57 protein-coding genes, 1 pseudogene and 1 riboswitch (1 of these 59 running past the window's edge) are annotated in these 57,671 nt (G+C 36.0%); of the genes and pseudogenes, 21 read left to right on the forward strand and 37 right to left on the reverse strand.

Translation table 11 applies throughout. From position 1 onward, the window contains the following. Positions 1–29: 29 nt before the first annotated feature. From speB to BAQ48_RS09085, 4 genes are all read right to left on the reverse strand, one after another. The gene (speB, locus tag BAQ48_RS09070) at positions 30–902 is read right to left on the reverse strand and encodes an agmatinase (protein ID WP_048528013.1); all 873 of its coding nucleotides are present in this window, start codon (positions 900–902) and stop codon (positions 30–32) included. 218 nt (positions 903–1,120) lie between these two features. After that, positions 1,121–1,948, reverse strand: a complete 828-nt coding sequence (gene speE / locus BAQ48_RS09075; RefSeq protein WP_000424696.1) for a polyamine aminopropyltransferase — start codon at positions 1,946–1,948, stop codon at positions 1,121–1,123. Between the two features lie 187 nt (positions 1,949–2,135). Continuing rightward, positions 2,136–3,299: an MFS transporter gene (locus BAQ48_RS09080; protein WP_071710819.1), complete on the reverse strand. Its 1,164-nt coding sequence runs from the start codon at positions 3,297–3,299 to the stop codon at positions 2,136–2,138. A 5-nt stretch (positions 3,300–3,304) separates the two neighbouring features. Beyond that, positions 3,305–3,712 carry a MerR family transcriptional regulator gene (locus BAQ48_RS09085; protein ID WP_000276563.1) on the reverse strand — a complete coding sequence of 136 codons (408 nt, stop codon included), beginning with the start codon at positions 3,710–3,712 and terminating at the stop codon, positions 3,305–3,307. Positions 3,713–3,864: 152 nt separating this feature from the next. Between BAQ48_RS09085 and BAQ48_RS09090 the strand changes: the two genes are divergently transcribed. Then, the gene (locus tag BAQ48_RS09090) at positions 3,865–4,590 is read left to right on the forward strand and encodes a glycerophosphodiester phosphodiesterase (RefSeq protein ID WP_071710820.1); all 726 of its coding nucleotides are present in this window, start codon (positions 3,865–3,867) and stop codon (positions 4,588–4,590) included. Positions 4,591–4,691: 101 nt separating this feature from the next. Then, complete coding sequence (locus BAQ48_RS09095) at positions 4,692–6,743, forward strand: transglycosylase domain-containing protein (RefSeq protein WP_071710821.1); 2,052 nt, start codon at positions 4,692–4,694, stop codon at positions 6,741–6,743. 34 nt (positions 6,744–6,777) lie between these two features. Here the strand turns inward: BAQ48_RS09095 and BAQ48_RS09100 are convergent, their stop codons facing one another. After that, on the reverse strand, positions 6,778–7,287 hold the full coding sequence (locus BAQ48_RS09100; protein WP_000136683.1) for a YwhD family protein: 510 nt from the start codon (positions 7,285–7,287) through the stop codon (positions 6,778–6,780). A 25-nt stretch (positions 7,288–7,312) separates the two neighbouring features. Beyond that, positions 7,313–7,987 carry a site-2 protease family protein gene (locus tag BAQ48_RS09105; RefSeq protein WP_071710822.1) on the reverse strand — a complete coding sequence of 225 codons (675 nt, stop codon included), beginning with the start codon at positions 7,985–7,987 and terminating at the stop codon, positions 7,313–7,315. A 112-nt stretch (positions 7,988–8,099) separates the two neighbouring features. On the opposite strand from BAQ48_RS09105, the gene BAQ48_RS09110 reads away from it, so the two are divergent. Next, entirely contained in the window at positions 8,100–8,285 is a 186-nt protein-coding gene (locus BAQ48_RS09110; protein WP_001147171.1) for a 2-hydroxymuconate tautomerase, read from the forward strand. A 39-nt stretch (positions 8,286–8,324) separates the two neighbouring features. Here the strand turns inward: BAQ48_RS09110 and BAQ48_RS09115 are convergent, their stop codons facing one another. From BAQ48_RS09115 to BAQ48_RS09140, 6 genes are all read right to left on the reverse strand, one after another. After that, positions 8,325–9,629 carry an HD domain-containing protein gene (locus BAQ48_RS09115; RefSeq protein ID WP_000262733.1) on the reverse strand — a complete coding sequence of 435 codons (1,305 nt, stop codon included), beginning with the start codon at positions 9,627–9,629 and terminating at the stop codon, positions 8,325–8,327. Positions 9,630–9,775: 146 nt separating this feature from the next. Beyond that, entirely contained in the window at positions 9,776–10,723 is a 948-nt protein-coding gene (locus BAQ48_RS09120; RefSeq protein WP_071710823.1) for an ABC transporter substrate-binding protein, read from the reverse strand. 182 nt (positions 10,724–10,905) lie between these two features. Then, positions 10,906–11,718, reverse strand: a complete 813-nt coding sequence (locus tag BAQ48_RS09125) for an ABC transporter ATP-binding protein (RefSeq protein ID WP_071710824.1) — start codon at positions 11,716–11,718, stop codon at positions 10,906–10,908. Between the two features lie 15 nt (positions 11,719–11,733). After that, positions 11,734–12,750: a FecCD family ABC transporter permease gene (locus BAQ48_RS09130; RefSeq protein WP_071710825.1), complete on the reverse strand. Its 1,017-nt coding sequence runs from the start codon at positions 12,748–12,750 to the stop codon at positions 11,734–11,736. Continuing rightward, positions 12,747–13,802, reverse strand: coding sequence for a FecCD family ABC transporter permease (locus tag BAQ48_RS09135; protein WP_000388287.1), 1,056 nt, complete (start codon positions 13,800–13,802; stop codon positions 12,747–12,749). The genes BAQ48_RS09130 and BAQ48_RS09135 overlap by 4 nt, the downstream gene beginning before the upstream one ends. Before the next feature lie 314 nt (positions 13,803–14,116). Then, positions 14,117–14,341 carry a YuzB family protein gene (locus tag BAQ48_RS09140; protein WP_000526076.1) on the reverse strand — a complete coding sequence of 75 codons (225 nt, stop codon included), beginning with the start codon at positions 14,339–14,341 and terminating at the stop codon, positions 14,117–14,119. A gap of 274 nt (positions 14,342–14,615) precedes the next feature. Between BAQ48_RS09140 and BAQ48_RS09145 the strand changes: the two genes are divergently transcribed. Continuing rightward, positions 14,616–15,308, forward strand: coding sequence for an RsfA family transcriptional regulator (locus BAQ48_RS09145; protein WP_071710826.1), 693 nt, complete (start codon positions 14,616–14,618; stop codon positions 15,306–15,308). A 126-nt stretch (positions 15,309–15,434) separates the two neighbouring features. Then, positions 15,435–16,280 carry an octanoyl-[GcvH]:protein N-octanoyltransferase gene (gene lipL, locus BAQ48_RS09150; protein WP_071710827.1) on the forward strand — a complete coding sequence of 282 codons (846 nt, stop codon included), beginning with the start codon at positions 15,435–15,437 and terminating at the stop codon, positions 16,278–16,280. 68 nt (positions 16,281–16,348) lie between these two features. Here the strand turns inward: lipL and pta are convergent, their stop codons facing one another. Beyond that, a complete protein-coding gene (gene pta / locus BAQ48_RS09155; RefSeq protein WP_000067215.1) occupies positions 16,349–17,320 on the reverse strand; it encodes a phosphate acetyltransferase in 972 nt (323 codons plus the stop codon). Between the two features lie 265 nt (positions 17,321–17,585). Between pta and hemQ the strand changes: the two genes are divergently transcribed. The 4 genes from hemQ to gerQ all read left to right on the forward strand — a co-directional run bounded on the left by hemQ (position 17,586) and on the right by gerQ (position 20,846). Further along, complete coding sequence (gene hemQ, locus BAQ48_RS09160) at positions 17,586–18,329, forward strand: hydrogen peroxide-dependent heme synthase (protein WP_001287595.1); 744 nt, start codon at positions 17,586–17,588, stop codon at positions 18,327–18,329. A 184-nt stretch (positions 18,330–18,513) separates the two neighbouring features. Further along, positions 18,514–19,794 carry a serine hydrolase gene (locus tag BAQ48_RS09165; protein ID WP_116758498.1) on the forward strand — a complete coding sequence of 427 codons (1,281 nt, stop codon included), beginning with the start codon at positions 18,514–18,516 and terminating at the stop codon, positions 19,792–19,794. Positions 19,795–19,967: 173 nt separating this feature from the next. Then, entirely contained in the window at positions 19,968–20,390 is a 423-nt protein-coding gene (gene cwlJ / locus BAQ48_RS09170) for a cell wall hydrolase CwlJ (protein ID WP_000538163.1), read from the forward strand. A gap of 27 nt (positions 20,391–20,417) precedes the next feature. After that, positions 20,418–20,846 carry a spore coat protein GerQ gene (gene gerQ / locus BAQ48_RS09175; protein WP_071710829.1) on the forward strand — a complete coding sequence of 143 codons (429 nt, stop codon included), beginning with the start codon at positions 20,418–20,420 and terminating at the stop codon, positions 20,844–20,846. Between the two features lie 31 nt (positions 20,847–20,877). On the opposite strand, the gene BAQ48_RS09180 is transcribed toward gerQ, so the two are convergent. The 3 genes from BAQ48_RS09180 to BAQ48_RS09190 all read right to left on the reverse strand — a co-directional run bounded on the left by BAQ48_RS09180 (position 20,878) and on the right by BAQ48_RS09190 (position 22,597). Continuing rightward, positions 20,878–21,246: a DUF423 domain-containing protein gene (locus tag BAQ48_RS09180; RefSeq protein WP_000688311.1), complete on the reverse strand. Its 369-nt coding sequence runs from the start codon at positions 21,244–21,246 to the stop codon at positions 20,878–20,880. Between the two features lie 64 nt (positions 21,247–21,310). Beyond that, on the reverse strand, positions 21,311–21,598 hold the full coding sequence (locus BAQ48_RS09185) for a YwdI family protein (protein ID WP_001167360.1): 288 nt from the start codon (positions 21,596–21,598) through the stop codon (positions 21,311–21,313). A 6-nt stretch (positions 21,599–21,604) separates the two neighbouring features. Next, entirely contained in the window at positions 21,605–22,597 is a 993-nt protein-coding gene (locus BAQ48_RS09190; RefSeq protein ID WP_071710830.1) for a potassium channel family protein, read from the reverse strand. A 95-nt stretch (positions 22,598–22,692) separates the two neighbouring features. On the opposite strand from BAQ48_RS09190, the gene BAQ48_RS09195 reads away from it, so the two are divergent. The 3 genes from BAQ48_RS09195 to BAQ48_RS09205 all read left to right on the forward strand — a co-directional run bounded on the left by BAQ48_RS09195 (position 22,693) and on the right by BAQ48_RS09205 (position 25,478). Then, positions 22,693–23,976 carry a purine/pyrimidine permease gene (locus BAQ48_RS09195; protein ID WP_000847039.1) on the forward strand — a complete coding sequence of 428 codons (1,284 nt, stop codon included), beginning with the start codon at positions 22,693–22,695 and terminating at the stop codon, positions 23,974–23,976. Between the two features lie 177 nt (positions 23,977–24,153). Continuing rightward, complete coding sequence (locus BAQ48_RS09200; RefSeq protein WP_071710831.1) at positions 24,154–24,975, forward strand: Cof-type HAD-IIB family hydrolase; 822 nt, start codon at positions 24,154–24,156, stop codon at positions 24,973–24,975. A 209-nt stretch (positions 24,976–25,184) separates the two neighbouring features. Beyond that, a complete protein-coding gene (locus tag BAQ48_RS09205) occupies positions 25,185–25,478 on the forward strand; it encodes a DUF3817 domain-containing protein (protein WP_000953390.1) in 294 nt (97 codons plus the stop codon). 108 nt (positions 25,479–25,586) lie between these two features. On the opposite strand, the gene BAQ48_RS09210 is transcribed toward BAQ48_RS09205, so the two are convergent. Genes BAQ48_RS09210 through BAQ48_RS09230 form a run of 5 tightly spaced genes read right to left on the reverse strand, consistent with a single transcriptional unit; the run spans position 25,587 to position 30,052 of the window. Continuing rightward, positions 25,587–26,264, reverse strand: coding sequence for a uracil-DNA glycosylase (locus BAQ48_RS09210; RefSeq protein WP_071710832.1), 678 nt, complete (start codon positions 26,262–26,264; stop codon positions 25,587–25,589). A gap of 19 nt (positions 26,265–26,283) precedes the next feature. Further along, complete coding sequence (locus tag BAQ48_RS09215; RefSeq protein WP_071710833.1) at positions 26,284–27,276, reverse strand: ABC transporter permease subunit; 993 nt, start codon at positions 27,274–27,276, stop codon at positions 26,284–26,286. Then, positions 27,269–28,186, reverse strand: a complete 918-nt coding sequence (locus tag BAQ48_RS09220) for an ABC transporter ATP-binding protein (RefSeq protein WP_071710834.1) — start codon at positions 28,184–28,186, stop codon at positions 27,269–27,271. Before BAQ48_RS09220 ends, BAQ48_RS09215 begins: the two co-directional genes overlap by 8 nt. Further along, the gene (locus BAQ48_RS09225) at positions 28,183–29,064 is read right to left on the reverse strand and encodes an SGNH/GDSL hydrolase family protein (RefSeq protein ID WP_116758497.1); all 882 of its coding nucleotides are present in this window, start codon (positions 29,062–29,064) and stop codon (positions 28,183–28,185) included. The genes BAQ48_RS09220 and BAQ48_RS09225 overlap by 4 nt, the downstream gene beginning before the upstream one ends. 10 nt (positions 29,065–29,074) lie before the next feature. Next, on the reverse strand, positions 29,075–30,052 hold the full coding sequence (locus BAQ48_RS09230; protein ID WP_071710836.1) for a LacI family DNA-binding transcriptional regulator: 978 nt from the start codon (positions 30,050–30,052) through the stop codon (positions 29,075–29,077). 97 nt (positions 30,053–30,149) lie between these two features. Between BAQ48_RS09230 and BAQ48_RS09235 the strand changes: the two genes are divergently transcribed. After that, entirely contained in the window at positions 30,150–30,776 is a 627-nt protein-coding gene (locus BAQ48_RS09235) for a YczE/YyaS/YitT family protein (RefSeq protein ID WP_000943422.1), read from the forward strand. 31 nt (positions 30,777–30,807) lie between these two features. Here the strand turns inward: BAQ48_RS09235 and BAQ48_RS09240 are convergent, their stop codons facing one another. The 3 genes from BAQ48_RS09240 to BAQ48_RS09250 all read right to left on the reverse strand — a co-directional run bounded on the left by BAQ48_RS09240 (position 30,808) and on the right by BAQ48_RS09250 (position 34,428). After that, entirely contained in the window at positions 30,808–32,103 is a 1,296-nt protein-coding gene (locus tag BAQ48_RS09240; protein ID WP_000659092.1) for a homoserine dehydrogenase, read from the reverse strand. Between the two features lie 137 nt (positions 32,104–32,240). Further along, entirely contained in the window at positions 32,241–33,146 is a 906-nt protein-coding gene (gene metA, locus BAQ48_RS09245) for a homoserine O-acetyltransferase MetA (RefSeq protein WP_001121548.1), read from the reverse strand. After that, positions 33,130–34,428: a bifunctional O-acetylhomoserine aminocarboxypropyltransferase/cysteine synthase gene (locus BAQ48_RS09250; RefSeq protein ID WP_071710837.1), complete on the reverse strand. Its 1,299-nt coding sequence runs from the start codon at positions 34,426–34,428 to the stop codon at positions 33,130–33,132. Before BAQ48_RS09250 ends, metA begins: the two co-directional genes overlap by 17 nt. A 92-nt stretch (positions 34,429–34,520) precedes the next feature. After that, positions 34,521–34,625: riboswitch (SAM riboswitch) on the reverse strand. Positions 34,626–34,949: 324 nt separating this feature from the next. On the opposite strand from BAQ48_RS09250, the gene BAQ48_RS09255 reads away from it, so the two are divergent. After that, positions 34,950–36,179, forward strand: a complete 1,230-nt coding sequence (locus BAQ48_RS09255; RefSeq protein ID WP_071710838.1) for a chloride channel protein — start codon at positions 34,950–34,952, stop codon at positions 36,177–36,179. 63 nt (positions 36,180–36,242) lie between these two features. Here the strand turns inward: BAQ48_RS09255 and BAQ48_RS09260 are convergent, their stop codons facing one another. The 3 genes from BAQ48_RS09260 to BAQ48_RS09270 form a co-directional block, all read right to left on the reverse strand. After that, entirely contained in the window at positions 36,243–36,869 is a 627-nt protein-coding gene (locus BAQ48_RS09260) for an FMN-dependent NADH-azoreductase (protein WP_071710839.1), read from the reverse strand. 194 nt (positions 36,870–37,063) lie between these two features. Next, positions 37,064–37,711, reverse strand: coding sequence for a response regulator (locus BAQ48_RS09265; RefSeq protein WP_071710840.1), 648 nt, complete (start codon positions 37,709–37,711; stop codon positions 37,064–37,066). A 20-nt stretch (positions 37,712–37,731) separates the two neighbouring features. Next, the gene (locus BAQ48_RS09270) at positions 37,732–39,303 is read right to left on the reverse strand and encodes a GAF domain-containing sensor histidine kinase (RefSeq protein WP_071710841.1); all 1,572 of its coding nucleotides are present in this window, start codon (positions 39,301–39,303) and stop codon (positions 37,732–37,734) included. 134 nt (positions 39,304–39,437) lie between these two features. Here BAQ48_RS09270 and pdxK point away from each other — a divergent pair, with 134 nt between their 5' ends. Then, a complete protein-coding gene (gene pdxK / locus BAQ48_RS09275; RefSeq protein ID WP_063223948.1) occupies positions 39,438–40,262 on the forward strand; it encodes a pyridoxine/pyridoxal/pyridoxamine kinase in 825 nt (274 codons plus the stop codon). A gap of 67 nt (positions 40,263–40,329) precedes the next feature. Here the strand turns inward: pdxK and BAQ48_RS09280 are convergent, their stop codons facing one another. The 8 genes from BAQ48_RS09280 to BAQ48_RS09315 all read right to left on the reverse strand — a co-directional run bounded on the left by BAQ48_RS09280 (position 40,330) and on the right by BAQ48_RS09315 (position 49,543). Continuing rightward, positions 40,330–41,385: a GGDEF domain-containing protein gene (locus BAQ48_RS09280; protein WP_071710842.1), complete on the reverse strand. Its 1,056-nt coding sequence runs from the start codon at positions 41,383–41,385 to the stop codon at positions 40,330–40,332. 149 nt (positions 41,386–41,534) lie between these two features. Continuing rightward, positions 41,535–41,738 (reverse strand): YbdD/YjiX family protein, encoded by a 204-nt coding sequence (locus BAQ48_RS09285; RefSeq protein ID WP_071710843.1) that lies wholly within the window; start codon positions 41,736–41,738, stop codon positions 41,535–41,537. Continuing rightward, entirely contained in the window at positions 41,731–43,806 is a 2,076-nt protein-coding gene (gene cstA, locus BAQ48_RS09290) for a carbon starvation protein CstA (RefSeq protein WP_071710844.1), read from the reverse strand. The genes BAQ48_RS09285 and cstA overlap by 8 nt, the downstream gene beginning before the upstream one ends. Before the next feature lie 122 nt (positions 43,807–43,928). Beyond that, positions 43,929–44,645 (reverse strand): LytR/AlgR family response regulator transcription factor, encoded by a 717-nt coding sequence (locus tag BAQ48_RS09295; RefSeq protein ID WP_071710845.1) that lies wholly within the window; start codon positions 44,643–44,645, stop codon positions 43,929–43,931. Between the two features lie 204 nt (positions 44,646–44,849). Then, on the reverse strand, positions 44,850–46,049 hold the full coding sequence (locus BAQ48_RS09300) for an MFS transporter (RefSeq protein WP_071710846.1): 1,200 nt from the start codon (positions 46,047–46,049) through the stop codon (positions 44,850–44,852). A 154-nt stretch (positions 46,050–46,203) separates the two neighbouring features. Next, positions 46,204–46,944: a WecB/TagA/CpsF family glycosyltransferase gene (locus BAQ48_RS09305; protein WP_000453676.1), complete on the reverse strand. Its 741-nt coding sequence runs from the start codon at positions 46,942–46,944 to the stop codon at positions 46,204–46,206. 15 nt (positions 46,945–46,959) lie between these two features. Further along, on the reverse strand, positions 46,960–48,060 hold the full coding sequence (locus BAQ48_RS09310; RefSeq protein ID WP_071710847.1) for a glycosyltransferase family 4 protein: 1,101 nt from the start codon (positions 48,058–48,060) through the stop codon (positions 46,960–46,962). A gap of 76 nt (positions 48,061–48,136) precedes the next feature. After that, the gene (locus BAQ48_RS09315) at positions 48,137–49,543 is read right to left on the reverse strand and encodes an O-antigen ligase family protein (protein WP_071710848.1); all 1,407 of its coding nucleotides are present in this window, start codon (positions 49,541–49,543) and stop codon (positions 48,137–48,139) included. 271 nt (positions 49,544–49,814) lie between these two features. Here BAQ48_RS09315 and BAQ48_RS09320 point away from each other — a divergent pair, with 271 nt between their 5' ends. The 3 genes and pseudogenes from BAQ48_RS09320 (at position 49,815) to BAQ48_RS28555 (ending at position 51,878) form a co-directional block, all read left to right on the forward strand. After that, complete coding sequence (locus BAQ48_RS09320) at positions 49,815–50,447, forward strand: trimeric intracellular cation channel family protein (RefSeq protein ID WP_000924372.1); 633 nt, start codon at positions 49,815–49,817, stop codon at positions 50,445–50,447. Positions 50,448–50,696: 249 nt separating this feature from the next. Beyond that, positions 50,697–51,074: pseudogene (locus BAQ48_RS28550) on the forward strand (protoglobin family protein); the annotation flags it as partial. Beyond that, on the forward strand, positions 51,072–51,878 hold the full coding sequence (locus tag BAQ48_RS28555; protein ID WP_395592407.1) for a methyl-accepting chemotaxis protein: 807 nt from the start codon (positions 51,072–51,074) through the stop codon (positions 51,876–51,878). The pseudogene BAQ48_RS28550 and the gene BAQ48_RS28555, both read left to right, overlap by 3 nt. 92 nt (positions 51,879–51,970) lie before the next feature. On the opposite strand, the gene BAQ48_RS09330 is transcribed toward BAQ48_RS28555, so the two are convergent. Then, positions 51,971–53,284: an ArnT family glycosyltransferase gene (locus tag BAQ48_RS09330; RefSeq protein WP_071710850.1), complete on the reverse strand. Its 1,314-nt coding sequence runs from the start codon at positions 53,282–53,284 to the stop codon at positions 51,971–51,973. A 312-nt stretch (positions 53,285–53,596) separates the two neighbouring features. Between BAQ48_RS09330 and BAQ48_RS09335 the strand changes: the two genes are divergently transcribed. From BAQ48_RS09335 to BAQ48_RS09345, 3 genes are all read left to right on the forward strand, one after another. After that, on the forward strand, positions 53,597–54,109 hold the full coding sequence (locus BAQ48_RS09335) for an acyl-CoA thioesterase (protein WP_000412134.1): 513 nt from the start codon (positions 53,597–53,599) through the stop codon (positions 54,107–54,109). Between the two features lie 177 nt (positions 54,110–54,286). Further along, entirely contained in the window at positions 54,287–55,267 is a 981-nt protein-coding gene (locus BAQ48_RS09340) for a glycosyltransferase family 2 protein (protein WP_071710851.1), read from the forward strand. A 93-nt stretch (positions 55,268–55,360) separates the two neighbouring features. Continuing rightward, positions 55,361–56,782 carry an oligosaccharide flippase family protein gene (locus BAQ48_RS09345; protein ID WP_071710852.1) on the forward strand — a complete coding sequence of 474 codons (1,422 nt, stop codon included), beginning with the start codon at positions 55,361–55,363 and terminating at the stop codon, positions 56,780–56,782. Between the two features lie 110 nt (positions 56,783–56,892). On the opposite strand, the gene BAQ48_RS09350 is transcribed toward BAQ48_RS09345, so the two are convergent. After that, positions 56,893–57,671, reverse strand: partial view of an SDR family NAD(P)-dependent oxidoreductase gene (locus tag BAQ48_RS09350; protein WP_071710853.1) — the 3' portion only. 160 nt of this gene lie beyond the right edge of the window; only the last 779 of its 939 coding nucleotides appear in the window; its start codon lies off the right edge, out of view; it ends in the stop codon at positions 56,893–56,895.

Raw genomic sequence — 57,671 nt, forward strand, 5'->3', positions numbered from 1 at the left:
CTGCGATTCTGGGCGAGCTGCTTCCGCTTTTACTTTACCCAACCGAGCAGCATTTCCCGCACGAATTTGCTTGCTGCGACTGGTGTTTGATCACTATGGTCGTAGACAGGAGCCACTTCTACTAAGTCCGCTCCAACTACATTTATATTTGAATTTGCAATTGCGACGATGGAATCTAATAATTCTTTAGATGTGATACCTCCAGCTTCTAACGTTCCTGTTCCTGGAGCGTGAGCTGGGTCTAATACGTCAATGTCAATTGTGACATAGACTGGGCGTCCTGCAAGTTTCGGTAATACTTCTTTTAACGGTTCTAATACGTCAAATTTGTATAAGTTCATACCTACTTCTTTTGCCCATTCAAATTCTTCCTTCATTCCAGAACGAATTCCGAAAGAATATACGTTTTCCGGACCAATTAAATCACACACTTTACGAATTGGTGTAGAGTGGGATAAAGGCTCCCCTTCATACGATTCACGTAAATCAGTATGAGCATCCATGTGGATGATTGCTAAATCCGGATATTTTTTTGCCATTGCCTTAAAAATTGGCCAAGACACTAAGTGCTCACCGCCGAGACCTAGTGGAAACTTACCGGCATCTAAAAGTTTTGATACATACTCTTCAATCATGTCTAAGCTGCGTTGTGCGTTTCCGAATGGTAATGGGATATCACCCGCATCAAAATATTTTACCTCTTCTAGTTCACGATCTAAATATGGGCTATATTCTTCAAGACCGATTGATACTTCACGAATACGTGCAGGGCCAAAGCGAGATCCTGGACGGTAACTTACTGTCCAATCCATAGGCATCCCATAAATAACTACCTTTGACTCTTCAAAACTTGGATGACTTTTAATAAATACTTTACCTGAATAAGCTTCATCAAAACGCATATTCTTTTCCTCCTTATGTGGAACTTAAGGTATCCCAACCTTTCATATTTCTCAAATTTGGAGCGAGTTGCTCCTCTTTCTCGATTTACCGGGGTCTTCTGTTTCATAACAAGAAGACTATTTTCTTTACAGAAGTGTAAATAGCTAGCATGTTCAAGTCTTCTGGACAAACACCTTAAATGAGCTATTTACACTTTATTTGTTACAATTCGATTCTCTTACTTAATTAAATCGCCAACAAATTTCGGTAATGCGAATGCTGCATTGTGCAATTCTTTTGTGTAGTATTTCGTTTCAATTTCGTGGAAACGCTCTTCACTTACTTCTAATGGATCATGTTTTTTAGATCCGATTGTGAATGTCCAAAGTCCACTTGGGTATGTCGGAATGTTTGCTGTGTATAAACGAGTAATTGGGAAAATCTCTTTTACATCTTTAAACACAGTCGTAATTAGTTCTGGTGTGAACCAAGGGTTGTCCGTTTGTGCAACGAAAATACCGTCTTCTTTTAACGCTTTAGAGATTCCAGCGTAGAAACCTTTTGTAAATAAGTTTACTGCTGGTCCAACTGGCTCAGTAGAATCTACCATAATTACGTCATATTCATTTTCGCTTTCCGCGATATGTAGGAAACCGTCTCCTACTTTCACTTCTACACGCTCATTGTCTAATGCGCCTGCAATTGATGGTAAGTACTGTTTAGAGTACTCGATTACTTTTCCGTCAATCTCAACAAGAGTAGCTTTTTTTACGCTTGGGTGTTTTAACACTTCACGAATAACACCGCCATCACCACCACCTACAACTAAAACGTTTTCAGGGTTTGGATGTGTAAATAAAGGTACGTGCGCTACCATTTCATGATAAACGAACTCATCTTTTTCTGTTGTCATAACCATGCCGTCTAAAATAAGCATGTTTCCGAACTCTTCCGTTTCAACCATATCAAGTTTTTGGAATTCTGTTTGCTCCGTATGTAATGTGCGGTTAATACGCGCAGTAATTCCAAAATGTTTTGTTTGTTTTTCAGTGAACCATAGTTCCATCGTACAATCACGCCTTTCAGTGCAAATTTATAATAGGGGACATCATTAATGTCCCCTAACAAAAATAAAACAAAACATCCAAAAAGTATAGTTAAAAGTATAAAAATACCGAAAATATATTTTAGTCAGAGGGTTCTAACATATATATGAAAAGGGTTTGTCCTGTAATAGGAAAGAAAACCCTTTCTTAAGAAAGGGCTTTTTTCTCTATTTCTACTGGTTTACGAATCGGGATTAAGATCATTACACAACCAACTAACACAACAATCCCACCAACTAAAAACGGACTTTGCGGCGAAACTGTATGACCGATAACTCCTGATAAAATTGGAGCAATCGCGCCCCCTAACCAACGGACAAAGTTATATACACCTGACGTAACAGATCTTTCATAAGGTGAAATATCCATTACATAACTTGTAAATAACGCATTATTTAATCCGGATGCTAATCCAGATAGAACGATTAATACGATTTGTAACCACATAATTTTCACGAAGAATAGCGCAATTAATAACATCGCAAATACGAGTAAACTACCCTTTAATACTGTCTTTGGTTCATATTTTCCTTCTAGCTTATGCGCTAAAATTGCTGATCCGTAAGCTAGCGCTAATCCCCATCCACAAAATACAAAACCTAATTGAATGGCAGATAAATGCATAACAAGTGGTGAATATGCTAAAACGACGAAAAATCCGTAATAATATAACATCCCTGAAATGGCACCTTGCATAAATGGTTTATACTTCACCAGGTTAAGTAATTCTCCCATGCCAGCTGCTTTACGCTTCACTTTTCGCTCTGGTTCTTTTACAAAAAAGAAAACTAAAATAAATGCTAAGAAAATTAAAATACTCGTTGCGAAAAATGGGTAACGCCAAGAATGTCCACCTAATATACCACCTAATAACGGTCCGCCTGCCATCCCTAAACCGATAGCTGCTTCATATAACCCAACTGCTTCATGAACTTCTTTACTTAATGCTATTAAAAGTGTCATTGCCGTCGCAAAAAACATCGCATTTCCTAGTCCCCATCCAGCACGGAAAAGAGATAATTGAGCAATCGTTTGCGATATACCGCATATAAACGCAAATACAGTCACAATTGCAAGACCGATTGTCATCATTCGTTTATCACCAAATCTTGATGCAAATATTCCAGCTGGTAACATCATAATTGCCATCGTTAAAATATAAGCTGTAAATAACATCTCGACTTGCCAATGCGTTGCACCAATTTTTTCAGCAATAATCGGCAAAATTGGGTCGACTACCCCTATACCCGAAAAGGCAAGAAAGGTAGCCACCACTGTAATCAATCTCCCTAGTTTTTGTTTGCTCTCCATTTTGATTACTCTCCTTTTGTACTATCTAAAAATGTCACTGCACGATGTAAACTATCCTCAAGTTCCGCTTTTACACGCTGCATTTGCTCCATTTTCTCGTCTAACGTTTGCACTTGTTTTGCAAGCATCTCTTTAATTTCTTGAATCACTTCGCGATCACGAGGGTTCTCGCTATTTCTCCTTTGTTCCATTCTTTCTTTTAATGATAAGAAGTGTTGCATTTCTTGAAGTGTAATTCCAAGTACTTCTTTCGCTTCTACAATCCTTTTAATTCTTGCAATATCCTCATCTGTATACAGACGAATGTTCCCCTCACTACGCTCCGGGGGATGAATTAAACCAATTTCCTCATAATAACGAAGTGTACGTTTCGTTAAACCAACTTGCTTTGTTACTTCATCGATTTTATACATGTTTATTCCTCCCTTCACTCAACTATTACATTTTACGTTAACGTTAACTTTTACGCAACTGTTAGGGGTTTGTAAATATTTCCCCTGTTCAATTGTGTTTTTCCCCAAGCAGTTTCATAATGAAAGAAAAGAGATAATAAGGAGAATCTAACATGAGTAAACCACTTATTTTCGCTCACCGCGGGGTCAAAGGAACACATCCCGAAAATACGATGATTGCCTTCCAAGAAGCTGAACGCATTGGCGCTCATGGAATTGAACTTGATGTCCATCTATCAAAAGATGGTGAACTTGTCGTGATTCACGATGAAACAGTGGACCGCACAACAAATGGCGTAGGACTTGTTTCCGACAAAACTGTAGAAGAATTACAAGCTTTAGATGCCGGTAGCTTTAAAGATCCTTCTTTCCATGAAGCAAAAATCCCAACGTTACGCGAAGTATTTATTTGGCTCTCTACAACAAACTTACAACTTAACATTGAATTAAAAACAGATGTGATTCACTATCCAACTATTGAAGAAAAAGTTGTTGCCCTTGTTCGCGAATATCATCTGTCCAATCAAATTGTATTTTCATCATTTAACCATGATTCCGTTTCATTATTAGCAGAAATTGCTCCAGAAATTCCAAGAGCAATTTTGTACGATACACCACTTGCAGATCCTATTGCTGAAGCAAACAAACGAGAAGCAACTGGATTACACCCAAACTTTCAATTATTAACGAAAGAGTTTGTCCAATTAGCACAGGGACAAGGATATGTTTTCCGCCCTTACACAATTAACGAATACAAAGATTTACAAACTATGATTGATTACGGTGTAGATGTCATTATTACTGATTGGCCAGCACGTGCCTTTGAGCTCCTTTCTTAATGGAAGGGGCTTTTTTATTTTCGAAATTTCATTGTTTAAAATAACTCAAAACCCTCAATACTAATACAATAACGCTTGTATTAATGAGGGGCTGAAAAAAGATGGATCAAACTATGAATCCAAAACTTAAAAAATATAAACGTCTTTTCTTCACCGCAATGTTTTCTTGCGTCCTTTTCTTCGTTTTTTCCTTTTTTGTTATTCTTATAGTTGCAAAAATTATGGGTCCTCCCCCTGTTGCGGTTCCGCAAACAAGTGTCTTTTATGCTAATGATGACACTGTTATAGGACAAAGTAATGCAATACAGAAACGCTACAATGTCTCTCTGAATGACATTTCTCCTTATGTAAAAGAAGCGACACTTTCTATCGAAGATCAAAGATTTTATAAACATCACGGCTTTGATATAAAACGTATTGCAGGTGCAATTGTCGCTGATTTAAAGGCGATGGCAAAGGTGCAAGGAGCGAGTACGATTACACAACAATATGCACGTAATCTATATTTAGATCATGATAAAACGTGGAAACGAAAACTATTAGAGGCGATGTACACTATCCGCCTTGAAGTGAATTATAATAAAAATCATATTTTAGAAGGATATTTAAATACAATTTATTACGGACATGGTGCTTACGGAATCGAAGCTGCATCTCGTCTATATTTCGATAAAACAGCAAAAGAATTAACATTAGCGGAAGCTAGTATGCTTGCAGGTATCCCGAAAGGACCTAGTGTCTATTCTCCCTTTTTAAAAGAGGATCGTGCAAAAGGACGACAATCTCTCATATTAGATGAAATGGTAGAACAAGGTTATATTACGAAGAAACAAGCAACTTCAGCAAAGAAAGAGCCACTAACTTTTGCCTCATTAGATGCGAAAAAAGTAGCAGAGGTCGCGCCTTATTTCCAAGATGCTGTACAAGTTTCTCTTCTTCGTGATATCGGATTAGATGAACAGGCCTTACAAAAAGGTGGCTTGCGTATTTACACAACGCTAGATCCTAAATTACAATCTGTAGCAGAGCAAGCCGTAAAAGATCATATCCCTGACACAACAAACATACAAACAGCTCTTGTCTCTATGAACCCAAAAACGGGTGAAGTGGCTGCTCTCGTTGGTGGCACTGATTACAATAAGAGTCAATTTAACAGGGCTACACAGGCCGCTCGTCAGCCTGGTTCTACATTTAAACCCTTTCTATATTATGCAGCCTTAGAACGAGGATTCACTCCCGCTACGCGCTTAAAAAGCGAATACACTGTATTCACTTTAGGTGATGGTGTTTCAAAATATAAACCGAAAAACTATAAAGACTATTATGCAGACGATTTTGTAACGATGGCACAGGCCCTTGCAGTATCTGATAATGTATATGCTGTAAAAACCAATTTGTTTTTAGGAGAAGATATACTCACAAAAACGGCAAAACAATTTGGAATTACGAGTGCGTTAAAAGATGTACCTTCTCTAGCTCTCGGTACATCTCCAGTAAAACCACTTGAGATGGTTAACGCTTATAGCATGTTTGCCAATGGTGGAAAAGAAGTAAAACCAACCTTTATTCGCCGCATTATGGATCATGAAGGAAACATGCTATACGATGCTCATTTAGAGAGCAAACAAGTTCTCGATAAAAGCAAAGCGTTTGTGATGGAAGAAATGATGACGGGTATGTTTAATAAAAACCTAAGCAGTTATGCCGCTGTGACCGGTCAATCGATGTTATCAAAGCTATCCAGAACATATGCCGGTAAGTCTGGTTCTACGGAAACGGATAGTTGGATGATTGGATTCACTCCGCAAATCGTCACTGGTGTATGGGTTGGATACGATCAACCTAAATCGATTTCAAATGTAGCAGAACAAGGGTATGCGAAAAAAATATGGACCGATACGATGGAAAAAGGCTTAGATGGTCAACCTAAAAAAGAATTTAAACAACCAAGCGATGTCGTAGCAGTCAATATCAATCCAGAAAACGGAAAAATCGCTACAAAAAACTGTCCAATTTCAGTTAAAATGTATTTTGCAAAAGGTACAGAACCGACGGAATATTGTATGGATCATGTTGATGATAAAGAGGAATTTGAAAAAAACAGTGAAGAAAAGACGAAAGCAAGCTGGTGGAAAAAATACCTTCCTTGGTAAAAAAAATAGCTGACGGGCATCCGTCAGCTATTTTTTATTCACTTAATAATGCACGGCGCAATTCTTCACTAGATTCGTTCCAAATTGCTTCATTATGTTCTTTCAAGAACGTACCAAGTACTTTTTTAGATGATTCATCCATATGGTCAACCATAATGTGACGCTTCATTGATTTATCCATTTTGTTTACATGCTCTGGAAGTGATTTATATCCGCGGCGAATTTCACGGTCAACTGTCATTTCACAAGCTGTTACACCAGCATAATAAGCACCTGTTGCCGTTCTTTCAATCGTCACCCAAACAAGCCAAAATGGTTTGCCGTTTGGAACTTCATCTTTATTTGTTAAAAACTTAATTCCTTTTTCTACTGTACTACGCGCATGCATCGCTCCGATATCAACGAATGCTGTTTTCTCTAGTACATCGACAAATACAGGTGAAATGTTTTCTAGACTTAATGCTCCAACACCAAATCCACCATGTCCATCTGTTGAATCATTCTTTACGATATTAAAACCGATTTTTTTCTTTTTCTCAGTCATATGTAACTTCCTCCTCGCTTACTAATTATAAAAGCCCAAAAATAGGCGCAATGATACTGTCTAAAAATACAAATACATGCGGAATAACAACATTGAAAATAGGCTGAATTGTGTAATTGCTAAGCGGTGTAATAACAAGAATTAATAACGCAATTGCTCCATATTTTTCATACTGTGTCATTTTCGCACGAATATTTGCTGGTGCTAAATCTTCCACAACGCGATACCCATCAAGTGGTGGAATCGGTAATAAGTTAAATACAAGTAAAACAATATTAAGCCCGATGAAAATCTGGAAGAATTGACTTAACGTCTTTCCTACTGCAGGTGGAATTGCATCTAGCACACCAAATGTTATTAAGCTATACCAAATAATTAAACCAATCGCACTTAAAATTAAATTACTAATTGGCCCTGCAATTGAAACTAATATTCCCGCAAGGCGAGGTCTTTTAAAGTTATATGGGTTAACTGGTACTGGTCTTGCCCAACCGAATCCAAGAATCAATACAGCAATCATCCCGATAGGGTCTAAGTGAGCCATCGGCGATAATGTTAAACGCCCTTGTCTTTTCGCTGTATCGTCTCCAAATTTATATGCAACATACGCATGTGCGAATTCATGCACAGATAACGCAATAATAATCGCCATTGCTACTAACGGGATTTCCTGCAATGGATATCTAAATAACTGATCCATACTACAACTCCTCTTCAATATGTCAAAAAAAGAAAATATTTGTTTTTTCGATTGTTCTTCCCCATAATCCGCTATAATAAGAGTGTAACTTACATAAAAGGAGCGATTGTACATGCCATACGTAACAGTGAAAATGCTAGAAGGACGCACAGAGGAACAAAAGAAAGCTCTTGCTGAGAAAGTAACAGCAGCAGTAAGCGAAACAACTGGTGCTCCTGAAGAAAACATCGTTGTTTTCATCGAAGAAATGTCTAAAAACCATTATGCCGTTGGCGGAAAACGCTTAAGCGACAAATAATTTCAAGCTCTTTCATAAGAAGCAGCCATTCGCTGCTTCTTATTTCTTTCCTTCTAATAACTCAATAATTCTCTCTTTATATTTTCCTTTTCTTCCATCTTCATAGATTAAATCATGCGGATAGAATAATTTTTGATCCGTTCTCTTCTTACCAGTAATCGCCTCAACAATATCCGATTCACGTGAAAGCTCTCTAAGATCTCCGTTCGGCATAAGAAGTAAGATTGGTAAACGCTCTTCTTCTTCCCCAGCACGATAAAAGTCATATGGTAAGTCTGATGTTGAATCAACTACTAAATAATACTCTGGATCGAGTCCAATCTTTTTAAATAAGCTACTTAATTCCATCCAATTATCTAAACCATGCTTATCTGTAAACTCTACGTATTTAAATAAATCTCGGTTCATAAAGCGACGGCATAAGTCACTTAAAATTGGATCCTCTTCGTCTTGCCATACTTGGAAGTAGTAATACATAACGTTCTCGTCTAGCTTTAAATAATCCTCTACTGTTACTTCTTCTTCAAATAAAGAATAGAAATGAACCGGGTGATTTTTAAATGTATAATACTTCTCATGCAATGATTTCGCACGGTGTAAAATCTTCGTTAAAATAACTTCGGCACTGCGCGTTACTGGATGGAAATACACTTGCCAATACATTTGATAACGGCTCATAATATAATGCTCAACAGCATGCATACCACTATTTTTAATGACTACTTGATTCCCGTATGGACGCATTACACGTAGTATACGTTCCATATCAAAGTTGCCGTACTTTACGCCTGTGAAATAAGCATCTCTTAATAAATAATCCATACGGTCTGCATCAATTTGACTTGAAATCATACTAATCGCTAATTTATTAGTGGATGTTTTCGCGATTACATCGGCTACCTTTTGCGGAAAATCCTTATCCACACGGCTTAATATACGATTAATTTCCGTATCTCCAACGATAATCTTTTGTGTGAATTTCTCATGATCTAGCGAAAACACTTTTTCAAACGAGTGAGAAAATGGGCCGTGGCCGACATCATGAAGTAATGCCGCACATAAACATAACAATCTATCTTCAGCATTCCAGTTCGGTCTGCCATCAAACACATCATCAATCATACGACGAATAATTTCATATACACCTAACGAATGAGTAAAGCGACTATGCTCTGCACCGTGAAATGTAAAAAATGTCGTTCCAAGCTGCTTAATACGGCGCAAACGTTGAAATTCTTTCGTTCCGATTAAATCCCAAATAACGCGATCACGCACGTGCACATATTTATGTACTGGGTCTTTAAACACTTTTGTTTCGCTGAGTTTGTCGTTTAAATATACCACTTTTCGACATCCCCCTTTCCTTACTGCATTCTTACTATATATTATAAACGAAATAGGAAACAGAAAGAAATGAAAGACTATATTAATTCCCTTTATAAAAAGAAAAAATCACCTTTACCGAAGTAAAAGTGATTTTTTCTTATACATTATTTTCCTAAAACGAACTCAGCAACTTCATCTAAGATCATTTCTTTACCTAGTGGGAAGTAACCTTTGTTTAAGTCTTCATTTTTAATTGTAAATACGTGGTTGTTTTTAACAGCGTTCATGTTTTTCCAAATTGATTCTTCTTGGAATTCTTTTAAGCGTTGAGAACCGTCACCAGTTGTAAATACAAATAAGTAATCCGGATTGTAATCGATTAAAGCTTCTTTTTGTACTTGTACTAGCGGTTTATCAGTTGGTGTACCTTTAACTGCTGGTAATTTTAAATCATTAAAGATTACACTACCGTAACCGTAGTCACCGTATACACGGAAAGCATTTGGATATGCAGCCATTTTCATGAATGTTGCATCGCCAGTTTTCGCGATGATTTTGTCATGTAATTTGCTTGCTTTTTCATCATACTGTTTGAACCATTCTTTTGTTTCTTTCTCTTTACCAAAGATTTGACCTACTTCTTCAAATTTTGGACGCCATTGATCTAATGGAGTTTTTAACATAACTGTTGGTGCAATTTTAGATAATTGATCATAAATTTTTTCTTGACGATTGTTTACAAGAATTAAATCTGGTTTTGCAGCAGCTACTGCTTCGATGTTAATTTTATCGCCCCAAGCAGAGCCAACTGGTTTAACGTCTTTTAATTTATTTGCAATATGTGTATCAATTTTTTCTTGAGATGTATTAGCAGTAATAATTGGCTTCATACCAAAAATTAATAATTCTTCTGTTGAACCACTAAGGTCAGCAATTTTCTTTGGATTTGCAGGGATTTTAATTTCCCCTTTTGCATGTTGTACAGTGCGCTCTTCAGTCTTCGCATCCTTCGCATCTGCTTTCTTCTCTTCTTCTTTGTTAGAACAAGCTGCAAATAGTACAGAAGTAACGACTAGTACCATTGCTAATAGTGCCATTTTAAAATTCTTCATGTTTCCACTCCTTCTAGCTGTATTTCTCTTATAAGTTACAGTGAACTATAAGAAACAATTAATCAATATATATTTATTAATCGTTGTTCATAACCCATTCTAACGGGCGTTCAACTTCCTATATCATGAATAAGAAGCTCAACGTCCATTAAAAGTCCCCCCTCTTAAAGAGGGGGTTCTACTTATGCTTTTTTACGCAATTGATTATTAATCATCGCTAAATCATATGTTAAACAAATCGGTTTACAGTTTACTGGACATGGAACGATTTGAGCTTCAATCTCAAACACACTTCGAAGTGTTTCACTTGTCATAACTTCATCTGGCGTTCCTTGTTTCATTAACTTACCTGCTTTTAATGCAATCATATGATCGGAGAAACGAGAGGCATGGTTTAAATCATGGATAACCATAACAATCGTTCTGCCTTCTTCTTGGTTTAGCTTTTTCAGTAAGTTTAATACTTCAAGTTGATGAGCCATATCTAAGTATGTTGTTGGTTCATCTAACACGAGTAAATCTGTTCCTTGTGCAAGAGCCATCGCAATCCATACACGTTGACGTTGACCACCTGATAAAGCTTCTGCTGGGCGATTTGCGAATTCTGTCATTCCCGTCACTTCAAGTGCCCAATGAATATAGCGATAATCCTCTTCTTTCAATGTCCCAAATCCTTTTTGATGAGGAAAACGTCCATATGAAACAAGTTCAAATACAGTAAGACCTGTTGGCACTTCTGCAGTTTGTGGTAAGATCGCCATTTTCTTTGCGATTTCTTTTGTTGGCTGTTTCTCAATTGCTTTTCCGTCAAGATAAACAGTACCTTTTTTTGCTTTCAAAATACGAGAAGCCGTTTTTAATAATGTGGACTTCCCACAACCATTTGGTCCAATAATCGTCGTAATTTTTCCTTCTGGAATTTCAACTGTTAATCCATCAATAATTAACCCTTCATTATAGCCAACAGATACCGAATCAACTGCTAAAGTTGCCATGCAAAAAGCCTCCCTTTATTTTGTCCTCATAAGTAAGTATATGAAATATGGTGCACCAATTACAGAAATAACTAGACCGACCGGTATTTCTGAAGTAGTTAACACACTTCTTGAAATTACATCTGCAAATAAAAGTAAGAACGTTCCTATTAACGCAGCTGTGGGCAACATAATTTGATGTTTGCCACCAACAAGGCGCCTCGCTAAATGCGGAGCCATTAAACCGATAAAGCCAATTCCTCCGGCAACAGCGACGGATGCACCCGCTAAACAAACTGCAATAAATAATAATTTACGTCTTTCTTTTTCTACGTTTACACCAAGACCAACAGCTGTAGAATCGCCTAGGTTCATTACATTTAATATGTGTGCTTTACTAATAGCTAGCGGTAAGAAAATAACCATCCACGGAAGTACACTTAATACAAATTTCCAATCGGTACCCCATAGACTTCCTGCTAACCAAATCGTAGCAAAACGGAAATCATTCGATGTCATCTTCATAGAAAAAATTAAACTAACAGCACCAAATCCAGCTGCAACAGCGATACCTACAAGTATTAATCGAGTGGATGAAACGCCGTCTTTCCATGCTAATAGATAAATAATAACCGCTGCTAATATCGCACCAACTAGTGCGAAAAATGGAAGGATAAATACAGATAAAAGTGTACCAGTTCCAACTTTTCCGAAGAAAAAGTAGACGAATACAACAACTGTTAATCCTGCACCTGCGTTAATACCTATAATACCCGGATCAGCAAGTGGATTTCGTGATAACCCTTGCAAAATTGCTCCTGACATAGCTAATGCAGAACCAACTAATATAGCAATAACCATACGTGGCATACGGAATTCAAATAAAATAACAGACTGATCTTCAGCCCCGAGTCCAACCAATGACTTTAATACGTCCATTGGCGGGATTTTAAATGTTCCTGTATTTAAACTCACTAAAAATACAGCAACGATTAATCCTACTAAAATTGTTAAAACAGAAACGTTCTTTTTTGTTAAGACGTTCGTCCTCACATTTTCCCTCTCCCTTCGTTACGTGCTAAGTAGAGGAAGAATGGAACCCCAATTAGCGCTGTAATTGCTCCAATTGGCGTTTCAAATGGCGGGTTAATAACGCGAGATAGCATATCTGCACACTCGATTAATAATCCACCTAAGACTGCAGAACATGGAATAACCCACCTATAGTCTGAGCCTACAAGGAAACGAGTCATATGTGGGATTACAAGACCAACAAATCCAACTGATCCCGCGATAGAAACCGCAGAACCTGTTAACACAAGAACAAGTACTGTTCCAATGAATTTAATTAATGTCGTATTTTGACCAAGTCCAATTGCAATTTCTTCACCGAAGCTCAAAATCGTAATATACCTCGACATCATAATCGCGATAAAGAGACAAACTAGACCGATCGGCACTAGCATATTAATGCTTTCCCATTTCACTCCAGCAACTCCACCTGCATTCCACATACTTACCTCTTGGGCAAGATTGAAATACAACGCAATTCCAGATGAAATGGCCCCTAATAAAGCACTAATTGCTGCACCTGCTAAAGCTAATTTCACAGGTGTTAATCCACCTGGTGAAGAAGACCCAATTCCATATACAATGCTCGCACCAAACGCAGCTCCAATAAAAGATGCGATAACGAACATTAAATAAGGTGAATTAGGGAAGAATGCATACATAATTGCAATTCCGAATACAGCGCCATCTGTAATCCCCATTAAAGATGGTGATGCCAGTGGGTTTCTCGTCATACCTTGCATAATTGCTCCGGATACCGCTAAAAAGGCACCTGCAACTACGCCCCCTATCGCTCTAGGCATGCGAAGTTCTTGAATTACGTTATGATGCGTAATAGAACCGTCAAACTGAAACACAGCTTGCCATACCGTCTTTAAGCTAATATCAGCAGCACCAAATGAAATAGAAACTGCCATACTTAAAGCTAATAAAACTGTGCCCGCTATTAAAATAATAGAAGCAACGAGCGGCCTGCTCTTAATCTCTTTGACACTCTCTTCTTGCTGTTCTATACTCCTTGCGCTCGCTTCCATCCCTCAACCATCCTAACCAACAACATATATTTATATGAAATGAAATTTATTCTCAAATAACAATAAAAAAATTAAGCAAATTAACTTTTTCTTGATAATGATTCTCAGAATCAGACACCTTCTATTCTACCTATCGCTTCCAAAGACTGTCAACTATTATTTTGAAATACAAATTCATATAAATCGAAATTTTAATGAACAAGTGATGTTCATTAAAATTGCATGTTAGTTCCGACCAAGTGCACTCTCATAGAATAATTTTTTCCTCTTATGGGCATAAAAAAAGAAGAGGAATCTGCTCACTCTTCTTTTTCTTACTTATTTAACTTTACTTCAATCTTTGTAATTAACTCATCTTCTGTTGGAGCCGCAACTGGACGGTTATTTACAAATGCGAATGATTTTTTACGACCAGGGCCACAGTAAGACTGACATCCAACTTCAATCGTTGCACATGAATCTACTTTTTTTAACTTCGGAATCAACGTTTTAACGTTCGTTGCCTGACAATCATCGCACACACGAAATTCGTTTCCCATATATAACACTTCCTCTATTTCAAACTTTTCTCAAGTACATTTAAAAATAAACACTAAATGGTATTTTACCGTTCTTTGAAGCTCGTTGCAAGTCTCCCTACATAGCCTACTCTCTATATAATTTATATACTCTCCTACAGAACCTCTCATCATTCATGGGGAAATTTTTCCCTTCCATCGAAATCTACCATATTTTTAAAAGCTTTGTATAAAAGCTCGTTTTTTTGCCCATTATAAAAATAGGAAGTTCATAAAAAGAAAGGGAGTTGAATCTATGAAAGTAAGACAGGATGCTTGGACGGACGAAGATGATTTATTACTTGCTGAAACTGTACTGCGTCATGTTCGAGAAGGAAGTACTCAATTAAATGCATTTGAAGAAGTCGGAGATCAGTTAAATCGTACATCGGCTGCTTGTGGTTTCCGTTGGAATGCTGTTGTTCGCTATAGTTATGAACAAGCTCTTCAACTAGCAAAAAAACATCGTAAAGATAAAATGCGTGCTGCAAGCGGTGAACAAGCCAAAAAACGTTTACTTTATACACCACCCGCTTCAGAAGCGATGGTGGATTATGAAGAACTATTACAAGAAGAAACAACTGTACAATATAAAGAAGCTAGCCCATATCAAGAACCTACTGTTCCCGTTTCAAAGGTCTCTATAACAATGCAAGATGTTATTTACTTTTTACAAACAGTCGGATCTTCAAATATAAAAGTAACAGCTCTTGAAAACGAGAATACGAGATTGAAACAAGAAATTAAAGGCCAAATGCTACGAAATGAAGAGCTGGAAAAGAAACTAGAAAAATTAGAAAAGCAATCTCATACTGTACAAGAAGATTACGAAACACTTATGAATATTATGAACCGAGCTCGTAAATTGGCTGTAATGGATGATGAGGAACGTTCACAAACATCTTTCCGAATGGATCGAAACGGTAATTTAGAAAAAATTGCAGAATAAAAAGGATGCATCTAATGCATCCTTTTTATTCTTTCACTTCAACCATATGCGCTTCTTCTACTTTAGAATCTTTCTATATTTTTGCTATAATAGAGATTGTCATTTTAAAGATAAGGGGTTAATTATATGAGCAATTCCCGTTCGATTTTATCTCAGCCGGAGTGGCGTATTGTAGATCAGTCTAGTTTAGGACCAACATTCCATGCGCTTCAGTCGTTCGCAATGGACGACACATTATGCACAAGCATTGGAAATGGCCAATCAGCTGCAACAATGCGTTCTTGGGTTCATCACAATACAATTGTTCTTGGCATTCAAGATTCACGTCTACCACATTTAGAAGAAGGTATTTCCTTTTTAAAAGAAAACAACTTCAATGTCATCGTTCGTAATTCCGGTGGACTTGCGGTCGTATTAGATGAAGGTGTTTTAAACGTATCGCTTCTATTCCAAGAAACAGAGAAAGGTATCGATATTGATCTTGGATACGATACGATGTGGCATTTAATTAAAGAAATGTTAAAAGATTACGATGTTACTATTGAGGCAAAAGAAATTGTTGGTTCTTACTGTCCTGGTAGCTACGATTTAAGTATTCGCGATCAAAAATTCGCTGGTATTTCACAGCGCCGTATTCGTGGTGGTGTCGCTGTCCAAATTTATCTCTGCGCTACAGGAAGTGGCTCTAAGCGCGCCGCACTCGTTCGTGATTTCTACAACGTAGCAATTCAAGGCGAAGAAACACGCTTTACGTATCCTGAAATTGTGCCTAGTACGATGGCCTCACTCTCTGAATTACTTGACGAAACCATTACAGTACAAGACTTAATGATGCGTCTTTTAAAAACACTGCAACAATTCGCTCCAAAGTTAACACCATCTCAATTAACAATAGATGAGATTCCTTTATATGAGACGAATTTACAACGTATTATTGATCGTAATAATAAAGCACTTGGCTTAGAAAAATAAAAATGACCACCCGCATTCCGTTATAAACGAAATAGGGTGGTCATTTTTCATATTAATTCACTTTAGAATTAAAGTGCTTGAGCTGCTGTAATTAAAGCTAACTTGTACACTTCTTCTTCGTTACATCCACGAGATAGGTCATTTACAGGCATGTTTAAGCCTTGTAAGATTGGTCCTACTGCTTCGAAGTTACCTAAGCGTTGAGCGATTTTGTAGCCGATGTTACCAGCTTCTAAGCTTGGGAATACGAATACGTTAGCATCACCTTTAATTGTAGAACCTGGAGCCTTTTTCTCAGCTACAGATGGTACGAATGCAGCATCGAATTGGAATTCTCCATCTAAAGTTAACTCAGGAGCCATTTCTTTTGCAATGCGAGTTGCTTCTACAACTTTTTCTGTTTCTGGAGATTTCGCAGAACCTTTTGTAGAGAAGCTTAACATAGCAACGCGTGGATCAATACCGAATAACTCAGCAGTTTTCGCACTTTCGATACCGATTTCAGCTAAATCTTGGCTGTTTGGTGCAATGTTAATTGCGCAATCAGCGAATACATATTTCTCTTCTTCACGTACCATGATGAATACGCCAGAAGTTTTTGTAACGCCTGGTTTTGTTTTAATAATTTGAAGTGCTGGACGAACTGTATCAGCTGTAGAGTGAGCTGCACCACTTACTAAACCGTGTGCTTTGCCCATGTATACAAGCATTGTACCGAAGTAGTTTTCGTCTTTAAGGATTTTGCGAGCGTCTTCTTCTGTTGCTTTACCTTTACGGCGTTCAACGAAAGATGCTACCATTGCATCCATTTCTTCGTATGTAGCTGGGTCGTAAATATCAACGCCTGCTAATGTTAAATTCATGCTAGCAGCTTTTGCGCTAATTTCTTCTTTATTACCAACTAAGATTGGTTTTACTAACTCTTCTTTTGCTAAACGCTCTGCAGCGCCTAAAATTCTTTCATCAGTTCCTTCAGGAAGTACGATAGAAATGCCTTTTCCTTGAACTTTTTCTTTTACTGTTGTAAATAAATTGCTCACGAATAAACCCTCCTACAAATGTTAAAAAACTCTATCTTTAAGAATACTGCTTTTCCTCTATATTTTAAACTTATAGCTCCTAAAAAATAGATAAAATGAAAATGATTATTTTTTCATAAAATTCAGCCATGGAATCCAGCCCATTTAAGGGCTCCTCTTTCCTTTAAATGTGACAATTTTATGCGCTGAAGTTTTATATAGATGATTTTAAAACTATATATGCTATAGTTAACGTGTAAAACTATCATTAACTGAGGTGAATAGAATGAGTGAAGCAACAACAACGTTAGATGGCTGGTATTGTTTACATGATTTACGTTCTATTGATTGGGCTGCATGGAAAACATTATCTAGCGACGAACGCGGACAAGCAGTGTCTGAATTTTTAAATGTCGTTGAAAAATGGAACGAAGTAGCTACTGCAAAAAAAGGCAGTCATGCAATGTATACAGTTGTTGGCCAAAAAGCTGATATTATGCTTATGATTTTACGTCCAACAATGGAAGAATTAAATGAAATTGAGACAGAATTGAATAAAACAACATTAGCTGAATATATGGTTCCTGCATATTCTTACGTATCTGTTGTTGAACTAAGCAACTACCTTCCAGCTGATGAAGATCCATATCAAAATCCACAAATTTTAGCTCGCTTATATCCTGAATTACCGAAAGCAAATCATATTTGCTTCTATCCAATGGATAAGCGTCGCCAAGGTGATGACAACTGGTACATGCTTCCTATGGAAGAGCGTAAAAAAATGATGTACAGCCACAGCAAGATTGGTCGCCAATACGCAGGGAAAGTACGCCAAGTTATTTCAGGATCTGTTGGATTCGATGATTTCGAGTGGGGCGTAACATTATTCGCTGACGATGTTCTTCAATTTAAGAAACTTATATACGAAATGCGCTTCGATGAAGTAAGTGCTCGTTATGGTGAATTCGGAACATTCTTCGTTGGAAACATCTTACCAGACGAAAAAGTAGAGAAATTTTTACACATATAATATTGAAAAAGGGACGAAATTCGTTCCTTTTTTTATTTCCTTCTATATTTCTTTTCAAAAAACTTCTTTTTTCCGCAAATTTGAACAAAAATCGACAAATCCCTTACAAAATTGTAACTTTTCTATATCCAAATTCATGCTAAAATGGTACGAGCTATATGCTAATAACGATGCGAAGGTGATAATTTATATGAAGAAAATCCTGTCTATTTTACTAGCGCTTCTATTGTCAATTTCTTCCTTAGGAGTAACAACATCCCATGCGGAAGAAAAAATACAAATAGAAGCCGCTGCTGCACTTCTATTTGATGCAGATACAGGGAAAATACTGCATGAACAAAATCCAGATGAACTACTAGCTATTGCTAGTATGTCAAAATTAATTGTTGTTTACGCTGTTTTAGAAGCAATTAAAGAAGGGAAAATCACTTGGGATACGAAAGTAAATATTTCCGATTACGCTTATGAAGTCTCTCGTAATAACGAATTCTCTAACGTGCCATTTGAGAAAGGACGTCAATATACCGTAAAAGAATTATATCATTCTATTGTTATCTTCTCTGCAAACGGGTCTAGTATTGCTTTAGCAGAGCTACTTGCAGGAAGTGAGAAGAACTTCTTAAATCTAGCAAATGAACATGCAAAAAAACTAGGGTTAAAGAAATATAAATTTGTAAACTCTACTGGTTTAAATAATGCTGATTTAAAAGGGAAACATCCGGAAGGTACTGACCCTAATGGAGAAAACTCCATGTCAGCTCGCGATATGGGTATTCTTTCAAAAACAATTATTACAAAGTATCCAGAAATGCTAGAGGATACAAAACAAAGATTTAGAAACTTCCCAGACAATCATCCAAAACCAATTCGTATGGAAAACTGGAACTGGATGTTACCAGGAGCTGCCTTCGCTTATGAAGGTACTGATGGTTTAAAAACAGGAAGTTCTGATACAGCTGGATATGGATTTACTATTACTGCGAAACGCGGTGATTTACGTCTTATCTCGGTTATTATTAAAACAAAATCAATGGACGAGCGATTCACAGAATCCCGTGAATTAATCGAATATGGATTTAATAACTTCGAAAAACAAAAGCTAAAGGTTGATAAAAATAACACAATCTCTGTAGTAAAAGGGCAAGAAGATCAAGTAACCGTTGCACCTGAAAAAGAAATAACAGTAATTGCGAAAAAAGGTAGCAAGGCACCTTATAAAATTGAGACCGAAGCAGATAAATCCATCGCTGAAGATGGACATTTAGTTGCCCCGATTAAAAAAGATGCTAAGGTCGGTTCAATCGTTTTAGAATCAACTGATAATAAATACGGTTTCTTAGACGGCAGTAAAAGTATGAAAGTTACTGCAAAAGCGACAGAAGAAGTTGAAAAAGCAAATTGGTTCGTGTTAACGATGCGTTCAGTTGGTGATTTCTTCTCAGGATTATGGTCTAAAGTGTTTTAATAAAAAAGCTAGCGCGAGCTAGCTTTTTTTTATTTTCTCTCTACATGTAAAACTTCGTTTGGTTGTCATATCTGAGTCCTTTTTCTCATACGTATGAACTAGTAATCGTTCCACACTTCATCTAGAAATAAACCTCTTTCCAAAAGGTATTCCAAAAAGAGAGGTGACACATAATGGGTGTTATTGCTTATAACGAAGAAGATGTAAAGTTATTAGCTAGACTGATGCGTGCTGAAGCTGAAGGAGAAGGGCAACAAGGAATGTTAATGGTCGGAAACGTTGGGGTAAATCGTGTCCGCGGAAATTGTTTAGATTTTAAAAAAATACGTAATTTACGTCAAATGGTTTATCAAAATCCTGGTGGTTTTGAGGCAACTCAAAAAGGGTATTTCTATCAGCGTGCGAGAGAACAAGATATCGCATTAGCAAGGCGAACGATTCAAGGACAACGTTTTTGGCCTGCCAACTTTTCCTTATGGTTTTTTAGACCCGAAGGCCCTTGTCCGCCAACTTGGTATAATCAACAGAACTCTGGTCGCTTCAAAAAGCACTGCTTCTTCCAGCCATCTGGTGAGGATTGTCCTGGCGTATATTAAGGATTAATAATGAGGAGGGATTTTTGAATGGCACAGCAACAAAATCCGTATTACGGAACAGGTTTCTATCAACCATCTGGAACTTACGTACAACCGCAACAAATGACTCAACAACAACAGCAGGCAATGCAACAACAAGCAATGCAGCAACAAGCAGCTCAAGCTGCAGTTTCTCAGGGTATGTTACCATTAGAACAATCATATATTGAAAATATCCTCCGTTTAAACAAGGGTAAGCAAGCCACAGTTGTAATGACCTATGAGCGTGGCAGTTCTCTTGGTACACAATCTTATACAGGTATTATTGAAGCAGCTGGTCGTGATCATATCGTTATTAGTGAACCACAATCAGGAAAACGTTATTTACTACTAATGATTTACTTAGATTACGTAGAATTTCCAGAAGAAATTACGTATTTGCCTAGTCAACAAGCAACTTATGCTCCAAGACCATAAAAAAAAGCTGGCAAATGCCAGCTTTTGTTTTTTATAATCCTTTTACAACCGCAGTCCCTACTAGAATCCACGCCACAATAAACGCTACACCACCAAGAGGTGTAATTGGACCAAAGAACTTAATGCCTGTCGTACTTAATGCATACAAACTACCTGAGAACATAATAATCCCAGCTACCATTAGCCAACCAGCAGTAGTTAAAAGTGATGATTGAATCTTATCCATCAATAAAGCAACTACAAATAGTCCACCTGCATGAAACATTTGATATGTAACGCCTGTTTTCCAAACTTCTAACATTTTTGCAGAAATTTTATTCTCTAAACCGTGTGCTCCAAAGGCTCCTAACGCAACAGATAGCCCCGCTGCAATACAACCTAGTAAAAAGAAAATTTTCATTCTAATTCCCCTTTTTTACTTTTATCATAAGCAATTTTTACATATAAGCCAAACGATTTATCTCCTAAAAATCTAATAAAGAATTACCGTTTGCATCATCTTCTTTTATATATACTGGTTCTCCAGAAACTGGCATAACCGGTTGGACTGTTGTCATAGGCTGCGATCCAATTATTTGTGATTGAACTTGCGGCTCTCTATACGTGTGGGATTCCACTTGTTCATCTAATAATAAATCACATAATGCTCGCACAACTAATAAATGCTCTTTTGATTTTTGACCTTCACTACTTTTTGCCTTTGCAACTTCATTTGCCATTTTATTTAAAATCTTGTCGCTCGATATTTGCATTCCTTGTCACCTCTTACTTTGTAGTTCTTTCTCAAATTGTCCCAGCTTCTCAACTGAACCAAATACTATTATCATATCACGTTCTTGCAGTTTTTCCTGCCCCGTTGGATTATGTATAATATCCCCATTTCTTAAAATCGCTAAAATTGTCACATCAAATTGATTCCTCACATCACTCTCTAGTAACGATTTACTAGTTAAGATAGAATCTTTTCCGACTGAAATTTCTTCAATTACAAATGACTGATCTATTCCATACAGTACTGTATCAATATAATGAACTGTTAGCGGATTCGCAATACCTTTTGCAATATGAATCCCTGCCATACTAGATGGATTAATAACTTTATTTGCACCAGCACGCCTTAATTTTTCTTCGGTTTCTGGCTTTTCAGCTCTCGCAACAATTTTAATTGTGTCGTTTAATCCTCTCGCTGTTAATGTAATAAATACATTTTCAGCATCATTGGCAACAATAGCAACTAAACCCGCTGCTTTTGAAATTCCAGCATGATGTAACACTTGATCTTCCGTTGCATCCCCGTGTACATACAAAAGTTTTTCCTGTTCCAATATACTTTCATCCTTATCCACCACGACAAATGGAATTTTCTTCTCCTGTAATTCATGTACAACTTGGAGCCCCACTCTACCGCAACCACACACTATAATATGATTTTGCAACTGTGCTATTTGTTTATCCATCTTCTTCCTCCGTACTGCATGAAATAGGTTCCCTTCAATAATCATAGCTGCCACTACCCCGATTGCATACGTAACAATACCGACTCCAACAGGAATAATGAGAAGTGCAAATACTTTCCCCGCCTGCGTTATAGGTACCGCATCTCCATATCCAACCGTCAATACAGTAATCATCGTCATCCAAAATGCCTGAAACAAACTAATTTCTTCAATTGTCATAAATCCTAGTGTTCCTAGCATTACGACAAAAGTCATACATATAACTGCTATCCATAATTGCTTACGTGCATTCATATCATGTTTCAACTCTTTTCTCTATCTACAATCTTTGCCAGCGGAAATAAAATACGTATATACTAGAAACGGAATCTATGAAAGAGGTTGATATAATGAAGACATTTCTTTCCGCCTTACAATGGGCACTATTTATTTTAGCTGGAAGCCTTATTGTACCCATTAGCGTCGCAACTAGTTATGGTCTCGATGGCGCTGAAGCTATCGCGTTTGTACAAAGAACATTATTTGTTCTTGGCTTTGCTGGCCTACTCCAGGCTATATTTGGTCATAAACTTCCTATTCAAGAAGGACCTGCTGGCCTTTGGTGGGGAATTTTCTCCCTTTATGCAAGTTTAGGCGTCGTATTATTTGGATCAAGCAATGAAACACTTAAAGTCCTTCAGTACGCCTTCCTATTAAGTGGAATCATTTGTATTATTCTTAGCGTTTTTGGACTTATCGACAAACTCGTTCGCTACTTTACACCGACAGTCATTGGTACATATTTATTTCTTCTTGTCGCACAGCTTAGTGGCTCCTTCTTAAAAGGCATGTTTGGTCTTGATGGACAACATACGGAAGTACAAGCTGACGTATTTATTCTTTCACTCATTGTTATTTTACTATCCTTTTTCATTATGAAGCTACCTATTATTGGACAATATTCTGTTCTTTTCAGTATCGTCTGCGGCTGGATTTTGTTTGCATGCTTCGGATTATCTAATCCAATAACACCTGTGACAGACATAATTCGTCTGCCATCCCTATTTGTTTTTGGAATGCCTCGTATTGAATGGAATATGGCAATTACAGTCGTTTTTGTCACGTTACTACTTCTCACAAATATGTTAGCAAGTATTCGTGTTGTACAGAGGGTGGTTTCTAAGTACGAAGAAAATCCCGCTGAGAATCGCTTCAAGCAAGCAGGCATTATAACAGGAATAAACCAAGTGCTAGGCGGTCTATTTTCAGCTATTGGGCCCGTCGCCATTTCTGGATCAGCAGGATTTATTGCAACGACTAATATTTATAAACGACTCCCATTTATGTTAGGTTCAAGTTTTATTATTTTCATTAGTATATTTCCAAAGATCACATCATTCTTTGCAGCAATCCCAGTTGCAGTCGGATATGCTGCCATTTATCCTGTATTCGCAAGTATGATTGGTCTCGCTTTTCGCGAATACGATACTGTCCAAAATAAAGAACGATTATTTAAAGTAGCCGGCCTTTCCATCTTCACTGGGGTTGGCGTTATGTTCGTCCCAGCAGGAGCATTTTCTACGCTCCCACCATTTCTAGCATCATTTTTAAGTAATGGTCTCGTTCTTGGATCTGTAATGGCTATCTTACTGGAAATATTATTTTCTCGCTCTAATGAAAAACAACTATCGTAAATTGGAAAACTTCCATTATTGCACTCTACCTGTAGAGTTGTTACGATAAATTATCATAGGCAATACGCCTATGATAATTTATCCACTTCTTTCCGAAGAAGTTCGATGTCTTACTATTATTCCTTAACATCTTCATGAACATGTATTTCTATTTAAATAAAGAAGGGAATTTTCGATATGACTTATAAAATGATTGTTTTAGATCTAGATGATACTTTATTACGCGATGACCATACCATTTCACCTCGTACGAAAGAAGCGTTAATGACTGCACAAGAGCAAGGGGTAAAAGTTGTACTTGCTTCTGGACGTCCAACATTCGCAATGCGTGCAATCGCAAAAGAATTACATTTAGAAGAGTACGGTAGCTTCATTCTTTCATTTAACGGTGCAAAAATTATTAACTGTAAAACAGATGAAGAATTATTCAGTAGTACGTTATCTCCTGAAATCGTTCACAGTCTATACGATATTAGTAAAGACGAAAACGTCTGGATTCACACATATATTGGTGACAATATTATAACTGAGGAGAATAACTCTTATACAGAAATTGAAGGCCAAATTACTGGTATGCCAATCGTAGAAGTAAATAATCTGAAAGAATCTGTACAACAGCCAGTTGTAAAAGTACTAATGGTAGAAAATCCAGAGCACTTACAAGCTGTAGAAGCAAAACTACAAAAACAACTAGAAGGCCAATTAAGCGTGATGCGTTCGAAACCATTCTTCTTAGAATTTACTGAAGCCGGTGTTACAAAAGGAACGAGCTTAAACAAACTGATCCAAAAGCTTGGCATTAAGCGTGAAGAAGTTATCGCAATGGGCGATAGCTATAACGATCAGGCGATGATTGAATTTGCAGGTCTTGGTGTTGCAATGGGCAATGCACCTGATGATATTAAAGAAATTGCAAACTACGTAACAGATACAAATATGAACGATGGCGTTGCAAAAGTTGTAGAGAAATTCGTTTTAAAAACGGAAGTACTTGTTTAATATTTTCATTCATAAAACCTATTTGAAGTCAAATACTTCAAATAGGTTTTTATTTAAATTACCATTCTTTTGTGACTATATTTTGAACTTTGCACTATTCTCGTAGTGTAAACTTTCTTTTTGTATATAATGAAACAAAATAGACTATTTTATTTTGAAAAAGAATACAAATTTACTATATACAAGCATACGTTAAAGGAGGCTACTTCATGTTATCTACACCAATTGGACGATTAAGAGCGATCGGCTTAATCGAGGGTATTTCTTTCCTATTACTATTATTTGTAGCAATGCCATTAAAATATTTCGCAGGATTTGCAACTGCTGTTAAAATTACAGGCATGGCTCATGGTGTTCTGTTTATTCTATTCATCTTTGCAGTAATCCAAGTAACAATCGTACACCGTAAATCCATTTTATGGGCACTTGGGGCATTCGTTTCATCCGTTATCCCATTCGGTACATTTGTACTAGATGCAAAACTAAAAAACGAACAACAATAATAAAAAGGTAGTTAACGACTGTTAACTACCTTTTCTATTTATCCCGCTATTTGTAGGTTGATAATCAGTAAGGGGATAAACAAAATCCCCACTGATTAAAGTTTCATTTTATAAATTTGAAATTTCCCAATCAATTTCTTTTTCGCCCATATTAGCTAAAATCGTATTTACTTTAGAGTACGGTTTACTGCCAAAGAAACCTCGTCTTGCTGATAATGGACTTGGATGTACGGATTCGATAATATGATGATTCGTATTCGTAATTAACTTCTTCTTCGCCTGTGCGTGGCGTCCCCACAATATGAAAATAACTGGTTTTTCACGCTCATTCAACAGTTCAATCACACGATCTGTGAAGTGCTCCCACCCTTTTCCTTTATGAGAATTCGCTTCGCCTTGACGAACCGTTAATACCGTATTTAATAATAAAACTCCTTGCTCTGTCCATTTTACTAAATAGCCGTTATTCGGAATGTCATAACCATATTCATCTCGCAGTTCTTTATACATATTTAACAACGACGGTGGCGTTTTAATACCTGGTTGTACAGAAAAGCTTAAACCATGTGCTTGATTTGGTCCGTGATAGGGATCTTGTCCTAAAATAACAACCTTCGTATTTTCATAACTCGTATACTGGAGAGCATTAAATATATCTTCTACTTTTGGATAAACAACATGTGTACCGTACTCTTCTTTCAAGAAATCAGCTAAAGTACGATAATATTCTTTCTCAAACTCTGATGCCAATAGTGGCCTCCAATCATTCTTTAAAACATTTTCCATGCCTTCACTTCCTGTCCGATTAGTTCACCATATCCTGCTTTGTAAATACTACAAATGAAATGATAAGAGAAACAACTGCCCAAACTGTTAAATTCATTAAAGAAAATCCCATTGATAGTCCTTGTAATGCAGGCAGCTTTCCTGATAAGTAATCCGTTAGCGATAAGTTCACACTAAAAATGTATTTCGCACCTTCCCAAGACGTCGCGAATGAACTTAAAATGCCGCCTGCGATTAAAGCAGCTAACATAACACCCATTCCAGCTGGTGTATTACGAATTAAAACAGAGACCATAAATGATATAGTTCCGACAACGATAGCAACAAACCAAGCTAGTCCATACGCCATTAAAATATATTGCCACTGTGGAATAAGATGTACAAAATTTGTATTTAACGTCTCTTTATCAATAACGAACCCTGTTAAAACAGGTAAATTCCATCCTGAGTATCCAAATACAAGCCCAGATAATACGTAAGCAAATACACCGACAAGGAGTAATATGAGAGAAATAAAAAATAACATCGTCACATACTTACTAAGAAGTATTTTCCAGCGCCGGATTGGCCGGGTAAGCAGCATCTTCATCGTCCCATCACTTCGTTCTCCTGAAACAATATCAATAGCAACAATCATGACGAGAAGTGGAATAAACAATGTAATCCCTTGCTCGATGAATGCTCTTACAAAAGTCGGCGCTCCTGGTGCCATCGGATTAATATCATGATCCAAATAATATTGTTGTTGTTCCACTCTTACTTTTAGCCAATCACGCCATTCTTCTGGCAATCTAGAGTTATTCAAACGGTTTTGAGAATCAACAATTTGCTGCTGCAATGATACTTTCCAATCCGTTGTACCTAGCCTTTTTTGTGTCGTTTCTATTTCACGATACTGCGCATACACAAAAAGCGGGATTAAGATTGCTAAAATAAGCATGACAACAAAAATACGTTTCTTACGATAAATCTTTTCTGATTCATTTAAAACTAGATTCGCAAATTCACGCATGCTGCTCACCCCTTGTGAGTTCAATAAATAAATCTTCTAGCGTAAACACAAGCTCCTTAACACTATGTACATTTATCCCATTTTCTACAAAGTATTTATTCCAGCTACTTATAGACGCAACATCCATGCGACATAATAATCGTTCACCCTCTACACTTATTTCTCTTACCTCTTCAGCATCTTCTAGCATATCTTTTGCTTTTCCAATCGGCGTAACGGTCCATTCTACGCGATCACTTGCTGTTTTAATCAATTCTTCGATCGTTGCAACTGTTATCATTTTCCCTTTATGAATAATAGCAACACGATCACATATCATTTGTACTTCGCTTAGCAAATGACTTGAAATAAACACACTCATATTTTCTTCTTTCACAAGCTTATGTATAAATTCCCTAAGTTCTCTAATTCCAGCTGGATCTAAACCATTTGTTGGCTCATCTAATATGAGCAATTTCGGGTTTCCAAGAAGCGCTTGGGCAATGCCAAGACGCTGTTTCATACCGAGTGAATATGTTTTTACCTTATCGTGAATTCTTTCATCCAAATGAACCATTTGAGCAATTTCAATAATACGTTCATCTGATATATCACCTAACATACGGGCAAATTGTTTTAAATTTTCCCATCCCGTTAAATATGTATACAGTTCTGGGTTTTCCACGATACTCCCAATTTGACGCATCGCTTCTCTGAAATTTTCCTTAATAGAATAACCGCCAATAGAAATCGTGCCCTCTGTCGCTTTAATCAGTCCGACTAGCATCCGGATAGTAGTCGTTTTTCCGGCACCATTGGGTCCTAAGAATCCAAATACTTCTCCTTGCTTCACATCAAAGGAAATATTCTCTACAAGTGTCTTCTTCCCAATTACTTTCTTCAAGTCTCGCACGGAAAGTATCGTCGTCATTTTACCCCTCCTTGTTCTAGTTTTAATTTACTTGCAACATTTTGAACTAAACGTTCTGCCATATATGTGTAACCAACTTCATTCGGATGAAAATGATCAGAGTATAATAAATCTTTGCCGCGGTTTTGGAATAAATCAAATGTTGGTGTAATATACACATTTTTATCAGTTAACGCTAATTTCTCTAACGATGCATTCCAGTCCACAACAATGTTTGAAGACCCTTTTAAATCTTCTACATCTTCAAAAGGATTGTATAAACCGAGCCAAAAAATAGGGCTATCTGTATTTACTTTACGAATTTCTTCTATAATTTTCTTCGCTTCACTTTGAAATGTTTCCGTATCAGGGCGATACGTCTCTAAATCTATCTTTCCAAGCGATTCCCAACCTGGAAATAAATCATTCCCTCCAATTGTTAAAACGATTACATCTGCTTGCTTAATTGAATATTGAGCACCACTACTCTCAATTTGTTTTAATAAGTCAGGCATTTTCGCACCACTAACTGCTAAGTTTGTTAATGCAACCTTTTGCTTATAATCTTTTTGTAAATCTTCTTTCATTCGTCCAATATAGCCAATTCCTTCTTTATCACCAACGCCACGTGTTAATGAATCACCTAAACTAACGATTTGTAAAGTTCCTGTTTTCTTTTTCTCTTTTGCCACTACGTCGTTTTTCTTAACTAAGTTTGAAGCTGTCGGATTTAATACATCATTTACACCCGAAACAAAACCGTATGCAAATAAACAGAAAGATGCAATTGTAATGAGTAGAATTACTTTTACTACTTTTGATCTCATATCAAAACCCCTTTTAGCCCTCATAGATTGTCCATAATTATACCAAACGAAATTTTGAAAAGCGATTTTCACACCTTCTCAATTATGTCGTTTCTCTATCTACTAACTCTGGTAATAACTCTATATGCTTCACATCTAATTTTTCTTCATTAACCTTTTCATATAATAATTCAAACGCTTTTACTCCAACATTTTTACTAGGATGCGAAATTGTTGTTATCCCCAATATATTTGCCACTTCTTGATCATCACATCCAATAATCGTGATATCCTCTGGAATACGGATTCCTTGTTTTTTTGCTTCTGTTACCATCCCCGCTGCAATATGGTTGCAAGATACAAGAAACGCTGTTGGTTTTACAGACATACGAACCCACTCCCTAACTACATTACGTCCATCTTCTACTGTAAAACAACCTTTAAACTTCCAATTATGTAACGGTGTCACCGTAATTTGCCCAAGCGAATCCTCATACGCTTTTTTTCGTCTTTCGCTATTTATGCTATTACTTCTTCCGATGCAATAACCAATACGTGTATGACCAGCATCTATTAAGCTTTTCATCCCTTGTGAAAACACTTTATAGTAATCAATATGTACACTTGAAATATATTTTGAATCTATTTCTTCACATGTTACAATTGGACCAAATTTCGTATATTCTTCAAGCTTCTCCTTACTATTCGCCCGCGAACATATAATAACTCCATCAAGTTTCTTCATTTTTAACATGTTCAAAATTTCTAATTCTCTTTCCTCACTATAGTTCGTCTGACAAAGCATCATATTGTAATTTTTCTTTGCGGTTTCTTTTGATATCCCCTCAATAATAGCGCTATAATATTGATCATTTACGTGTGGTAATAGCACTCCAATTACATTCGTTTTTCCTTTCACTAAATGAATTGCATTCACGTTTTGCGTATAATTTAATTCTTCTATAATTGCTAAAATTTCTTTTCGTTTCTGCTCATTCACATATGGATGATTATTCAGTACACGTGAAACAGTTGAAACAGATACTCCAGCAAGTTCAGCAATCTTTCTTATATTCGTCATCTCATTCTCCTCTTCTCGCAAAAATTCTCACTTGACCTGGTAAGCTTTCCACAATATATCCTTTCCTAGCAAATACATTTAGAAAGGATATACAACTATGCTTCGATTTAAATTAGAATATATATTTTTCATTGGCGGTTTACTCATTCTCTCCATCGGCATTAATATGATGACAACAATTACTTCCTTTGGACTTAGCCCTTATGATTCCTTCTTTATTGCACTATATCAAAATTTCGGGATAAGTATTGGTTTTTGGATTTTCATGATTAATTTTGCATTTACACTTATCGTACTCTTTTGGAATAAAAAACAAATTACTATCGGAACAATTGTAACGATGATTCTTATTTCTCTTTTTGTTGATTGGATTGGTTCCATTACAACTATTATGGACGCTATCCGCTCTCTTCCAAAATATATAACACTTATTTGCGGAAATCTATTCGTCGGAGCTGGTATTGGTCTTTACGTCTCTACAAATCTTTGCGCAGCACCTCAAGAAGCTTTCGTTTTAACGGTTGCTGAGAAGAAAAAATGGACATTTAGAAAAACAGAAATTTCATTAGCCTTTTTATTTTTAACATTGAGCTTCTTATTAGATGGACCAATCTACTTTGGAACAATCATCTTATCCTTTACAACAGGTTGGATTATTCAAGCATTTATCCAAATCGGCACGCAAATTTTAAACAAAAAAGAACCTATCAAGCAAGCTGCTTAATAGGTTCTTTCTTTTTTATGATAAGAAGATACTACTTAGCATCCCCTTCAATCCGATAATTTGCCTTCACACAATCTATTTCTTCATACCCTTGCAATGTATGTAGAATATAATCATAATCCGCAAGAGAAGCTCGATGCGTTACAATTACAATTTCTGCTTTTCCTTTCTCTTCAAGCGGCATTTGAATAATTTTCTCGAAGCTAACACCACGCTCAGAGAACAATGATGTAATTTTTGCAAATACACCAATTTCGTCTTTTACATGAAGTCTTAAAAATTTCTTCACAACAATTTCATCTGGCTCTTTTAATACCTTTTTATACTGCGGCGATACCGCACTATTTCCATTTACACCTAATCTAATATTTTGCATTACAGCTACTAAATCGGAAACAACAGCTGTTGCTGTTGGTAAGCTTCCTGCACCTGGGCCATAAAACATCGTTTCCCCAACTGCTTCACCATACACATACACAGCGTTATATTCGTTTTGTACTGCCGCAAGAGGATGTGTATTTGGAAGTAACGTTGGTTCAACTGTAACCTCTAGTTTTTCACCATCTCGCTTTGCAAGACCGATTAATTTAATCGTATACCCTAAACTCTTACTATATTCAATGTCTTCTTCTGTAATAGAAGTAATTCCTTTTACCTTCACGTCTCCAAGCTCTACATTTGTAGAGAAACCGAGAGTAGCTAAAATCGTCATTTTTCTTGCCGCATCTAAACCTTCTACGTCTGATGTTGGATCTGCTTCTGCAAATCCAAGTTGTTGGGCTTCTTTTAACACGTCGTTATATGCTCTCCCTTCGTCTGACATTTTCGTCAAAATAAAATTTGTTGTTCCATTTACAATTCCCATTACTTTCGTAATAAGATCTGAAGAAAGTCCTTCTACGATACTTCGCAAAATCGGAATCCCTCCGGCTACACTAGCTTCATAAAACAGATCAGTCTTATTCGCTTTTGCTGTTGCTAATAATTCAGCCCCATGTAATGCCATTAAATCTTTATTTGCAGTTACAACATGTTTCCCACTTCTTAAAGCTTGTAAAATATATGATTTTGCATCATCAATGCCACCCATTACTTCAATAACCACATCAATATTTGGATTATCTAAAATTTCATTTGCATCTTGTGTTAATAAAGTAGAAGGTACCTCAACATCCCTCTCTTTCTCAATGTTTTGTACCAACACTTTCGTTACTTTTACAGGACAACCTACTTGATGTATAAGTCGCTCTTGATGATCTGTAATAATACGAACTACACCACTACCAACTGTCCCAAGACCTAATAAACCCACTTGAATTTCTTTCATAGTACTGTCCACCCCTCAAAAATTGTGTTTAGATGAAATTATATGAGTTAAAAATCTGAAAAACAATGTATTTCGAACATTCGGAAAAATATAAGTTAATCTTTACAAAGAAAACGGTGCCACGTGTTACACAATCTTTACAATATATAAGGGGTTTCTTGATACACGTAATAATTCAACCAATTAGAGAATAATAGATTTCCATGACTCCTCCATCTAACAAGCGGTTTCTCATTTGGATTATTATGTTTGAAATAATTTTTTGGTACATCAATATTTAACCCTTTTTGGCGGTCCCGTTCGTATTCTTGCTTTAACGTATCACAGCTATATTCACTATGCCCGAGCACAAACACTTGCCTTCCTTCTTGCCCCATAACAAGGTGAACACCGGCTTCCTCAGAGTTTGCTAATAATGTTAATTCTGCCGCCTCTCTAATATCACTCTCTCGTACCTCTGTATGACGAGAATGCGGAGCAAAAAACAATTCATCAAACCCTTGTAACAATTTCACGTGTTGCTCACGGACTTCATGTTCAAATACACCGAACATTTTTTCCTTCAGAGGATACTTTGGAACGCCATAATGATGGTACAAACCAGCCTGTGCCCCCCAGCAAATATGAAGCGTAGATGTTACATTCGTTTTTGAATACTCCATAATGCGTTTAAGCTCTTCCCAATAATCTACCTCTTCAAAAGAAAGAGTTTCAACTGGTGCTCCTGTAATAATAAGCCCATCAAATTTCTCATTCTCAATATCACGGAATGTTTTATAGAAACTCGTTAAATGTTCCTGTGCTACATTACGTGACAAATGTGATTCCATATGAAGTAAGTGAACATCTAATTGCAACGGTGTGTTGCCAATTAAACGAAGTAATTGCGCTTCTGTTTCTTGCTTTGTAGGCATTAAATTTAATATAGCAATTTTCAAAGCACGGATATCTTGTGTTTCTGCTCGCTCCTTCGTCATTACAAAAATATTTTCCTTCTGCAACACTTTGCGAGCTGGTAAATCTTTATCAATTATGATCGGCATGTTCTTTGCCTCCGACTAGCGCTGCTTCTAAATCCGCAATAATATCAGAAACATCTTCTATACCAACCGATAAACGAATTAAATCCGATGTGACACCGGCCAAACGCTGATCTTCCGCACTTAATTGTCTATGCGTCGTACTAGCAGGATGTATAACGCAAGTTCGTGCATCAGCTACATGCGTTACGAGAGTTGCTAGTTTCACATTCGCGATAAATTCTTTTGCCGCGTCTAATCCACCTTTAATACCGAAAGTTAAAACACCACTAGCACCTTTTTTCAAATATTTTTGTGCTAATGAATAGTTTTCATTACTATCTAGTCCCGGATAATTCACCCATTCAATACGTTCATGATTAGCAAGCCACTTAGCAACTGCTAGAGCATTTTCACTATGGCGCTCCATGCGTAAGTGCAGTGTTTCTAAGCCAATATTGCTAATATATGCATTGAATGGGCTCATACAATTTCCGTAATCTCTTAATAACTGCACGCGTGCTTTCACAATATAAGCTGCCGCACCAAAATTTTGAACATAACTTACGCCGTGATAACTTGGGTCTGGTTCAACAAGTTCAGGATATTTTCCATTTGTCCAATCGAAGTTCCCTCCATCAATGACAATACCGCCCAAAGAACTTGCATGACCATCAATATACTTCGTCGTAGAATGAACAATGATGTTTGCTCCATGCTCGAACGCTTGGCACAAATAAGGAGTCGCTAATGTATTATCAACGATAAAAGGTACCTCTAGTTCTTTTGCTGCATCTGAAAATGCTTTGAAATTCAGAACGTTCATTGCTGGATTTCCTAATGATTCTGCGTAGATAAGTTTCGTCTTATCGTTACCAAGTGCCACAATCTCATCTGCTGTTAAATTCGGATTAAAGAACGTAACATCAATGCCAAGCTTACGCAAACTTACTCCAAATAAATTAAATGTCCCTCCGTAAACTGTCGAAGAACAAAGTAGATGATCCCCGCTACTACAAATATTTAACACTGCAAGCATAATAGCGGCTTGCCCAGAAGCTGTCGCAACAGCCCCTACACCACCTTCTAAATCTGATAACTTTTGTTCAAATGCAGCGAGTGTGGGATTCCCAATACGTGTATAAATATAGCCTTCTGCCTCTAAGTTAAATAATGCTGCTAAATCATCCGACGTATCGTATTTATACGTTGTACTTTGATAAAGCGGCAAAACGCGTGGCTCACCATTTTTTGGCGTATAACCACCTTGCACACAAATTGTTCCCTTTCCCCATGATTCTCCCATCTCTCATTCTCCTTTCTTTTATACAAAATAAAAAACTGCTCCCTTCCTGAAAACAAGAAAGGAGCAGTTTGAAAACACGCTCTAAAGACTCTTTCTTATCTCTCAGGATTATTACCTGCAGGATTTGGCACAATTCCGTTATACGGCTGTTGCCAAGGTTTCATCGGGCCTGTCCCTCCACCTTTTCTTGATAAGACTATGCAATTACCGTTGATTTTATAGCAATAATTTCCTAATGTCAATCTGTTTTTCTGAATGTTCTAAAATAAATATCAGCAGTTCTATATAAAGCAACAAAAGAAGTATATTCCATATTTATTCAAAAAAGACCTTTAAAAAATCCCAATCAATATATAGAATTAAATAAGTGGTTTAATTTATAAGCCCCAAACCCTAATGAAATCCCAACATATATGTTGAATAAGCCAACCTCACACAAAGATACTATATTATATTCCATTCATTTCACACTAGCATGTGTAACCCTTTCTCTATTACAACTTACATAACGGAGGTATAACATGACAGATAAAAAGGACATGCACTATATACTCGCTCTATATGGCATTCTTTTAGGCTCTATAGTAGGGGCTACAGTTTGGTTATTTTTAGTTACGATCAATATCGGAATCCACTTTATTTGGGGATACTTACCTAATGTTTTCTCTTCTCCCCCTTATTACACTCTTTGTGTAACAATAATCGGTGGTATTTTTGTTGGTTTATCACAAAAATACTTCGGTACATATCCACGTCTTATGCCAGAAGTAATGGGTGAATATAAAAAAACTGGTAGAATTGAATACCGTTTTGTACATCAGGCTACTTTAACTGCGCTTATTGTTTTAATATTTGGAGCTAGCCTAGGTCCAGAGGCCGCGCTTGTCGGGATTATCGGCGGACTTTGTACATGGGTAGGGGATCGCTTTAAATTCGCTTTAAAGGGAATGAGCGAACTAACAGAAGTTGGAATTGGAGCTACTTTAAGTGTCATTTTTAACGCTCCATTATTCGGTTACTTAGCTCCAACTGAAAATGAGGGAGAAGAAATTGCCGGGTTTTCTAAAGGAAAAAAAGCAATTGTATATGTAACTACTACTTTTGCTGGATTTTCCGTTTATTTATTGCTTAGTAAACTCGATAATCGTGGATCCTTTATTGTTGATTTTGGGGAAGGATCTCTTTCAATCAATGAATGGATCGCCTTTCTTCCACTTGCTTGCATCGGTGCTATCGTTGGTTTCCTATATTTCAAAGTAGAATTTACATTAGAGAAAATTATCCATCCTTTCCGTGAATACAAACTAACACTTGGAATTATAGGTGGAGTTTTATTAGGGATTGCGGGAACTTTTCTCCCATACACATTATTTTCAGGGGAACATCAATTAAAAGATCTAGTCGTTGAATGGAGTCATTTATCTTTTTGGATATTACTTCTTTCAGGAGTTTTAAAATTATGCATTACTGCCGTTTGTTTAAATACAGGTTGGCGTGGTGGACATATTTTTCCAATTATATTTTCTGGGTCAAGTATTGGATACGCGATTGCCTCCATTCTTCCTATAGACCCAATCGCGTCTGTAGCCATTGTAACGACAGCGATTTCGAGCTATGCGCTAAGAAAACCAATAGCTATAACACTACTATTACTTATGTTTTTCCCGCTTAATTTACTATTACCAATGCTCGGTGCAGCAGCTATTGGTAATGCATTTCCACTTCCTAAGCGTAACGAAACTACAAATTAATAAAAAAAACAGCATTAACATAGACGTTAATGCTGTTTCTTTGAGTGACGATTATAATTTCAATTAAAATTTACTTGCTACTTTAGCTGCTTCTTCAAGACCTGCTGCAATAATTTCTTCTGCTTTGTCTGGGAACTGGTTATGTCCTTCAATAACGATTGTTTCCATGTTTGTTGCACCGAAAAAGCCCATCATGCTTGCTACATATTTAACAGCCATTTCTACTCCAGCTGCTGGACCTTCAGAATATACGCCGCCGCGTGCATTTAATAATGCAATTTTCTTATCTCCAATTAGGCCAACTGGACCTTCTGGTGTATATTTAAATGTTTTACCAGCACGGTTTAAATAATCAATATATGTGTGTAGTACTGCTGGAATTGTTAAATTCCATAATGGGAAACCGAAAACAACTTTATCAGCTTCTAGGAATTGATTTAAATACTTATCAGCTACTGCTACTGCTTTTGCTTCTTCTTCTGTTAAATCAAATCCTTTACCAGATTTGAATGTACCATTAATCATGTCTACGCCTACATATGGTAATTCTTCTTTATATAAATCAAGTTCTACCACTGTATCATTTGGGTGCGCTTCTTTATAGTTTGCTAAAAATGCCTCGTATAATTTCACACTAACTGCTTGTTCTGCTGGGCGGTTGTTTGCTTTTACGAATAAAACTGTTGTCATTATATTTTCCTCCTAAAACTCACTCTTACGTTGTCATATATGCTTTCAAAAAAAGGTATCCCTTGTAATTGTTGTTTTGTTGCTTACAAACATATTTTATCTTTATACCAAGACAATTTCGTCCTCATATAGACGTATTTTTCCATAAAAAAAGTCCACCTTCTAAAGGCGAACTAGGTCTTACGACTTTCGTCTTATACAATTCCATTTCTCACTGCATATAACGCTGCTTGCGTACGATCAGATAAGTTCAATTTGCTTAAAATACTACTCACATGCGCTTTAACCGTTTTTTCTGTAATGACTAAAACCGAAGCAACTTCTTTATTACTCATCCCTTTTGCCAATAGTTGTAACACTTCATTTTCTCTTGCTGTTAATACATCTACATGAATGAAGTGTTCCTCTTCTTTCTCTTCCACCGGTAACGCTTGAGAAAGAAGCGCATTTGCTATATCCGGATGTAGCTGTATATTCCCTTTATACGCACTACGGATCGCCTCAACAAGTTGATCTGGTTCTACATCCTTTAAAATATACCCACTGGCTCCCGCTTTTAATGCTGGTAACACATGAGCTTGATCAGAAAAGCTCGTTAATACAATTACTTTCACATCTGGATATTCTTTTTTTATGCAGGCTGTCGCCTCAACGCCATCCATTTCAGGCATATATAAATCCATTAATACAACGTCCGGATTTGCTTCTCCTACTTTCACTAAAGCCTCTTTCCCGTTATTCGCTTCCCCAACTAACTCTAAATCTTCCTGTGTACTTAAGAAAAATGCTAATCCTTTTAAAACGACTGTATGATCATCAACTAACAATACTTTTATTTCCACAAACTTCCCTCATTTTCACATCATAATGGTACATTTACTTGTATACTTGTTCGTTTGTTTTCACTTATAATTTTAATTGTTCCACCAATCAACGCTACTCTTTCACGCATCGTTGTCATGCCAAGTGATTTCTTCTCTTTTATATCCTTTTCTATAAATCCATTACCTTGATCTACTATTTCTAATGATACATTTTTCTCAGTCACTTTAAAATAAATGGTCGCTTCTTTTACACCTGCATGCTTACTCACATTGTTTAACGCTTCTTGTCCAATACGCCATAATGCTTCTTCTACTACACGTGGTAAATCGCGAACACCTGTAACTTGTTCCCTAACTTTCAATCCAAAACTTTCACCATGCTGTTTTAAAGCTGGTAATAAACCTTTCTCTAATCCCGCTGGACGGAGCTGCCAGATTAACGTCCTCATTTCCTTTAAAGCACCTTGCGCTAATTCACGCATCTCGTGCAAAGAGTGATCTACTTTCTCATTTTGACCTTTTAAAACTGCCTCAGCACCTTTTGTCATAAAGGTTAACGAAAATAGCTTTTGTGAGACAGAGTCATGTAAATCCCTTGCTAAACGATTTCTTTCTTCCATCCGTACAAGTTCGCGTCTCTGCTCATTTAGCCTTAAATTCTCTATCACGAAAGAAATATGATTTGTTATGGCTTGAAGCACATCTATCGTATTCACATCAAATTCACCATTATTGGAACTAACACATACAACCCCAAATATGTGACTTTGAATCTGTATTGGTGTGGCAATAACCGTCCTATTAGAGGGGGCGGTATGAATGATTTGACGTTTTAATAAAATAGATTCACCTTTTTCTAACGCTTCTTTCGCTGCTTCTTTTACATCCTCTTGCAATTCTTCTTGGCGATAAGATGCACGCAATGATAATTCTTTCTCTTCTCGAATAAAGAATGTTACTTCGTTCCACTGAAACACTTCACCTAATTGATTTACAACTTTTTCAGGCAATATATTAAATTGATGAATCGTTCTTAAAGCTTGAATAAAACGTTCTAATTTCACATAATAATGCGCTCTTCGCTTTTCGTTTTCATATAATTTTGCCCGCTTTAAAGCCGTTCCAATTTGGAAGGCCACTGATTGGAGCAATACTAATTCCTCTTCTGAAAAATGCGTTTTACCTGGGCTTGCCACATTCAACAAACCAAATTTTTCTCCTCCAGCCTTTAAAGGAACCGTAGCATGATGAAGAATTCCTTCTGTATCTCCCCAATTATATTCAATTGCATTATTAATTCTTTTACATTCAATAATATTAACGGCTCTCTCTAACTTTCCATCTACAAAACCACGTAAACACCAACACTCACCTTCACACATCGGGCGCTTATTTTCGTATGTAAGTGCCTCTGGTAACTGGTAATCGATTAACTTCGTATATTTCCCATTTTCATCGGCAAGAAAAATCCATCCGGTCGTTAAACCTGTTACACTTAACAATTTTTCTAGTACTGCTTGCAGTACATGATATGTATCATTTGATGTATTTAGCGTCTCTGCTATTTCTTTTAATATAACTAATTCATTTGTACGATTATCTCGAAACATACTCAGTCTCCCACATACAAGATTTTAAATTGCTTCTCAAGTAAATCATCTACTTTTCACTTTGTACTTATTCGTAACATTGATATAATGGTGAAAACATAGTTTTCATTATATCACTTGAGGGGGCTTTCATAATGACATTAAACAAGGCACTTACAATCGCTGGTTCTGACACAAGTGGCGGTGCTGGTATACAAGCAGATTTAAAAACATTCCAAGAACTTGGCGTATACGGAATGACATCTCTTACGACAATCGTAACGATGGATCCACATAACGGTTGGGCACATAACGTTTTCCCAATCCCAGCTTCTACATTAAAGCCACAATTAGAAACAACAATTGAAGGTGTTGGCGTAGATGCTTTAAAAACGGGCATGCTTGGATCAGTAGAAATTATTGAGATGGTTGCAGAAACAATCGAAAAACATAATTTTAAAAATGTAGTAGTCGATCCTGTTATGGTATGTAAAGGTGCAGATGAAGCATTACATCCTGAAACGAATGATTGCTTACGTGACGTTCTTGTTCCAAAAGCATTAGTTGTAACACCAAACTTATTTGAAGCTTACCAATTAAGTGGCGTGAAAATTAATTCTCTTGAGGACATGAAAGAAGCAGCGAAAAAAATCCACGCTTTAGGTGCGAAATATGTCCTAATTAAAGGCGGTAGCAAGCTTGGTACAGAAACTGCAATCGACGTCCTATACGATGGAGAAACATTTGATCTTCTAGAATCAGAAAAGATTGATACGACAAATACACATGGTGCAGGTTGTACATATTCTGCTGCAATTACAGCAGAACTTGCAAAAGGAAAATCTGTGAAAGAAGCAGTAAAAACTGCTAAAGAATTTATCACAGCGGCTATTCGTTATTCATTCAAAATTAACGAATACGTAGGCCCAACTCATCATGGTGCATACCGTAAATTTGTTGCATCAAAAGAACTTGTCTAACATATAAAAGAAAACACCCACAGAGTTTATACATTTCCTCTGTGGGTGTTTTTTCATAACCTTATCTTTAAGACGCAGAGCTAACCTTATTTCTACCATTTCGTTTCGAGTAATATAATGCATCATCCGCTGCTTGAATAAATTGATTTGGTGATGACTTATACTCTGAAACTCCTACGGAAACTGTAATTTTTATTTTTGTTCCATTTAACAATTGGAATGAATGTTTCTCAACAGCTGTACGAATTTGTTCGCCCATATGAATTCCATAAGCTAATCCCTTCTTTGGTATCAAAAGTGCAAATTCCTCTCCGCCCTTTCGAAAAATCAAATCCGGAAACGTTGAAATTTCTCGTAAAATGCACGCTATTTGTTTTAACACTTCATCTCCTGCAGGATGCCCATACGTATCATTTACATACTTAAAATGATCAATATCCATAATTAGTAAACAAAGTGAATCATTTTTCATATGCTTATTACCAATATGACGATTCATTTCTAAATCAAAATGCCTTACGTTTCCAAGTCCTGTCAAAGCATCTATCGTTGCATATTGCTTCATCGTTTGAAATAACTCATTGGATTGCAATACGTAATTTGCGCTTATAAATGTGATATATGCTGTAACACTACTACATACTAAATATAACGCTACTACAGATATATCATTAAACAAAATATAAATTGGTACTATTAAAATAGACAAACTATACACATTAAACCATATCCACTTCATAAATATTGAAACTTTCATCCGCCAAATAAAGATAATTCCAATTCCTATCAATACGATAGTATAGCAAGCCAATTCGGAAGCTAAAGAGTACTCAGTAAAATATAATCGAGTAATTAAAATAATTGCAACTGTTATACTACTAGCTACCGGACCCCCAATTATAATTGCCAAAATGACAGCTAGATAACGTAGATCCAACATAATATCTTCAATATGTACACCAAAATGCATCAACAGTACACTTAATATTCCAGTAAAAATACCTACTATACATTTCTGCCAAAAAGAGAATCCTTCTTTTAACGGCTTGTCTCTTAAAAGCTGGCCTCCAACAAAAATAAAGGAAAGAATAATTGTTGTGTTTACAAATAGATCTCTTAACATAAAATAATCTCCCTACTTTTCCGTCTATCCTTTTCCTTATTTTATTGTATACGAAATGTCTATAATTCCCAAAGCTTTTTATTTATTTTTTGCTGTTTCACGTGGAACAGCAAAAAAATAAAAAAGGACGAAAAATTCGCCCTTTTTTATTAACAACAACGTGATATCTTTCCACCTTTTGCGTTAAATCTAGCCTCTTGTGCCTCAGCAAAAAATTGCTTTTGACACACAATCTCTTCTTCTGGATGATGCTTTTTCATATGAGCGACATACGTTTCATAGCTTGGTACCCCAACAAGTAAGCTAATAAATTGTTTCCTTTTCCCCCATACTTGCCGTAGTCTTTTAAGCATAGTTCCTCGACTCACTTTCATCTCTAGGAATATATGGTGCCTCTTTTAACGGCATCGGCTTATTTCTTAATACTTGAATCCAAATTCGAATTGCCGAAATTAATACAGCAATTACAACTATCATAAAAATCCCGCATAGTGCTGCATCAACATAATCATTAAAAATAATTTGTTTCATTTGAGCGACATTTTTAGCTGGGGCTAATACCTTCCCCTCGTCTAATGCCCCCTGAAACACTTTCGCGTGAGATAAAAATCCTATTTTAGGATTTTCATGAAATAACTTTTGATAGCCAGCCGTCATCGTTACAATCAGCAATCCTACAGTTGGAATTAACGTCACCCAAACATATGCCTTTTTTCCCATTTTGAATAAAATTGTCGTTCCAAGTAACAATGCAATGCCTGCTAACATTTGATTTGCAATACCGAAAAGTGGCCATAATGTATTAATTCCACCGAGAGGATCTACTACCCCTTGATATAAGAAATAGCCCCATCCTAATACACATAACGTTGTAGCTATTACATTCGCTAATGTAGAATCTGTTCTCGCAAATGGCTTATATACATGTCCTAAAATATCTTGGATCATAAATCGCCCTACACGTGTTCCTGCATCAATCGTTGTTAAAATAAATAGTGCTTCAAATAGAATAGCAAAATGGTACCAAAATGCCATCATTGCTGTTCCGCCTATTACTTGTGAGAAAATATATGCCATACCTATCGCTAACGTTGGTGCGCCACCTGTACGTGATAAAATGGTTTGCTCTCCAACGTTTACAGCAAGATCTTTTAATTCATTTGGTGTAATAGCAAATCCCCATGAAGAAATAACTTGAGCTGCTTGCGATACATCCGTACCGATAAGTGCCGCCGGACTATTAATCGCAAAATAAGTGCCTGGTGTTAATACACAAGCAGCAATCATAGCCATCGCTGCTACAAACGATTCCATTAACATTGCTCCATAACCGATTGGCTGTGCATGTCCCTCTTGTTCAATCATTTTTGGCGTTGTACCTGATGAAACGAGAGCATGGAATCCAGACACCGCACCACAAGCAATTGTAATAAATAAGAACGGGAATAAGTTTCCAGAGAAAACAGGACCTGTTCCATCGATAAATTTCGAAACTGCTGGCATTTGTAAATCTGGTGCTACAATTAAAATACCGATTGCTAATCCAACAATTGTTCCGACTTTTAAAAATGTACTCAAATAATCACGTGGTGCTAATAGCATCCAAACTGGTAATGCCGATGCGATAAATCCATATACAATAAGCATAATAGCAATTGTTTCACCACTAAATGTGAACATACTTGCAAGCGTTGGATGTTCTGCCACATACTGTCCTCCAATAAGAGACAGTATAAGTAGAATAATTCCGATTACTGATCCTTCACCAACCCGGCCAGGCCTAATGTAGCGCATGTACACTCCCATTAAAATAGCGATAGGAATCGTTGCTGCTATCGTAAACATTCCCCAAGGACTTCCTACAAGCGCCTTTACTACTACTAATGCTAATACCGCTAATAAAATAATCATGATTCCTAAGATACCTATCATTGCAATAAGCCCTGTAACAGGACCAATCTCATCTTTGATCATTTCTCCTAATGATTTACCATTACGTCTCATTGAAGCAAATAAAATGACAAAATCTTGTACAGCTCCTGCGACAACTACCCCAACAATAATCCAAATTGTTCCTGGCAAATATCCCATTTGCGCCGCTAAAATCGGTCCTACTAAAGGTCCCGCCCCAGCAATTGCTGCAAAGTGATGCCCGAATAATACCCACTTATTTGTTGGAACATAGTCTTTTCCATCATTTAATGTATGGGCTGGCGTTTGCCGATTGTTATCTAGACCAAAAACTTTTCTCGCTATAAATCTACTATAAAAACGATAAGCAACTGCATATACACATACCGCTGCTACTAAAAGCCATACAGCATTAATAGTTTCACCTTGTGATAAAGCTATTACGCCAAAAGCACCTGCTCCTACTGCCGCAATAACTCCCCAAAGTAAGATCGACTTCAATGTCTTCAAATACAATCCCCCCAATACTACTTCTTAGTGGAAATTGTACTAAATTTTCTGAATATTTAAATTGAATCCTCCTTATCATGAAGGATTTTTAGTTTATCATGTTAAAATGCTCTCATTACCTGCTACAATTCAATTTTATTTCGAAGGCGTTTTACATAATTACGGCTTACTGGAATCGGTTGCTCATCATATCTATCTAAATACAAATTATATGTGCCATTATAATAAGGCTTCAGTTCTTGTACATATGACATATTAATTAAATAACTTTTGTGCACACGTAAAAAATCATATACATTTAGTTTATTTTCTAACTCTTGAAGTGTATATGTTGAAATATACTGATTATTTGTTGTATAAATTGAAACCGTCTTATTCTCTTTATTTTTACTTACATATACAATATTTTCCGGGAAAATATAACGAATACCCTCTTGACCTTCGATCGGTAATTTTCGCAAACAACTCTTCGCTTGCTTTCCTTGCTCTTTACCCATTCTATATAAAAGAAATTGCAAATCATCTTCACGAAATGGTCGTAATAAATAATACAATGCTTGGAAACGAAAAGCTGCAATGGACTCTTCTAGATCTTCGCCTACAAAAATAAATTTTGTATAGCAATTTACTTCCCGTAATAAACCCGCATATTCAAAACCAGTACCATCTAGTAATTTTGAATTTAAAAAAACAAAATCTGGTGTATGTTTTTTCATCAGAAATAATGATTCTGTTCCTGTCTTTGCTTCAAAACATTCTACATTCCGTATATTTTCAGTAAATTTTTCAGTTAAAATTTTTCGTTCTTCTGCATTTTCCATAATCAGTAAAATTTTCATTTCTTCAACCACCTAATTCTTTTGTCCGTATGTCCTGTTGTATACATTCGCTTTTATAAGAAATAATCCCTTTTTCTTACTATACCATTATTTATCTAAAAAAACAGAAAAAAGGAAACCATCACGGTTCCCTCTGTTTTTTTATCCCGATTGGTGCGGGCTAATAATGAGTAGGGAAAGCCCCCCACTCATCAAATTTTCACTTTATATTAATTCCCGTTGCTTCGTTTCTTGCCCAAGTACTATTACAGCCACAACGCCAATTAAAATTGATCCGCAGAAAATCGTAAATATTAACGATAATGAAGCTTGTGAAGCAACTAAATATCCTACTAGTAGCGGTCCAAGAATACCACCAATACGACCGAATGCCGCTGCCATCCCTGCACCTGTACCACGAATAACTGTTGGATACTGTTCAGGTGTATAAGCGTATAACGCACCCCAAGCACCTAAATTGAAGAAGGATAATAACATACCTGCCACGATTAAAACTGTTAATGACTCTGCAACGCCAAACAAGTAAGCACTGCACGCTGTACCGATTAAATACGTAACTAAAACAAATTTACGACCAAGACGTTCAATAAACCAAGCGGCAGTAAAATAACCTGGAAGTTGAGCTAATGTCATAATAAGAACGTACTGGAAACTCTTTATTAAACTAAATCCTTTTAGTACCATTACACTAGGTAACCAAAGGAACATTCCATAATAGGAAAAGACAACACAAAACCATAAAATCCATAGCATAATTGTAGCTTTACGATATTCTCCAGACCAAACTGATTTTATATTTTCAATAACAGATGGTCTTTTTTCAACTTTTTGGAATCTTGGAGAATCCGGCAAATTCCATCTTAAATATAAAGCGTATAGCGCTGGAACCGCACTCAATACCATCGCAACTTCCCAACCATATTTCGGAATAACAAAATACGAGATAAGTGCTGCAATTAGCCAGCCACCTGCCCAAAAACTTTCTAATAGCACAACAATTTTGCCTCGTTCATGTGCTTCAACACTCTCTGATACTAGTGTAGAGGCAACCGGCAACTCTCCGCCAAGCCCCATACCAATTACAAATCGTAACACGAGGAACATCGCGAGTGTCGTCGTTAAAGCCGTTAAACCACTGCCGATAGAAAATAGTAATAATGTAATAATAAAGACTGATTTCCGTCCTATTTTATCTGATAATATTCCAAATATAAGTGCCCCTACTGCCATACCAATTGAGTTAATACTACCTATCCAGCCCATTTCCTGACTCGTTAATCCCCAATCTTTTTGCAGCGCTACCATTACAAATGAAAGCATTCCAACATCCATTGCATCAAATAACCATCCAAGCCCCGCTATACCAAGTAGCTTTCGCTTCGAAATTTCTTTTACCTTGCCCACAAGAAGTCCTCCTTACACAGCTGTCTTTACACATCATTTTACATGTGTGAATTGTATAAGTAAAATACTTTCGTTTAAAAAATTCTCCTTCATCATTCCCGAGAAATAAAATATTTATCAAAAATGAACAAATAAAAAAAGTAGCGATATTCCGCTACTTTTTTGAACGCATTACTTCTTTTAGAAATTCCGCTAATACTAATTGACGGCGCCAACGTGTTGGATTACTACATAATCTATAAAACCATTCTAAGTTAATAGCTTGAATCCATTTTGGGGCACGTGTTACCTCTCCAGCCCATACGTCTAAACTTCCCCCTACTCCAACAGCCATTTTCGTTTCTAAACGGTGCTTATTCGTTTGGATGAAGTTCTCTTGTCTTGGGAAACCAAGTGCAACAAGCAATAGGTCTGGTTTTGCCTCTTGAATACGAGAAACAATATTCTCTTCTTCTTCTTGTTTAAAATATCCATCTTGTGTACCCACAATAGATACCGCTGAATACGTCTTCGTTAAATGATCTGCTGCAGCTTGTACAACATGTGGTTTTGCACCTAATAAGAAAACTGATACTGGTTTATTCTCTTCGGATAACTTCGCAAATAAATTACACATTAAATCAAAACCTGCTACACGTTCTTTTAAAGGTGTACCCAGCATACCACTTGCTTTTACAACTCCAATACCATCAGGTGTAATTAAATCTGTATTTAATAACGTTTTATGGAACTTTTCATCCTTTTTTGCGCACATAACAATTTCAGGATTTGCTGTTACTACTTGAAAAGTATGAGCTTGCTCCACTTCTAGCTGTTTCTTTAAATATTGGATTGTTTCATCCATTGTCATTGTGGAGAAAGGGACACCTAGAATATCAACCTTTTGTACTTCCATAATTAACTATCCTCTCTATTTCAATAAAAGTTTTTTATATGCATTACGAGTATCTTCATACAGATTCTTTAGTGAGAAATGAGTAGATGCGTGATTATACAAACGATTTCCCATCGCTTCTAATTCATTATTCAACCATTTTTCATAAGCACTTTCTAATGCACTTGCTAACGAATCTACATCACCAATTGGTACAATCCATCCATACGTATCATCGACTATTAACTTGCTCATGTCACCTACATTTGTTGCAATAGATGTTAAGCGTTGATTCGCCGCCTCTAATAAAACAAGAGGGAAACTTTCACTATAAGAGGTTAACAAATTAATGTGTGCAGATGCATATAATTCTTTTGAATCTGTACGAAAACCTAGAAAAATCACCTTATCCTCTAAGCCTTTTTGTTTCACCATCTCTTTTAATTCTGCTTCTATAGGTCCATCACCAAGCAGAAGCACCTTTATATTTGGAATTTCAGTTTTTTGTAACGCTTCAAATAAAATATTATGACCTTTAACGGGATGAAGACGTGCCACTTGAATGGCCGTAAATACTCCTTCGCCGATGCCAAATTCACTCTTATCATAAGGCTTTGCTGGAGTGTTATCATACTCGATTCCGTTATAAACTGTACAAATTTTCTCTTCTGGTACACCAAGTTTCATTATATTTTCTTTGAAATTTTCCGTAATTGCAAAGAACAAATCTACCTTCCTGAAAGAACGTAAATTTAACTTCGTAAATATCCATCCTTTTAATCCCCTCTTCATAAAATCCAAAGTTGGATCACTGTGGACAGTCATTATCCATTTCGCTTTTATACCTTTTTTCAAGAGGGAGAGATAGAAATTTGCTCGTGCGCCATGTGTATGCACAATGTCAAATTGGTTTTCATTAATAAATGCCTTTATTTTTGAAAGAATTGATAGGTCGTACCGAGATGATTGAGTAAAAACATGCACTTGAATACCGAGGTTCCTCGCCTCTCTAGCGATCGCACCTTCTTCAAATACCATTAATTCCACTTCTTCCTTTGAAAATTGAGATAAAAGTGAAATAATATGTGTTTTTCCCCCACCTTCTTCTGCACCAGCATTCATATGCAACACTTTCATTTCTTACATCCCCCATTTTTCTTTTTATTTACTCTAACAAAATAAAAGCTAACATATGCTAGCTTTTATTTTTCTATCATTCAATTTCCAAGTCAACTATTAAATATGCCATGATTAATACTAAATAAAAACTTACTCCCGGTGACATTAAAATATGACCAGCTATAAATGAGATACCTAATCCGAGAAGTATCGATGCAATCACCATTGCATATTTCACTGTGAATACTTGTCTAAATTTAGTAAATACACATACGATAAATTTAATACCAAAGTATAAGAATGGAACTACGAGTAAAATGAATCCGATGATTCCGAACGAATAGAACCAATCATGGAAGTCACGTTCAATTAATTTCGGCTCTGCTTTATAGTTACCAGCATAACCCATACCTAATAATTTTTGAGAAGTTGGGGCTTCTTTATAGAAGTCTTTATACATTTGCTCAAATAATTGACGCCCACTGAAAATGATAGCTTGTGTTTCTTCTTTTTTCTCTGCAACTTTCTCTTTTTCTTTTTCCTTCTCTTTTTCTTTCTCTGTAACAGGCGGTTTATGCTCTTTGCCTGCTCCCGGCTCTTTTTTCTTCTCTTCCTTTTTCGCAGTCTGTTGGTCTTCAATTAATTGAACATGAATACCCATATTTTTTAGAAATGGTGAAAAAGGTGTATACGCCATGATTCCTACAAAAACGGTCATTGCAATAAAACCGTTTAATAAATATATATTTTTCTTTCCTTTTTTACCTTGTGTAAAGGCTTGAATAAAGCACATAACAACCGCAATCGCCATCGTTGCGTAAATTGCTCCTACGCCAACCTTCGTACCAACTGCAAATAATGAAAAAACAACTAAAACGGAAGGAATCCAGTAGTATATTTTTCCCATACTTTTTGTTTTTTCAATCGAATATAAAACAACAATCGGACACATGATCGCTAAGATAGACCCTAACTCATTACCTGCATAAAACCAGCCACGTGATCCTAACTTTAACCACTCATAATTATTGTAATCTGTTCCTGTTGCAATCGAAACTACCATTACTATTCCCGTAATTAATGATGCATACGTAATATAGTCACGCATTTTTGAATGTCTTTTTTCTTTTAATGATTTAAAAACAAATACATAACAAGTAAGCATAACAAATGGATATAACGCTTTTGCTATAAACTTGATTTCCTCTGTCAGTACCATAGGATCCTTTGTAAATTTATTATTTACCAATCCAATAGCGAAAACTATTCCAACTAGGATTATATACGATATATATTTTATACTTCCTTTTTTCTTTGTTTGAATTAAAATATATATTCCACCTAGAAACATAACGAATAAGCGTGAAATAACTCCAATAGTCGTATCAATTTTTAGAACCATTATACAGAATGCTGTAAGCAAATCTAAAATTGGTTGCAACAAAATAAAGATTAGTAGAAAATTTTCAAATTTATTACTCTTACCATTTTCGCTTAACATTTAGAACCTCCATAACTATTACCTAATTTCAATCTATACAGTTGATATTTTTTATTATCTCAAATATTTATTATAACATATATTTTTCAATTAAACGTCTCACATTTCTCCCTCCATTTACCTTATAGAAAAAAAGCAAATTTGTATTTCCAAGCGCTTTCTTTCCTCATTTTTTCTTTTTTTCTACATGTAACGAAAATGCATTGTTATTTACATAACTTTAGTGTATATTTTTTCTCTGGAACATCTTTAGGAGGAAGGGATTACAGCCATGTTATTAATCGACATATTTACGTTTCTTGGCATTATCGCCGCTGCTATTTCCGGTACATTAGTTGGTTTAAAAAAAGATTTAGATTTATTCGGTGTCCTTTGTTTAGCTGTAGCTACTGCGCTCGGCGGCGGTATTATTCGTGATATTATGATCGGTAACCTGCCTCCTGTCGCATTTGTAAAACCTATTTACTTTTTCGTAAGCGTATTATCAGCATTATTTACTTGTATGTTTTTTGAACGTATTAATAAACTTCAAGTCGTTATTATGCTTTCTGATGCTGTTGGCTTAGGCGTATTTACAGCTATTGGTGCAAATGCGGCAATGTCACATCATGTTGACGCCTCATTTTTAGTAGTTTCAATGGGAGTCATTACAGGTATTGGAGGCGGTATTTTGCGTGACATTTGCGCTCAAGATATCCCTTACGTATTCCGAAAAGAGATTTACGCAATCGCTTCTATCTTAGGAGCAATTAGCTTCCTAATCACACATGCAATGGGTGCGCACGTATTAGCTTTCTATGTTTGCTTATTAGTAACATTCGTTATTCGTGTCGTCACTGTGATATATAATGTACATTTCCCAGTTTTCTTTAAAACACATGCTAAGATTAATAAAAGCCATTAAGAGAATTCTACTTAGAATTCTCTTAATTTATATACTATTCTACACACTAATATAGAGTAATTGTATATAAAAATATATAATTATATAAGAACCAAAAATGAAAACGCTTTACAAACAGGGGGAAGAACAATGCTTGGGGTTTTTAAAAAACACACTACTAAAACAAGCACCAGTATAATCGAATTAAGTAAGGACAAACAAATAATCTTTAACATTCCTGCTAATTCTGAATTAAAAATCCAAATGGATATGCTACATATTTCAAAAGAAGATTTACAAATTGTAAAAGTACTACAGCCCTTTATTTATGAAGAGATAGATTGGATTACAGACAAGTTCTATGCCAATATTACAAAACAACCTAATTTAATTCATGTTATTGAACGTTACAGCTCTATTCCAAAACTAAAACAAACTTTAAAAACACATATAACAGAATTATTCAGCGGAAATATGCACGAAGATTTTATTGAACAACGTGTTAGAATCGCTAAAAGACATGTGCAAATTGGTTTACATAGAAAGTGGTATACTGCCGCTTATCAAGAACTATTCCGCTCTATCATGAAGATTTTGCAAACAAAAATTACAACAATCGAGGATTTTTCTCATTCTATAAACGTAATAAATAAATTATTCACCCTCGAACAAGAACTTGTTCTTGCGGCTTATGAAGCAGAGTATGAAAGAATGCAAAAAGAACATGAAAAAGAAAAAGAAATAACAGCTATGACAATTACACATATCGCAACAGAACTAGCATCTGTATCTGAAAAAACAAGCTCTTCTATTCAAGAATTAACCGCTAAATCGGAAACGATTGTAGAAATCGCTAAAACAGGTACATCATTAGCTATCACATCGGAAGAAAAAGCAAATAAGGGTAAAGAACAATTAAATCAGCAAAACAAACGAATGGAATCCATTCAAACGAATATGGAAACCATCATTACAGATACGCATGAACTTCTCGATATCTCTAACAAAATTAACGAAATTATAGATATCGTAAAATCAATTGCAGAGCAAACAAATTTACTCGCACTAAATGCTGCTATTGAATCTGCACGTGCTGGAGAATTTGGTAAAGGTTTTTCTGTTGTAGCTGGAGAAATTCGCAAGTTATCCGAGCAAACGAAAGAATCTATATTCAACGTTACAAAACTCGTTGAAAAAACAAATGAACAGATTATTCGTGTCTCTTCTTCCGTAAAACAAATTAGTTCTCTCGTGTCTGAAGGAACGGATAGTATGTATGCAACAGATCAATACTTCCAAGAAATCGTAAACGATATGTCTAACTCAAAAGAACAGACTAAAAAAATTGAGAATGAGTTAGAAACTATTTCACAAGTAATGAAAGGTATTCAAGACGATTCTTCAAAAATGGCCCTAACAGCTGATAGCTTACAACTGGAACTAAACCGTTAAGGTAAAACTTAGGTCCGTAGCGATTTTTCATCTCCGCTCACGACTAATTCTCACCTTCCATCAACAAAAAAAGAATCCAAAGCGGATTCTTTTTATTTTCTGAAGAATATTTTTTGACAGTAAACGTAACTCATATAAACACCAAAACTTTGTAAAATAAACAATGCCGGCATAATAATATTATAATACGCCACATCTATTTGGAATAACCTTAACAATACGTATCCGCTAATTAACAATACGAACAACATATATCCTTCGTGTTGCTGTTTCTTAATAAGGAAGTGTAATAAGGCTATAGCCATAAACAACGTTACGGCTATATATATAAGTTTTTCATATTTAAACAGAATAGAATTTGTTCCCTCGTTTGAAAACTGATTCATTACTGGTTTTAAGGGTTTAAATCTTTCTCCCTCAATCTCTTTTAACTTTTGATTCATATACTCTGTTACACTTTGATTTTTTGGTATCTTTTCCTCACTTTGAGTTTTCCCAATTAAAACAGATTGAACATACGTCTCGTTCGAAATCGTATATTGTGACATTCCCATTGTATTAATCCCATAACTCACACCAAAATGAACGCTATAAAACAAAATGAGTATCCCTATCATCTTTAATAGCACTTTTTGTTTCGTTGCCGATTGAAAGAATTCAATCAACAACACATATACAGTGATAAAAATAGGAAAGAATAACCCCATCGGAAAAATCATATTGCTAAATGCAAATAAAATCGATGAGAGCACCCACATATAAGGATGATCTAATCCTCTATATAAGAGTATGTAACAAGCAAAGTAAAATAAAAATATCGCAAGTGATTCTGGCGTTAATAAGGAGCTCATAAATATATTTGGAATATATAGAGCGTAAAATACAGACGCAATACGACCACACTCTTCCCCAAATATCATAGCAGCAATACGATAAATGAAAAATACAGTCCCTATGCAAAATAAAATATTACATAACTGCAATACGAATACTGTATCACCAAATATACGAATAATAATTGATTCATAAATAATAAAAGGTAACTGAGTTATATTCCCGACATAATTGCCAAGTGCAATCTGCTTGGCAAACTCAAACATAACTTTCATATCACCGATTAGCGGAACATCTACAAATAGAACCACACTAAGTCTCGCAACTATAGATATACTTAAAAGAAAAATAAGAAATTGTTTATCTGTAAAACGATACTGTAAAATCGATGAAACTAACAGCATAAGAATAACAAAAATCACCAATACAATTGTTACGCTTGTTGTATTCCCTCCAAAAAATTGCTTACTTGTTTCAAATGCTGACCAACAACTATAAACAAAAAATGCAAGCATCGCACCGATCACTATTTTACTAAAGAAAGATGAAAAATTTGTTTGTATATGATTCATATATCCATTGCACCTCTATTTCCATTCATAACAAAACGATTCTATCATGAATAGGTACACGGCTGATAGGGAATTTCTATGACAAATACAGAGTCATAACTTTTTCACTTGCAATGTAAGCGAATCCTCTTTTACACTACATTTTATATAGGATAAATTTTCTTTCAGTTACATGAATACAAATACAGAAGTTTTACTAACCCTCTTCTGGAATTCTTTACTTCATTAAATATCTAACGATCTTTAATAATTTTGTACTCCACTTACAATACATGTCATTCTGATTGAAAACAGAAAATAGGGGCTGAATATATGGAAAAGAAATTCATGCGAGAATCAAAAGCAATTAAAACAACACGTGTTTTTCCTAATGATTTAAATAACCATCAAACGCTTTTCGGAGGAAAATTATTAGCAGAAATTGATAGCATCGCCTCAATCGCAGCTGCAAGACATAGCCGTAAACATTGCGTCACAGCATCTATCGATTCCGTTGATTTTTTAACCCCCATTCATCAAGCAGATTCTGTTTGTTATGAAGCATTCGTATGTTACACAGGAAAATCTTCCATGGAGGTTTTCGTAAAAGTAATCGCAGAGAATTTGCTAGCAGGTGAACGTAGAATAGCTGCAACATGTTTCATTACATTCGTTGCGTTAAAAGATGGAAAGCCTTCATCTGTTCCACAAGTACTTCCTGAAACCGAAGAAGAACATTGGCTACACACAACTGGTTCCGAGCGTGCAGAAAATAGAAAAAAAGGACGTTTAAAAAGCAAAGAAATGGCCGAAGTGTTAACACTGAGTAAACCTTGGAATATGTAATAATTGATTTACCTTCCTTTTTACAAAGCAAAAAGGAAGGTTTTTTTATATAAAATACATAATGTTGATTTACAAAGTTTATATGCGGTAAACTTATACAGATGTTCTTGTAATCTTCTTCCTTGCAAAAGGCCTATATAGTGTACAACATAAAAAATTTGAGGAGATAATAATTATATGATGGAACAAACACAACTCGTTTCCGTTATTATCCCGCTGTATAATGCGGAAAAATACATTGAAGAGACGATGGAATCAATACTGAATCAGACATATAAAAATATTGAAATTGTAGTTGTTGATGATGGAAGTAAAGATCAATCATCTTCTCTCGTTAAAAATCTCAAGAAAAAACACCCTGAACAAATAAAATATATCTTACAAGAAAATCAAGGCGTTTCTGTTGCTCGTAATACAGGAATTGAAAACGCAAGCGGGGAATATATTTCTTTTCTTGATAGTGATGATTTATGGCATCATACAAAAATAGAAAAGCAAATGGAAAGCATGCACAAAAATAATATGAATGCTTGCTATTGTGGATATATGAACTTCTACGAAGAGACTGGCGAAAAGGTTGCAAACACGACAAACTTTGTTAAAGGAAATATGACAAAAGATTTCTTAACACATCAAGTTTTCGCACAAACGAGTACTTGGATTTTCAAAAAATCTATCGTGATGGACCATGATATTCGTTTCACACCAGGATGTAGCTGGGGAGAAGACTTAGAATTTCTATTTAAATTAATGAGTGTAACAAATGTATGTTATGTCGATGAATATTTAACATATTATCGAATCCTATCAGGAGGAAACCTTTCTTCAAATTATAAAGATTATGAATTAAAAACAACGAAAGAGTTAGAAGTATTTACTCGAATGAAGAATTGGATTCATAATAAATCAGAAGACTTAATAACGAAGGATTCTACGGAGCTTATTGAAATCCTTGAAACTTATCTATTCCCGTATACAGTCATTAACAATGCTTGTATATACATTAAAGAGAACTCTAAATTAGATAAATCAAAAGTTCGATTAATTAAAAGCGATATAAAGAAATATTGCCGAAAAATCTATTCAAAAAATGGAAAGCGTAGCAAAAAATTATACGCGATGCTTTGGTTTGTACGCATTAAATTTCTGTTTTCTTAAATAAAAAATATGCTTTTAAACATTCTTCCCTTGAACAAATTTAATTTACAAATTGGACAAAACGTGTCCTGAAGAATAGAAAGGTCTTTTTCCATGAAAACAAATAAAATCCTTAAAAATGCCTCCTACCTCTTTGTAGGAAATATTACTGTTCGATTTGTACTTGCGATTGCGACAATCCTCTTTGCAAGATATGTTTCACCAAATGAGTATGGGATGTTTACAGTTGCATTAGCAGTTTCCGCTGTCATTTGTTATTTTACAGATGCAGGTTTAACACATACGTTTATGCGTGAAGGAACGAGAAGTGACGCTAACATTAGCGTATTAATAAGTAGTTATTTACGTATTCGTTTAGTATTAGCTATCGTAATTTCTGTGCTCTTCGCTATTTTTGCTCAGTTCTTCTACACTGATGCTTACTTACGTGCCATGGTATATTGGGTCGTACTACCAACCATGTTTGGAGCCACTTTACAAGGTGTTGGGATGGCATATTTCCAAGTAACAGAACGCATGCAATTTACAGCGATTATTTCTGTACTGCAAGGCGTAACAGCAGCTGCTGCGCTTCTAATAGGAATGTCGTTTAAATGGTCACTTATGATGGTCGCTGCTATGTACGGGATATCCAGCCTTGTAACAGGGATTATCGCCTTCTTAATGGTACTCCGCCATACAAAAGTTCATAAAGGCTGGGACAAAGGAATTTTAGATCAACTGCTTATTTTCACAATCAATGGCATTATCATTATGCTTTTACCACAGTTAGGTCCTATTATATTAGAAAAAGTTTCAACACATGAGCAAGTTGGATTCTTTGGGGCTGCCTATAAAATACCTGCCGTACTGTATCAAATACCTGGTGTAATTGCAGCAGCATTTTATCCAAAATTATTCGCTTTCGGAAATGAAAAAAATATCGTGGAACATAGAAAGCTATCTCAGTTCGAATTAAAACTTATGTCCTTTTTAGGTATGGGAATTGCTATCCCATTTATCGCCGATCCTAGCTTTTGGATTGTTACTTTATTAGGTGAAGACTATGCACCAGCTGGTGATGCTCTTGCAATCTTAGCCTTTATGGTCATTTTACAATCTATCAACTATCCACTCGCTGATAACTTAACAACAATTGGACAACAGTGGAAACGTGCGACAATAATGGGAATTGGATTGGCTGTTGCCATCCTAAGTTATATTATCTTAGGTAGCAAATTTGGAATGATGGGAGCTTCTGTGGCAGCTATCATTACTGAACTTACTTTATTGATTGGATTCACTTTATTTGTCCGTAAAGGCTTCGGGCTATTATTTAAAGGAATCATATTTAATAGTCTCGCATTTATAATCAGTTACGCTCTATACCGTACAATATTAATTAGTTTGCCACCATTAGTAGCCTTAACGCTTACTGGTATATTGTACGGCCTTATCGGTCTTGCCATTGATCCACAAATACGTGGGTTACTATTAGGGTTCGTAAATAAAAAGTTCGGCAAGAACATAGCATAAAATGAAACTTAATCAGTCCGGGTTTTGTTCATTCCTACTGATTATCATCCCGCAAATAGCGGGATAAAAGCGTATTTCTTTCTCATCAATTTGAGAAAGAAGTACGCTTTTTATTTACTATTATTATTCATATATATAATGGTTTTTTTTAATCCCTCATAATATGAAGTTTTAGGTAAAATACCTATATACTTTTCATATTTCTCTCCACTTAATACGACTGGTTTTTCTGTCAAATATAACATTTCAACATATTCTTTCATCTGCTTATCAAATAAGCCAATTAACTTTATCATACCTCTTTTTACAGTCATAACCCGTTTTGTATATCCCGTTAATTCACGTATATATTGAATCATTTCTTCTCCTGTAATAACGCCACAACCTGGTATATTCCAATGTTGCCCATAAGCTTCCTCATGTAACGCTAACTCTACCATCGCTTTCGCGCCATCTGGTGTAAAAATGTACTCACGTGCAATCTTCTTATCTCCAACAAAACTAGATCCTTTATTTGCAAGTACTCCATTTAAAGTATGATGAATGAGTGTGCTTTCTGCCTGTGGACCGTAAAAATCAGGAAAATGAGCGATAAACATTTTGGCGCCACTCTGCTCTGCCATCATTCCGAGTTGTAATCGAATTTTCCCCTTCTTCGTATGTGGTTCCTTTTCAGCATCTTCTTTAACAAGCCCTTGAATTTGCCTTCCATATGCATAAATGTTATCAACGATCCCTAACTTCATATTATTTTCTTTTGTTACTTCTAATATGTTTCTTAATAATTTAGGCTGTTTCTCTTCCCAATCTGAATATGGAATATTAACAGCGTGGAATATAACATCCACACCTTTCGCTGCGTCCATTATGTCTGTCTTTACAAGTACAT

It is taken from the genome of Bacillus luti (assembly GCF_001884105.1).
GTDB classification, from domain to species: Bacteria; Bacillota; Bacilli; order Bacillales; family Bacillaceae_G; genus Bacillus_A; species Bacillus_A luti.

Bases quoted from the DNA above. Each gene is read 5' to 3' on its own strand.
- speB (WP_048528013.1), bottom strand. From the start codon at position 902: ATGCGTTTTGATGAAGCTTATTCAGGTAAAGTATTTATTAAAAGTCAT.
- speE (WP_000424696.1), bottom strand. From the start codon at position 1,948: ATGGAACTATGGTTCACTGAAAAACAAACAAAACATTTTGGAATTACT.
- BAQ48_RS09080 (WP_071710819.1), bottom strand. From the start codon at position 3,299: ATGGAGAGCAAACAAAAACTAGGGAGATTGATTACAGTGGTGGCTACC.
- BAQ48_RS09085 (WP_000276563.1), bottom strand. From the start codon at position 3,712: ATGTATAAAATCGATGAAGTAACAAAGCAAGTTGGTTTAACGAAACGT.
- BAQ48_RS09090 (WP_071710820.1), top strand. From the start codon at position 3,865: ATGAGTAAACCACTTATTTTCGCTCACCGCGGGGTCAAAGGAACACAT.
- BAQ48_RS09095 (WP_071710821.1), top strand. From the start codon at position 4,692: ATGGATCAAACTATGAATCCAAAACTTAAAAAATATAAACGTCTTTTC.
- BAQ48_RS09100 (WP_000136683.1), bottom strand. From the start codon at position 7,287: ATGACTGAGAAAAAGAAAAAAATCGGTTTTAATATCGTAAAGAATGAT.
- BAQ48_RS09105 (WP_071710822.1), bottom strand. From the start codon at position 7,987: ATGGATCAGTTATTTAGATATCCATTGCAGGAAATCCCGTTAGTAGCA.
- BAQ48_RS09110 (WP_001147171.1), top strand. From the start codon at position 8,100: ATGCCATACGTAACAGTGAAAATGCTAGAAGGACGCACAGAGGAACAA.
- BAQ48_RS09120 (WP_071710823.1), bottom strand. From the start codon at position 10,723: ATGAAGAATTTTAAAATGGCACTATTAGCAATGGTACTAGTCGTTACT.
- BAQ48_RS09125 (WP_071710824.1), bottom strand. From the start codon at position 11,718: ATGGCAACTTTAGCAGTTGATTCGGTATCTGTTGGCTATAATGAAGGG.
- BAQ48_RS09135 (WP_000388287.1), bottom strand. From the start codon at position 13,802: ATGGAAGCGAGCGCAAGGAGTATAGAACAGCAAGAAGAGAGTGTCAAA.
- BAQ48_RS09140 (WP_000526076.1), bottom strand. From the start codon at position 14,341: ATGGGAAACGAATTTCGTGTGTGCGATGATTGTCAGGCAACGAACGTT.
- BAQ48_RS09145 (WP_071710826.1), top strand. From the start codon at position 14,616: ATGAAAGTAAGACAGGATGCTTGGACGGACGAAGATGATTTATTACTT.
- lipL (WP_071710827.1), top strand. From the start codon at position 15,435: ATGAGCAATTCCCGTTCGATTTTATCTCAGCCGGAGTGGCGTATTGTA.
- hemQ (WP_001287595.1), top strand. From the start codon at position 17,586: ATGAGTGAAGCAACAACAACGTTAGATGGCTGGTATTGTTTACATGAT.
- cwlJ (WP_000538163.1), top strand. From the start codon at position 19,968: ATGGGTGTTATTGCTTATAACGAAGAAGATGTAAAGTTATTAGCTAGA.
- gerQ (WP_071710829.1), top strand. From the start codon at position 20,418: ATGGCACAGCAACAAAATCCGTATTACGGAACAGGTTTCTATCAACCA.
- BAQ48_RS09180 (WP_000688311.1), bottom strand. From the start codon at position 21,246: ATGAAAATTTTCTTTTTACTAGGTTGTATTGCAGCGGGGCTATCTGTT.
- BAQ48_RS09185 (WP_001167360.1), bottom strand. From the start codon at position 21,598: ATGCAAATATCGAGCGACAAGATTTTAAATAAAATGGCAAATGAAGTT.
- BAQ48_RS09190 (WP_071710830.1), bottom strand. From the start codon at position 22,597: ATGAATGCACGTAAGCAATTATGGATAGCAGTTATATGTATGACTTTT.
- BAQ48_RS09195 (WP_000847039.1), top strand. From the start codon at position 22,693: ATGAAGACATTTCTTTCCGCCTTACAATGGGCACTATTTATTTTAGCT.
- BAQ48_RS09200 (WP_071710831.1), top strand. From the start codon at position 24,154: ATGACTTATAAAATGATTGTTTTAGATCTAGATGATACTTTATTACGC.
- BAQ48_RS09205 (WP_000953390.1), top strand. From the start codon at position 25,185: ATGTTATCTACACCAATTGGACGATTAAGAGCGATCGGCTTAATCGAG.
- BAQ48_RS09210 (WP_071710832.1), bottom strand. From the start codon at position 26,264: ATGGAAAATGTTTTAAAGAATGATTGGAGGCCACTATTGGCATCAGAG.
- BAQ48_RS09215 (WP_071710833.1), bottom strand. From the start codon at position 27,276: ATGCGTGAATTTGCGAATCTAGTTTTAAATGAATCAGAAAAGATTTAT.
- BAQ48_RS09220 (WP_071710834.1), bottom strand. From the start codon at position 28,186: ATGACGACGATACTTTCCGTGCGAGACTTGAAGAAAGTAATTGGGAAG.
- BAQ48_RS09230 (WP_071710836.1), bottom strand. From the start codon at position 30,052: ATGACGAATATAAGAAAGATTGCTGAACTTGCTGGAGTATCTGTTTCA.
- BAQ48_RS09235 (WP_000943422.1), top strand. From the start codon at position 30,150: ATGCTTCGATTTAAATTAGAATATATATTTTTCATTGGCGGTTTACTC.
- BAQ48_RS09240 (WP_000659092.1), bottom strand. From the start codon at position 32,103: ATGAAAGAAATTCAAGTGGGTTTATTAGGTCTTGGGACAGTTGGTAGT.
- metA (WP_001121548.1), bottom strand. From the start codon at position 33,146: ATGCCGATCATAATTGATAAAGATTTACCAGCTCGCAAAGTGTTGCAG.
- BAQ48_RS09250 (WP_071710837.1), bottom strand. From the start codon at position 34,428: ATGGGAGAATCATGGGGAAAGGGAACAATTTGTGTGCAAGGTGGTTAT.
- BAQ48_RS09255 (WP_071710838.1), top strand. From the start codon at position 34,950: ATGACAGATAAAAAGGACATGCACTATATACTCGCTCTATATGGCATT.
- BAQ48_RS09260 (WP_071710839.1), bottom strand. From the start codon at position 36,869: ATGACAACAGTTTTATTCGTAAAAGCAAACAACCGCCCAGCAGAACAA.
- BAQ48_RS09270 (WP_071710841.1), bottom strand. From the start codon at position 39,303: ATGTTTCGAGATAATCGTACAAATGAATTAGTTATATTAAAAGAAATA.
- pdxK (WP_063223948.1), top strand. From the start codon at position 39,438: ATGACATTAAACAAGGCACTTACAATCGCTGGTTCTGACACAAGTGGC.
- BAQ48_RS09280 (WP_071710842.1), bottom strand. From the start codon at position 41,385: ATGTTAAGAGATCTATTTGTAAACACAACAATTATTCTTTCCTTTATT.
- BAQ48_RS09285 (WP_071710843.1), bottom strand. From the start codon at position 41,738: ATGCTTAAAAGACTACGGCAAGTATGGGGGAAAAGGAAACAATTTATT.
- BAQ48_RS09295 (WP_071710845.1), bottom strand. From the start codon at position 44,645: ATGAAAATTTTACTGATTATGGAAAATGCAGAAGAACGAAAAATTTTA.
- BAQ48_RS09305 (WP_000453676.1), bottom strand. From the start codon at position 46,944: ATGGAAGTACAAAAGGTTGATATTCTAGGTGTCCCTTTCTCCACAATG.
- BAQ48_RS09310 (WP_071710847.1), bottom strand. From the start codon at position 48,060: ATGAAAGTGTTGCATATGAATGCTGGTGCAGAAGAAGGTGGGGGAAAA.
- BAQ48_RS09315 (WP_071710848.1), bottom strand. From the start codon at position 49,543: ATGTTAAGCGAAAATGGTAAGAGTAATAAATTTGAAAATTTTCTACTA.
- BAQ48_RS09320 (WP_000924372.1), top strand. From the start codon at position 49,815: ATGTTATTAATCGACATATTTACGTTTCTTGGCATTATCGCCGCTGCT.
- BAQ48_RS09330 (WP_071710850.1), bottom strand. From the start codon at position 53,284: ATGAATCATATACAAACAAATTTTTCATCTTTCTTTAGTAAAATAGTG.
- BAQ48_RS09335 (WP_000412134.1), top strand. From the start codon at position 53,597: ATGGAAAAGAAATTCATGCGAGAATCAAAAGCAATTAAAACAACACGT.
- BAQ48_RS09340 (WP_071710851.1), top strand. From the start codon at position 54,287: ATGATGGAACAAACACAACTCGTTTCCGTTATTATCCCGCTGTATAAT.
- BAQ48_RS09345 (WP_071710852.1), top strand. From the start codon at position 55,361: ATGAAAACAAATAAAATCCTTAAAAATGCCTCCTACCTCTTTGTAGGA.